The sequence below is a fragment of the Streptomyces amakusaensis genome (genome assembly GCF_039532665.1).
GTDB classification, from domain to species: Bacteria; Actinomycetota; Actinomycetes; order Streptomycetales; family Streptomycetaceae; genus Streptomyces; species Streptomyces amakusaensis.
In genome coordinates this window covers 115,343-173,013 of sequence record NZ_BAAASB010000017.1, presented here as the reverse complement: position 1 = coordinate 173,013, position 57,671 = coordinate 115,343, and the positions used below count along the sequence as shown (strand labels likewise).

The following is a 57,671-nucleotide window of genomic DNA, read 5'->3' as shown; positions in this document are numbered from 1 at the left end:
GCGATCTCTCGCAGAAGGTGACCGTCAGCGCGCGGGGCGAGGTCGCCCAGCTCGCCGAGACCATCAACCAGATGACCGAGACGCTGCGCACCTTCGCGGACGAGGTCACCCGCGTGGCGAGCGAGGTCGGCGCGGAGGGGCTGCTGGGCGGTCAGGCGCAGGTGCCCGGCGCGGCCGGCACCTGGAAGGACTTGACCGACTCGGTCAACACCGTCTTCCGCAATCTGACCACCCAGGTGCGGGACATCGCGCAGGTGACGACGGCGGTGGCCAATGGTGATCTGTCGCAGAAGGTCACGGTGGACGTGGCCGGGGAGATGCTGGAGCTGAAGAACACCGTCAATACGATGGTGGATCAGCTCCAGTCCTTCGGTTCCGAGGTCACTCGTGTGGCCCGTGAGGTCGGCGTCGAGGGCCGGCTCGGCGGCCAGGCGCATGTGCCGGGGGCCGCCAACACCTGGAAGGACCTCACCGATTCGGTGAACACGGCCTTCCGTAACCTCACCGGCCAGGTGCGGGACATCGCGCAGGTGACGACGGCGGTGGCCAATGGTGATCTGTCGCAGAAGGTCACGGTCGATGTCGCCGGGGAGATGCTGGAGCTGAAGAACACCGTCAACACGATGGTGGCGCAGCTGTCGTCCTTCGCCGACCAGGTCACCGGGATGGCCCGGGACGTGGGTACCGAGGGGCGGCTCGGCGGTCAGGCGCGGGTGGAGGGGGTCAGTGGCACCTGGAAGGAGCTGACCGACTCCGTCAACTTCATGGCCGGGAATCTCACCTCCCAGGTCCGGCAGATCGCGCAGGTGACCACGGCGGTCGCGCGGGGCGATCTGTCGCAGAAGATCGATGTGGATGCCCGGGGCGAGATCCTGGAGCTGAAGAACACGATCAATACGATGGTCGACCAGCTCTCCGCCTTCGCGGACCAGGTGACCCGGGTGGCGCGCGAGGTGGGTACCGACGGGCGGCTCGGCGGTCAGGCGCAGGTGCCGGGCGTCGCCGGGGTGTGGCGTGATCTGACGGACTCGGTGAACGGCATGGCGGGGAATCTGACCTCGCAGGTCCGCAATATCGCGCAGGTCGCCACCGCCGTGGCGCGCGGAGATCTCTCCCAGAAGATCGAAGTGGACGCGCGCGGCGAGATCCTGGAGCTGAAGAACACGCTCAACACCATGGTCGACCAGCTCTCGAACTTCGCCGAGCAGGTCACCAGAGTCGCGCGTGAGGTGGGCACCGAGGGCATCCTCGGCGGGCAGGCCGAGGTGCAGGGCGTCTCCGGCACCTGGAAGGACCTCACCCAGTCCGTCAACTTCATGGCGAACAATCTGACCTCGCAGGTCCGCAATATCGCCGAGGTGACCACCGCGGTCGCCAAGGGAGACCTCTCGAAGAAGATCACCGTCGATGCCAAGGGCGAGATCCTCGAACTGGTGACGACCGTGAACACCATGGTCGATCAGCTGCTGGACTTCGCCGACGAGGTGACCAGAGTCGCCCGTGAGGTCGGCACCGAGGGGGTGCTGGGCGGTCAGGCGCGGGTGCGCGGGGTCACCGGCATCTGGAAGGACCTCAGCGACAACGTCAATCTGATGGCCAACAACCTGACCAGCCAGGTCCGTAACATCGCGCGGGTCTCGGCGGCGGTCGCGGGCGGGGATCTGACCAAGAAGGTGACCGTCGAGGCGCGCGGCGAGGTCGCCGAGCTCGCCGACACCGTCAACACGATGGTCACGACCCTCTCCTCGTTCGCGGACGAGGTGACCCGGGTGGCGCGCGAGGTGGGCACCGACGGGCGGCTCGGCGGTCAGGCGCATGTGCCCGGAGTCTCCGGGACCTGGAAGGACCTCACCGAGTCGGTGAACTCGATGGCGTCCAATCTGACCGGACAGGTGCGGCAGATCGCCACCGTCACCACCGCCATCGCCCAGGGCGACCTCACCCGGAAGATCGACATCGATGCCCGGGGCGAGATCCTGGAGCTGAAGACCACCATCAACACGATGGTCGACCAGCTGTCCTCGTTCGCCGGGGAGGTCACCCGGGTGGCGCGCGAGGTGGGCACCGACGGGCAGTTGGGCGGTCAGGCCCGGGTGCGTGATGTCGACGGCACCTGGCGCGACCTCACCGAGTCGGTGAACGAGATGGCCGGGAACCTCACCCGGCAGGTGCGGGCGATCGCCGCCGTGGCCACCGCGGTCACCAGGGGCGATCTCAATCTCAAGATCGACGTGGACGCGGCCGGCGAGATCCAGGTCCTCCAGGACAACATCAATACGATGATCGCGAATCTCCGTGACACCACGCTCGCCAATGAGGAGCAGGACTGGCTCAAGGGGAATCTGGCCCGGATCTCCGGACTGATGCAGGGACGGCGGGATCTCGGCGACGTGGCCTCGCTGATCATGAGCGAGCTGACACCGGTCGTCTCGGCCCAGCACGGCGCGTTCTTCCTGGCGGTGCAGACCGGCGGCCAGGACGTCGTCGGCGGCCGGGGGGATTCCTCGTACGAGCTGGTCATGCGGGCCAGTTACGGCTACTCGGCCGGACTGATGCCCACCTCCTTCCGGCCCGGCGAGACGCTGATCGGGACGGCGGCGGAGGAGAAGCGGACCATCCAGGTGAATGTTCCGCCGGGTTATCTGAAGATCTCCTCCGGGCTGGGGGAGGCCTCGCCCGCCCATGTGATCGTGCTGCCGGTGCTCTTCGAGGGGAAGGTGCTCGGAGTGATCGAGCTGGCGTCGTTCCAGCCGTTCACCCAGATTCAGCGGGACTTCCTCAACCAGATCGCCGAGATGATCGCGACGAGCGTCAACACCATCAGCGTCAACACCAAGACCGAGGTGCTGCTCCACCAGTCGCAGGAGCTGACCGAGCAGCTGCGGGAGCGCTCGGCGGAGCTGGAGAACCGGCAGAAGGCGCTTCAGTCGTCCAACGCCGAACTGGAGGAGAAGGCCGAGCTGCTGGCGCAGCAGAACCGGGACATCGAGGTCAAGAACACCGAGATCGAGGAGGCCCGGCAGGTGCTCGAGGAGCGCGCCGAGCAGCTCGCCGTCTCGATGCGCTACAAGAGCGAGTTCCTGGCGAACATGTCGCACGAGCTGCGCACTCCGCTGAACTCGCTGCTGATTCTCGCCAAGCTGCTCGCCGACAACGCGGAGGGCAATCTCTCGCCGAAGCAGGTGGAGTTCGCCGAGACGATCCACGGGGCCGGTTCGGATCTGTTGCAGCTGATCAACGACATTCTCGATCTGTCGAAGGTCGAGGCGGGCAAGATGGACGTGAGTCCGACCCGGATCGCCCTGGTGCAGCTGGTGGACTATGTGGAGGCGACCTTCCGGCCGCTGACCGCGGAGAAGGGACTCGACTTCTCCGTACGGGTCTCTCCCGAGCTGCCCGCGACGCTCCACACCGATGAGCAGCGGCTTCTCCAGGTGCTGCGCAATCTGCTGTCGAACGCGGTGAAGTTCACCGACTCCGGCGCGGTGGAGCTGGTGATCCGGCCGGCCAGCTCCGATGTGCCGCAGTCGATCCGCGAACAGCTGCTGGAGGTCGGCTCGCTGCGGGATCCGGACGCCGCTCTGATCGCCTTCTCGGTGACGGACACCGGGATCGGGATCGCGGCGGGCAAGATGCGGGTCATCTTCGAGGCGTTCAAGCAGGCGGACGGCACCACGAGCCGCAAGTACGGCGGCACCGGGCTCGGGCTGTCGATCAGCCGGGAGATCGCGCGGCTGCTCGGCGGGGAGATCCACGCGGCGAGCGAGCCCGGCCGCGGTTCCACGTTCACGCTCTATCTGCCCCTTCACCCGAGCGAATTGCCGCCCAACGGGCATGGGGCGGCCGGTGCGGACGCGCCGAGCCCGCAGGACAGCCTTCCGCAGCTGGAGCTGAGCCTGCCCGAGCCGCACTCTCCGTCCGCCACGCTCTTCCGGCGGCGGCGCAAGGCGATCGGGGCCACGGAGGAGCGGGCCGCGCTGCCCTCGTCCGGCATCCCCGCCGCCGGGCGGGGCGGTCACGCGACCGCGGTCCCCGAGCCGCCGGAGCCGCGGCGCACCTTCAGCTTCGACAACGAGAAGGTGCTGATCGTCGACGACGACATCCGCAATGTCTTCGCGCTCACCAGCGTCCTGGAGCAGAACGGGCTGACGGTGCTGTACGCGGAGAACGGGCGGGAGGGCATCGAGGTGCTGGAGCAGCACGACGATGTGACGGTCGTTCTGATGGACATCATGATGCCGGAGATGGACGGGTACGCGACGACGACGGCGATCCGCAGGATGCCGCAGTTCGCGGGGCTGCCGATCATCGCGCTCACCGCGAAGGCGATGAAGGGCGACCGGGAGAAGGCGATCGAGTCGGGGGCCTCGGACTATGTCACCAAGCCCGTCGACCCCGACCATCTGCTCTCGGTGATGGAGCAGTGGATGCGCCGGCGGTGACCGTGCGGGCCCGGGAGCCGATGGGACGCGGGAACCTTCCGGGCCCCCGCCGCGTTTCCGCTGTGGGCACCGTGACATCGTGGTGACAGGGTGTGGCGGCGGGCAGGGTGCGGCTACCATGACCGGCACAACATTGGGCGACGCAAGCAAGTCGTCCCCTGGGGCGGCGCCGCAGGCGTCTCCCGGCTCGTGGGAGCCGGGCGGACCCCAGGCCGGGGCGAGGAGGACGGGGCATGGTGCAGAAGGCCAAGATCCTCCTGGTCGATGACCGGCCGGAGAATCTGCTGGCGTTGGAGGCCATTCTCTCCGCGCTCGATCAGACACTGGTGCGGGCATCGTCAGGGGAGGAAGCGCTCAAGGCGCTGCTGACGGACGACTTCGCGGTCATTCTGCTGGACGTTCAGATGCCCGGCATGGATGGATTCGAGACCGCCGCGCACATCAAGCGCCGGGAGCGGACCCGGGACATCCCGATCATCTTTCTCACGGCGATCAACCACGGCCCGCACCACACCTTCCGGGGATACGCGGCCGGTGCGGTCGACTACATCTCCAAGCCGTTCGACCCCTGGGTGCTGCGGGCGAAGGTCTCGGTCTTCGTCGAGCTGTACATGAAGAACTGCCAACTGCGGGAGCAGGCGGCACTGCTGCGGCTCCAGCTCGACGGCGGGGCCGGGGCCCAGTCCGGCGCGGGGAACGCCGCCAGGGAGTCGGTCGGGCTGCTCGCCGAGCTGTCCGCGCGGCTCGCGGCCGTCGAGGAGCAGGCCGAAGCGCTCTCCAAACAGCTGGACGACGAGTCCGCCGACGCGGCCGCCGTCGCCACCGCCGCCCATCTCGAACGCAAACTGACCGGCCTTCGCCGGGCGCTGGACGCGCTGGAGCCCGGCACCGGCGGGCCGTCCGCGCTGCCCTCGCAGGGCTGAGCGGAGGATTCCGTACGGGGGGATCCAGCGGTGCGCGCACCGCTGGGCCGGCTCCCCGCAGCCCTGGCTGAGAGTCCGTCACCCGGGCGGCGCGGTCGGGGCGACACGAACGGGTGAAGCGGTGGGCACACGTGTCCGCCGCCCCCGACACCGGTAACCTCACCACCATGGCCTCACGTACGTCCGGCAAGGGTTCCCAGAGCGCGGCGGGCACCGCGAAACCGCGTGCCGGCCGTACGGGCGGCGGTGCCGCGGGCGCGGCCGGCGCGGGCGGTGCCGCCAAGAAGGCGGCCAGGGGCCCGGCCGCGAAGCCGGTGCCGGGGAAGGGGAAACGGGCTCCCGCCGGGAAGGCGGCGCCCGCGAAGCGGACAGCGCCCAGGAAGACGGCGGCGAAGAAGCCCCCGCCCAAACCCGCCCCCTCGCCGACCGGCGGCGTCTACCGCATGGCGCGCGCCTGCTGGCTCGGTCTCGCCCACGGCGTGGGCGCCCTGCTGCGGGGCATAGGGCGTGGCGCGCGGGGACTCGACCCGGCGCACCGCAAGGACGGCCTCGCCCTGCTGCTGCTGGGGCTCGCCCTGATCGTCGCCGCCGGCACCTGGTCCCAGCTGCGCGGCCCGGTCGGCGATCTGGTCGAGCTGCTGGTGACCACGGCGTTCGGCAGGCTCGATCTGCTGGTGCCCATACTGCTCGGAGTGATCGCGGTCCGTCTGATCCTGCACCCGGAGAAACCCGAAGCGAACGGCCGGATCGTGATCGGGCTCTCCGCCCTGGTCGTCGGGGTGCTGGGACAGGTGCACATCGCCTGCGGCGCTCCGGAGCGCGCGGACATCGAGGCCATCCAGGACGCGGGCGGGCTCATCGGCTGGGCCGCCGCCACCCCGCTGGTCTTCATGGTGGGCACGGTGCTGGCCGTACCGCTGCTGGTGCTGCTCACCGTCTTCGGGCTGCTGGTCGTGACGGCCACCCCGGTCAACGCCATTCCCCAGCGGCTGCGTCTTCTCGGCTCCCGGCTGGGCCTGGTCGAGCCGCCGTACGACCGCCGGGCCGCCGAGGGGTCCGAGGACTCCGAGGACGACCGGCGGTACGAGGAGCAGTGGCGCGAAGCGGTGCCGGGGCGGGTGCGGCGCGCGCCCTCGCGGCGGGGCGACGAGCCCGATCCGTACGCCTCCGAGCAGGCCGAGGAGGAGGCGCTCACCCGGCGGCGCAAGCCGCGCGGAGCCTCCGACCGGCGTCCCGGGGAGCGTCCGATGGACGCCGTGGACGTGGCGGCGGCAGCGGCCGCCGCGCTCGACGGAGCGGTCTACAACGGGCTGCCGCCCTCTCCGGTGGTCGCCGATCTGACCAAGGACGTCACCGCCGAGCGGTCCGGTGCCGCCACCCCGGTGCCGCCCGCCCGTGCGGCGCGCAAGCGGCCGGAACCGGCCGGCGGGGGAGCCGCCGGGGGAGTCGTGCCGGATCTGACGAAGCCCGCGCCCGAGGTGTCCCAGCCGCTGCCGGCCCGGGCCGAGCAGCTGCGGCTCTCCGGGGACGTGACCTACTCGCTGCCCTCGCTCGATCTGCTGGAGCGCGGCGGTCCGGGCAAGACGCGCAGCGCCGCCAATGACGCGATCGTCGCCTCGCTCACCAATGTGTTCACGGAGTTCAAGGTCGACGCGGCCGTCACCGGCTTCACCCGGGGGCCGACGGTGACCCGGTACGAGGTGGAGCTGGGCCCGGCGGTGAAGGTCGAGCGGATCACGGCGCTGACCAAGAACATCGCGTACGCCGTCGCCAGTCCCGACGTACGGATCATCTCCCCGATCCCGGGGAAGTCCGCGGTCGGCATCGAGATTCCCAACACCGACCGCGAGATGGTCAATCTGGGCGATGTGCTGCGGCTGGCGGACGCGGCGGAGGACGACCATCCGATGCTGGTCGCGCTCGGCAAGGACGTCGAGGGCGGCTATGTGATGGCCAACCTGGCGAAGATGCCGCACATCCTGGTCGCCGGAGCCACTGGTTCCGGAAAGTCCTCCTGCATCAACTGCCTGATCACCTCGGTCATGATAAGAGCGACTCCGGAGGATGTCCGGATGGTGCTGGTCGACCCCAAGCGGGTCGAGCTGACCGCCTACGAGGGCATCCCGCACCTGATCACGCCGATCATCACCAACCCCAAGCGGGCCGCCGAGGCGCTCCAGTGGGTCGTCCGCGAGATGGATCTGCGGTACGACGATCTCGCGGCCTACGGATACCGGCACATCGACGACTTCAACCAGGCCGTCCGCTCCGGCAAGGTCAAACTCCCCGAGGGCAGCGAGCGCGAGCTGAAGCCCTATCCGTATCTGCTGGTCATCGTGGACGAGCTGGCCGATCTGATGATGGTCGCGCCGCGTGACGTCGAGGACGCCATCGTCCGGATCACCCAGCTCGCGCGGGCCGCCGGCATCCATCTCGTGCTGGCCACCCAGCGACCCTCCGTCGATGTCGTCACCGGTCTGATCAAGGCGAATGTGCCCTCCCGGCTCGCCTTCGCCACCTCCTCCCTCGCCGACAGCCGGGTCATCCTCGACCAGCCCGGCGCGGAGAAGCTGATCGGCAAGGGCGACGGGCTCTTCCTGCCGATGGGCGCGAACAAGCCGACCCGGATGCAGGGGGCGTTCGTCACCGAGGACGAGGTCGCCGTCGTCGTCCAGCACTGCAAGGATCAGATGGCCCCCGTCTTCCGGGAGGACGTCGTCGTCGGCACCCAGCGGAAGAAGGAGATCGACGAGGAGATCGGGGACGATCTCGACCTGCTCTGCCAGGCCGCCGAACTGGTGGTCTCCACCCAGTTCGGCTCCACCTCGATGCTCCAGCGCAAACTGCGCGTCGGCTTCGCCAAGGCCGGCCGGCTGATGGACCTCATGGAGTCCCGGAACATCGTCGGACCCAGCGAGGGATCCAAAGCACGTGACGTTCTTGTGAAACCTGAGGAGCTGGAGGGGGCGCTCGCCGTGATCCGGGGGGAGCCTCACCCGTAAGGGTTTGGCTCGGAGGCGGTTTGGCGGGCAACCGTTTCCCCCGGTCGAACGTCAAGTTGGAGAAAGGGACGGGAAAACCCGCTCCGTCACCCGGACGGCCATCGGCCATACCGATGGCGTACAAACTCCGGTCGCCCGGTTGCCCCACCCTTTCGTACCAGCCCTACACTGAACCTCCAGCAGGTGGTTACACGCTCGAAAGGCGCCCTCGTGTCCATCGGCAACTCCCCCGAAGACGACCGGCCTTTCCCCGAGGACGACCGGCCCTCCATCGGCCATGTCCTCCACCAGGCCCGTATCGCCGCCGGGCTGACCGTCGACGAGGTCAGCGCCGCCACCCGGGTGCGGGTCCCGATCATTCACGCGATCGAGCAGGACGACTTCACCCGCAGCGGTGGCGATGTGTACGCCCGCGGCCACATCCGCATGATCGCGGGGGCGGTCCGGCTGGATCCCGCCCCGCTGGTCGCGCAGTACGACGCCGAGCACGGCGGGCGGCCCGCGCCGACCCCCGCCGCGCCGCTGTTCGAGGCGGAGCGCATCCGCCCGGAGCCGCGCCGTCCCAACTGGACCGCGGCCATGGTCGCCGCGATCGTCGCCGTCGTCGGTTTCGTCGGCTTCACCCTCTTCAACGGCGGCGGGGACACCACCAACCGTGCCGATCAGGTGGCGGAGGGCCCCGCTCCCGCGGCGAAGCCCTCCAAGGCCCCGAGCAGCAAGCCCGCCGACCCCAAGCCCGACACCTCGGACAGCGCCATCGCCGCCGTCCCGAAGGACAAGGTCACCGTCAAACTCTCCGTCGTGGACGACAAGAGCTGGATCTCGGCCAAGTCCCACAACGGCAAACTCCTCTTCGACGGGACCCTCGTCAAGGGCGACTCCAAGACCTTCCAGGACGACGAGCGGATCGATCTCATCCTCGGAAACGCCGGGGCGATCGAGCTGTACGTCAATGGAAAGAAGGTCGAGGACGCCTTCCGCCCCGGTCAGGTGGAGCGCCTGTCCTACACCGAGGGTGACCCCCAGGCCGGCTGAGGCCGCCCGCCCGGCGGCCCTGGGAGCCCTCGCGGCAGGGGCGTGGGCCAGGACAAAGTAGTCTTGAGTCCATGCCCGAACGCCGTACCGTCGCCCTTGTCACTCTTGGCTGCGCCCGTAACGAGGTGGACTCGGAGGAGCTCGCAGGCCGCTTGGCAGCGGACGGCTGGGAGCTTGTCCAGGAAGCCGCCGACGCGGATGTCGCAGTCGTCAACACCTGCGGCTTCGTGGAGGCCGCCAAGAAGGACTCCGTCGACGCCCTTCTCGAAGCCAATGACCTCAAGGACCACGGCAGAACCCAGGCCGTGGTCGCCGTCGGCTGCATGGCCGAGCGGTACGGCAAGGAGCTGGCCCAGGCCCTCCCCGAAGCCGACGGTGTCCTCGGATTCGACGACTACGCCGACATCTCCGACCGGCTGCAGACCATCCTCAGCGGCGGGGTCCATGCCTCGCACACCCCGCGCGACCGCCGCAAGCTGCTGCCGCTGACCCCCGCCGACCGCCAGAAGGCCTCCGGGGTCGCCCTGCCCGGCCACGGCGACACGGGCCGGGGCACCGCCGGGCCCGCCGAGGCCCCGCTGGTCGACCTCGCGGACCTCGCCGACCTGCCGGAGGGCGTCGCCCCCGTCTCCGGGCCGAGGGCCCCGCTCCGCCGCAGGCTGGGCACCAGCCCGGTGGCGTCCGTCAAGCTCGCCTCCGGCTGCGACCGCCGCTGCTCCTTCTGCGCCATCCCCTCCTTCCGGGGATCCTTCATCTCCCGGCGGCCCAGCGACGTCCTCGGCGAGACCCGCTGGCTGGCCGAGCAGGGCGTCAAGGAGGTCATGCTCGTCTCCGAGAACAACACCTCCTACGGCAAGGACCTCGGCGACATCCGGCTGCTGGAGAGCCTGCTGCCCGAGCTGGCCGCGGTCGACGGCATCGAGCGGGTACGGGTGAGCTACCTCCAGCCCGCCGAGATGCGCCCCGGACTGATCGACGTGCTGACCTCCACGCCGAAGATCGCGCCGTACTTCGACCTCTCCTTCCAGCACTCCGCGCCCGCCGTGCTGCGCTCGATGCGCCGCTTCGGCGACACCGAGCGGTTCCTGGAGCTGCTCCAGACCATCCGCTCCAAGGCCCCGCAGGCCGGAGTGCGCTCCAACTTCATCGTCGGTTTCCCCGGCGAGAGCGAGAGCGACTTCGCCGAGCTGGAACGCTTCATCACCCATGCGCGCCTGGACGCCATCGGGGTGTTCGGCTACTCCGACGAGGACGGCACCGAAGCCGCCACGTACGAGCACAAACTCGACGACGAGGTCATCGCGGAGCGGCTGGACCATCTCTCCCGGCTCGCGGAGGAGCTGACCGCCCAGCGCGCCGAGGAGCGCCTCGGCGAGAGCCTCGAAGTGCTGGTCGAGTCGGTGGACGGGGAGGACGGCGCGGTCGGCCGCGCCGCGCACCAGGCCCCCGAGACCGACGGGCAGATCGTCTTCACCGCGCGCGAGGGCCTGGTGCCCGGCCGTATGGTCATGGCCAAGGCGGTCGGCGCGGAAGGCGTCGACCTGGTGGCCGAGTACCTCGGGGACCTTCCGGCCGGCCACTCGGCCCCGGAGGGCGAAGCGCCGGACAAGCACCGCGTCCGGGGCACCGACGCTCTGGCCGCCCTGCGGATCCCGGGCGAGGAGGCGGGCAGATGACCGGAGTGCCGGCATCCGCGGGGGGCGGCACCGGTAGGCCCGCACCCGGCGGCAAGCTGGGCGCTGCGGCCGTCAATCAGGCCAGCCTCTGGAACATCGCCAACATCCTCACCATGGTGCGGCTCGTTCTGGTCCCCGCCTTCGTGCTGCTGCTGTTCCAGGACGGCGGGTACGACCCGGCCTGGCGCGCCTGGGCGTGGGCGGCGTTCGCGGTCGCCATGATCACCGACATCTTCGACGGGCATCTGGCGCGCACCTACAACCTGGTCACCGACTTCGGGAAGATCGCCGACCCGATCGCCGACAAGGCGATCATGGCCGCCGGTCTGATCGGTCTGTCGGTGCTCGGCGATCTGCCCTGGTGGGTCACCGGGCTGATCCTCTTCCGCGAGCTGGGTATCACCCTGATGCGGTTCTGGGTGATCCGTCACGGCGTGATTCCCGCCAGTCGCGGCGGCAAGATGAAGACCCTCGTCCAGGGCACCGCCGTCGGGATGTACGTCCTGGCGCTGACCGGTCCACTGGCCACCCTCCGCTTCTGGGTGATGGCACTGGCCGTCGTGCTGACGCTTCTCACCGGTCTCGACTATGTGCGGCAGGCGATCGTGCTGCGCCGCCGGGGACTGGCCAAGGCGCGGGGAACGGCGTGAGCACTGCGGCCAGGATCCTTCAGGCGCTTGCGGAGCGTGGTGAGACCGTGGCCGTCGCGGAGTCGCTCACGGGTGGTCTGGTGGCCGCCGAGCTGACATCGGTGCCCGGCGCCTCGGCGGCTTTCCGGGGTTCGGTGACGGCGTACGCGACCGAGCTGAAGCGCGAGGTGCTGGGCGTCGACGGAACTCTCCTGGCGCAGCGCGGAGCGGTCGATCCGCAGGTCGCGATGGAGATGGCGGCGGGTGTGCGCAGTGCTCTGGGGGCCGGCTGGGGCATCGCCACCACCGGGGTCGCCGGTCCCGAGCCGCAGGACGGACAGCCCGTCGGGACGGTTTACGCGGCGGTCCGGGGGCCGGACGGAACAGGGAAAGTGGCCACTCTGCGATTGAACGGGACCCGGGCGGAAATCCGTAGAGAGAGTGTACGGAGCGTGCTCGGGCTACTCCTGGACGAACTCCTGGGGCCGGAGCGGGCACAGGATACGGAACAGAACGGGGGGAATTGATGTTTGCAGCCCTGAGTGAACACGACATCGCTCCCCGCACGGCCGCAGCACGAGGCGGTACGGTGGGGCGTGAAGGATGCGGCTACGCGGTCCGAGGAGGGAGCCACCGATGATTCTGCTCCGTCGCCTGCTGGGTGACGTGCTGCGTCGGCAGCGCCAGCGCCAGGGCCGTACTCTGCGCGAAGTCTCCTCGTCCGCCCGGGTTTCGCTCGGTTATCTCTCCGAGGTGGAGCGGGGGCAGAAGGAGGCATCCTCCGAGCTGCTCTCCGCGATCTGCGACGCGCTTGACGTACGGATGTCCGAGCTCATGCGGGAAGTGAGCGACGAACTGTCGCTGGCCGAACTGGCCGCGTCGGCAGCGGCGAGTGAGCCGGTGCCCGCACCAGTGCGGTCGATGCTGAATTCCGTCTCCGTGAAGTCGGTGGCGGGTGTACCGACGGAGCGGGTGACGATCAAGGCGCCGGCGGAAGCCGTCGACGTCGTCGCCGCGTAGTTCTCGCGGCTTCGAGCCGTGACACGGCTTCGGCGCGGGAACGACATGATGTGAGCCGAGCCCCGGCCACTGCCCTGACGGGCGGCGGACCGGGGCTTTCGCTGTTTCGGGGTACGGGGCTGGGTACGGGGGCTGGGGGCGCGGGGGGCTTTTGCTCGGCGGTTTGGTGGGTAGGCGACCTTTTGGGCCGGTTCGGGTGCGGTGAATGCCGTCCGAATGTCTGGTTCGGGGGCCTATGTCATGGTGGAAATCACCGAACAACCGAGTGGAGGATCCCTATGTCCGTCGTCAAGAGCCCGTTGTCCGATGCCGACCTCAAGGCGGTCGGAGAGGCACTGCGGGGCGCACTCGTGGATCTGGTGGATCTCTCCCTGGTGGCCAAGCAGGTGCACTGGAATGTCGTGGGCCCGCGCTTCCGCTCCGTTCACCTCCAGCTCGACGAGGTGGTGGACACCGCCCGGCTGCACTCGGACACGGTCGCCGAGCGCTGTTCGGCGATCGGGGTCTCCCCGGACGGCCGGTCGGCGACCGTCGCCTCGCGGAGCGCGATCGGCGCGGTGCCGGAGGGCTGGATCAAGGACGTGGACGCGGTCCAGGTGCTCGTCCGCGCGCTCGGCGTGGTGATCGTGCGGATGCGGGAGCGCATCGTGGCCACCGGGGATCCGGATCCGGTGAGCCAGGACATCCTGATCGGGCTCACGGGAGACCTGGAGAAGCACGCCTGGATGTTCCAGGCGGAGAGCGCCTGAGAGCGCCTGAGGGCGTCGGAGCGTCGGAGCGTCGGAAGGCGGTGGCAGGAGCGGCTCGGGGACATGGCTGTGCGGGCCCGCGCGGCGCTCTGTGCGCCCGGGGCCTGCACCCGGTGCGCCCTCCCTGGGGTGATCGCGCCGGTCTAGCGTGGTCCGGAGGGAGGCAGCCATGGCACGTCGCGCGGGTGCCCTCGGACGTCTGGCCCTCGCCCTGGCCCTGGTCGCGGCGGGCGGGGCGTGGTGGTGGGCCGTGCTGCGGCTGCTGCTCGTCCCGGAGCGGACCGGACTGGTCGAGGGGTTCGTGGCGGCCGGCGGCTGGGGCCTGAGCCTGCTGCCGGTCCATGTGACGGCCTACCGGGGCCGCAGAGGTGTCCGGCGGGTGGTCGGCGATCTCCGGGGTGTGGTGGAGGACGCCAGGGGCGCGGTGGGCGCGGGAGTCACCAGAGCCTCGGCGCGCCGCCGCTCGGACGGCTGATCCGCGGCCGGGCCGTCGTGCGACGCGCGACGGGGTTCACCCGTTCGGAGTACGGAGTACGGAGTGCGGGACGCGCGTCAGCCCGGCGGGCCCGACTGGCAGCCGGGGCACCAGTAGCTGATCCGCTCGCCGCCGCCCGCCGTGCTCCGGGCGGGCCCCACGGCGGCGGGAGCGGCCTGCTGGGACCTGTGGACGGGAGTGCCGCAGCGGTGGCAGGGGCGGCCGGCCCGGCCGTAGACATGGAGCCGGTCCCGGGACCCGGGGGCCGTGGTCCGGCGTTCGACGGCGTCCTTGTTCGCCTCCAGCAGCCGGTGCGCGGTGGCGACGAGCCGCTCGGGGACTCCTTCGGGCAGCTCACCCACCGGCAGCCACGGTGTGACCCGGGCGAGGAAGGCCAGCTCCGACTTGTAGACATTGCCGATCCCCGCGAGATTCCGCTGATCGAGCAGGGCCTCGCCCAGCGGGCGGGCGGGATCGGCGAGCAGCCGCGCCAGCGCGGTGCCGGGGTCCCAGTCCGGGCCCAGCGGATCCGGTCCGAGACGGCCGACCACCGTCTCCTCGTCCTGGGTGCGCAGCAGCTCCAGCACCGGGAGGCGGTATCCGACGGCGGTGTGGGACGCGTTGCCCAGGACGGCCCGGATCTGGTGGGCGGGCCCGCCGTGCCAGCGCTCGCCCGCCGCGAAGACGCGCCACGCCCCGTCCATCCGCAGATGCGAGTGCAGGGTGAGTCCGCCCTCGATCCGGGTGAGCAGATGCTTGCCGCGCGGGACCACGTCCACCACGGGCCGCCCGGTGAGATCGGCGGTGGCGAATTTGGGCACCCGCAGCTCGAACCGGGTGAGCACACGGCCCGAGAGGGCCGCGCGCAGCCGCTTCGCGGTCCGCCAGACGGTGTCTCCTTCGGGCATGGATCCATCATGCGGGACCGGTGCCGTGCCGGGGCCGGGCGGGCGCGTCGGCCCCGGCAGCGGGCGGGCCCGGGATCAGGGGCGTATGCGCAGGCCGCGGGGGGTGGCGTGGAAGCCCGCTGTCTCCAGGGCGCGGGCGGGCGGGGAGGTCAGGGCCGGGACGCCGTTCACCCGCTCCACCGTGACGGTGCCCAGGGCGCCCGCGCGGGCCGCGCTCGACAGGGCCTCGGCGGCCGTGCGGAGCGCGGCGGCCTCCGGGTCCGTCTCCCAGGTCAGCAGGGTCTTGCCGCCGCGCTCCAGGTAGAGCGTCAGCTCACCGTCGACCAGCACCACCAGGGAGCCCGCCTTTCTGCCCGGCTTGTGGCCCGCGCCGTCCGGCGGCTCGGGCCAGGGGAGGGCCGCGCCGTAGGCGTTGGCCGGGTCCGCCGCAGCCAGCACCACCGCACGCGGGGCGGTGCGGCCGTCGGCACGCTCCCGCGCGTTCGCCGCCGCGCGCAGCCGGTCCACCGCGCCGTCCATCGCGAACTGGGCCGCGCCCAGCCCCTCGACCACATAGCCGCGCCGCGCCTGCCCGCTGTCCTCGAAGGCCGACAGCACGCGGTACACCGCCGAGAAGCCGCCGGGCACCCCTTCCGCCGCGACCGCGCCCCGGGTCACCACGCCGTGGCGGTCCAGCAGGGTGCGGGCCAGCGCATGGGCCCGATGGGTCGGGTCGGGCTCGGCGGCGGGGAGGAGGGACCAGCGTCCGCCGACCGTCGGCGGCCCGTTGCGCGATACGGGCCGGGCCGTCGACACCAGAGGGCCGTATCTGCCCCGGGGGACGGTCCTTCTGGCGCGGTGGGCGGTCGACCCCGAGGTGCGGCCCGAACCGAGCAGGGCGCGCAGGGGAGCGAGCGTGTCGTTGGTGAGCCGCCCCGACCAGGCCAGCTCCCAGACGGCGTCGGCCAGCTGCGGATCGGTGACGTCCGGGTGGGTGGTGGCCCGCACCTGGTCGGCGATCTGGCGGAAGAACAGCCCGTAACCGGGGGCGAGGGCGGTGAGGACCGACTCCTGGAGCGCGGTGGGCTCCAGCGGGTGCGGCGGGTGGAGCAGCAGTGGCGCGGCTTCCGCGAGATGGAGCGAGACCCAGCCGTCCTTGCCCGGCAGTGAGCCGGCTCCGGCCCAGACGACCTCGCCGCTGGTGGTCAGCTCGTCCAGCAGGGCGGGGGTGTAGCCGTGCACCCGGGACGGCAGGATCAGCTTCTCCAGCGCGGACGCGGGCACGGCGACGCCCTGGAGCTGTTCGATCGCCCGGGCCAGGCCGTCGACCCCGCGCAGGCCGCTGTCGCCCAGATGCTGCCACTGGGGGAGGAAGGCGGCCAGGGTGGCGGCCGGCACCGGCTCCACCTCCTGGCGCAGCGCCGCCAGCGAGCGGCGGCGCAGCCTGCGCAGCACGGTCGTGTCGCACCACTCCTGACCGATGCCCGCGGGATGGAACTCGCCCTGGACCACCCGCCCGGCCGCGGCCAGCCGCTGGAGGGCTCCTTCCGTGACGGCGGTGCCGAGGCCGAAGCGGGCCGCCGCCCCGGTCGAGGTGAACGGGCCGTGGGTGCGCGCGAAGCGGGCGAGGAGGTCGCCCAGCGGGTCCTTGACCGGTTCGGTGAAGGCTTCCGGGACGCCGACGGGGAGCGCGGTGCCGAGGGCGTCCCGCAGTCTGCCCGCGTCCTCGATCGCCGCCCAGTGGTCCGCGCCCGCGACCCGGACCCGGATGGCCCGCCGGGCCTCGGCCAGCTCCCCGGGCCAGCGCGGATCCGCGCCGCGCTCGGCCAGCTCCGCGTCGGTCAGCGGGCCGAGGATCCGCAGCAGGTCGGCGACGCCCTCGGCGTCCTTCACCCTTCGGTCCTCGGTGAGCCACCGCAGCTCGCGCTCCAGCTCGGTGAGCACATCGGCGTCGAGGAGTTCGCGCAGCTCCGCCTGGCCGAGCAGCTCGGCCAGGAGACGGGAGTCCAGGGAGAGCGCGGCGGCGCGGCGCTCGGCGAGCGGCGAGTCCCCCTCGTAGATGAACTGGGCGACATAGCCGAAGAGGAGGGAGCGGGCGAAGGGCGAGGGCTCCGGGGTGGTCACCTCGACCATACGGACCCGGCGGGACTCGATGTCGCCCATCAGCTCGGTGAGGCCGGGCACGTCGAAGACGTCCTGGAGGCATTCGCGCACCGCTTCCAGGACGATCGGGAACGATCCGAACTCGCTCGCCACCTGGAGCAGCTGGGACGCGCGCCGGCGCTGCTGCCACAGCGGGGTGCGTCTGCCCGGTGAGCGCCGCGGCAGCAGCAGCGCCCGGGCCGCGCACTCGCGGAACCGGGAGGCGAACAGGGCGCTGCCGCCCACCTGGTCGGTGACGATCCCGCCGATCTCGGCCTGCTCGAAGACCGCGTCGGCCGCGCCGACGGGGGCCCGGTCGCCGTCGAAGGCGGTGTCCTGGCGGTCCGGCCGGGCGGGGGCCTCCAGCGGGTCCAGGTCCATCGGGTCGGTGTCCGGCAGTCGCAGCACGATTCCGTCGTCGGCGTGCATGACCTGCGCGTCCATGCCGTATCGCTCGGAGAGGCGGGCGCCGAGGGCCAGCGCCCAGGGGGCGTGCACCTGAGCGCCGAACGGGGAGTGGATCACCACGCGCCAGTCACCCAGCTCGTCCCGGAACCGCTCGACCAGAATCGTGCGGTCGTCGGGGACATGGCCGCAGGCCCGGCGCTGCTCGTCGAGGTAGCCCAGGACATTGTCCGCGGCCCAGGCGTCGAGGCCGGCGGCCAGCAGCCGCGACCGGGCGTCGGCGACCGGCAGCCCGCCGATCTCGCGCAGGAAGGCGCCCACCGCCCGCCCCAGCTCCAGGGGTCTGCCGAGCTGGTCGCCCTTCCAGAACGGCAGTCTGCCCGGCACCCCGGGCGCGGGGGAGACCAGCACCCGGTCGCGGGTGATGTCCTCGATCCGCCAGGAGGTGGTGCCCAGGGTGAAGACATCGCCCACCCGGGACTCGTACACCATCTCCTCGTCCAGCTCCCCGACCCGGCCCCCGCCCTTCTTGGGGTCGGCCCCCGCGAGGAAGACGCCGAACAGCCCGCGGTCCGGGATGGTGCCGCCGGAGGTGACGGCGAGCCGCTGCGCGCCGGGCCGGCCCGTGACCGTGCCCGTGACGCGGTCCCAGACCACGCGCGGGCGCAGCTCGGCGAAGGCGTCGGAGGGGTACCGCCCGGCGAGCATGTCCAGGACCGCGGTGAACGCCGAGTCCGGCAGCGCGGAGAAGGGGGCCGCGCGGCGGGCCAGCGCCAGCAGGTCGTCGGCCTGCCGGCTGTCCATCGCGACCATCGCGACCAGCTGCTGAGCCAGCACGTCCAGCGGGTTGGACGGGATCCGCAGCGCCTCGATGGAGCCGGTGCGCATCCGCTCGGTCACCACGGCGGCCTGGACCAGATCGCCCCGGTACTTGGGGAAGACGACACCGGTGGAGACCGCGCCCACCTGATGTCCGGCCCTGCCGACCCGCTGGAGGCCCGAGGCGACGGACGGCGGCGACTCGACCTGGACGACCAGATCGACCGCGCCCATGTCGATGCCCAGCTCCAGGCTGGAGGTGGCCACCACGGCGGGCAGCCGGCTGGCCTTCAGATCCTCCTCGACCTGGGCGCGCTGTTCCTTGGAGACCGAACCGTGATGGGCGCGGGCGAGGAGCGGCGGCGCGCCCCGGGCGGCCCCGGACTGGGCCATGATCTCGGCCGGCGGCGACTTGACCGGGGCCGGTCCGCCGGAGCCGTCCGGGCCGCCGCCAGGGCCCCGCGCGTCGAACGCGGTGCCGGTGGCGCGCTCGTAGGCGATCTCGTTGAGGCGGTTGCACAGCCGCTCGGCGAGCCGGCGGGAATTGGCGAAGACGATCGTGGAGCGGTGGGACTGGACGAGGTCGGCGATCCTCTCCTCGACATGCGGCCAGATCGAGGGTCTGTCCCCGCCGTCGGGGGTGGCCGAGGCCTGGGAGGCGGGCGAGCCGCCCAGCTCCCCCAGATCCTCGACGGGCACGACCACCGAAAGATCGAACTCCTTGCCCGACGGAGGCTGGACGATCTCCACCCGCCGGCCGGGGGAGAGATAGCGGGCGACCTCCTCCACCGGGCGTACCGTCGCCGACAGGCCGATCCGGCGGGCCGGGCGGGGCAGCAGCTCGTCCAGCCGCTCCATGGAGAGGGCGAGATGCGCGCCCCGCTTGGTGCCCGCGACCGCGTGCACCTCGTCCAGGATCACCGTCTCCACGCCCGACAGCGCGTCCCGGGCGGCGGAGGTGAGCATCAGGAACAGCGATTCGGGCGTGGTGATCAGGATGTCCGGCGGTCTGGTGGCCAGCGATCTGCGCTCGGCGGGCGGGGTGTCGCCCGAGCGGATGCCGACCCGGACCTCCGGCTCGGGCAGTCCCAGCCGGACCGCCTCCTGCCGGATGCCGGTCAGCGGGCTGCGGAGATTGCGCTCCACATCGACGGCGAGAGCCTTCAGCGGGGAGATGTACAGCACCCGGCAGCGCGCCTTGGCGTCCGCCGGCGGGGGTGTGGACGCCAGCCGGTCCAGCGCGGCGAGAAACGCCGCCAGTGTCTTTCCCGAGCCGGTCGGGGCCACCACCAGGACGTCCGAGCCCTCACCGATCGCCCGCCAGGCCCCTTCCTGGGCGGCGGTGGGCGCGCTGAAGGCTCCGGTGAACCAGCTCCGGGTCGCGGCGGAGAAGGAGTCGAGCGCAGTCCTGGTCATGCCCTCCATCGTGCACCGTGCCTCTGACAATCGGTCCGCGCCGCAGGAGAGGGGCCTCCGGAGGAGAATGGGGCTGTGGACCGGCCGGCCGAACGGGAGTGGGCGAGGCACTGGCAGTACGAGAAGCTGCCGGGCCTCGATCTGCTGCGCGCCCGCTATGTCAGCCACACCTTCCGCCGCCACAGCCACGAGGGCTTCACCCTCGGCGCGATCAGCGGCGGGGCGGAGGACGTGAGCATGCCGGAGGGCATCGTCACCGCCCGCGCCAACAGCGTCGTCATGATCAATCCGGAGGTGCCGCACTCGGCCCGTGCCGGAGGGCCCGAGGGCTGGACCTACGCGACCCTCTACCCCTCGGTCGAGCTGGTCTCCGGGATAGCCGACGAGGTCGGCTCCCTCCGGGGCACACCGGGATTCGGCTCGGTGATCGCCCACGATCCGCACGGCGCGGAGCTGATACGGGCGGTGCATCTCGCGGCGGAGGCCGGGAACGCGCTCGCCGCCGACAGCCTGCTCCGGATCGCCGTCGCCCGCCTCCTCGCCCGGTACGGCGGCCGGCTGCCCTCCCGTACCCCGCAGGACTCCGGAGCCCGCACGGCGGCCGCCGCCCGGGCCCTGCTGGCGGAGCGGATGGCGGATCCGCCGTCGCTGGAAGGGCTGGCGAAAGAGCTGGACACCAGCCCCTTCGCCCTGCTCCGGGCCTTCAAGAGGGTCTACGGCATGCCGCCGCACACCTGGCTGACCGATGCCAGGGTCCGCCGCGCCCGTCTCCTCCTGGAAGGCGGGACGGCCCCGGCGGAGGCGGCCCACACCGTCGGGTTCACCGATCAGTCCCATCTGAACCGTCATTTCACCCGGATCGTGGGAGTGCCGCCCGGCGCGTACCGCAGGGAGCGCGCCCGCAAGAACGTACAAGACCGCTGAGAAAGCTCCCGCGTACCGTCCGCCGGGTGGCAGAACAGAAAATTCAGCGAAAGACAGATCCACCGGCGGAGCCGGTCATGTCCCGAATAACCGGTGCCGGTGCCGGTGACGCCGGGGCGACGGCCAAGCCCGACTCCGCCGTCGTCCGCGACGCACTCGGCGTCGGCGTCGCCGTCGGCCTGTCCGGCTTCGCCTTCGGGGTGACCTCGGCCGGAGCGGGGCTCAGCCTGCTCCAGACCTGCGCGCTCAGCCTGCTCGTCTTCACCGGAGCCTCCCAGTTCGCGCTGGTCGGCGCGATCGCGGCGGGCGGCAACCCGCTCACCGCCGCCGCCGGGGCGTTCTTCCTCGGCGTGCGCAACGCCTTCTACGGGCTGCGCCTCTCCCAGCTGCTCGCACTGCCGCGCTTCCTCCGTCCGCTCGCCGCCCACTGGGTCATCGACGAGACCACCGCCGTCGCGCTCGCCCAGCCGGACCGGCGGACCGCGCGCCTCGGCTTCACCGTGACCGGCCTGACGCTGTACGTGCTCTGGAACCTCACCACGCTCGCCGGGGCCGCCGGGGCCGAGGCCATCGGCGACACCGACGCCTGGGGACTGGACGCCGCGGGCCCCGCCGTCTTCCTGGCACTGCTCGCGCCCATGCTGCGCACCGCCACCGAGCGGGCGGCCGCCGCGCTCGCCGTCGTCCTGGGGCTCGTCTTCCTTCCCGTACTGCCCGCCGGGGTGCCCGTGCTGGTGGCGGCGCTCGCCGCGCCCGCCGTGCTCTGGCTCAAGGGCCGCGGCCGCGGCGCGAAGGGGGAGGACCGTTGAACGTCTGGATCGCGATCGCGGCGACCGCCGTCGGCTGCTACCTCGTCAAATACGCCGGCCTGCTGATCCCCGCCGGAGCCCTGGAGCGCCCCCTCGTCCGGCGGCTCGCGGCCCTGCTCCCCGTCGCCCTGCTGGCCGCGCTCACCGCCCAGCAGACCTTCGGCTCCGGCAGCTCCCTCGTCCTGGACGCCCGCGCGGCCGGAGTCGCGGCGGCGGCCCTGGCGCTGGTGCTGCGCGCCCCCTTCCTCGTCGTCGTCGGGGTGGCCGTCGCCGTCACGGCCGGGGTGAGAGCGCTCGGAGGCTGATCCCCGGCCGGGGCCGGGCGGGCCGGTCGGCTCCCGTACGGCCCGACGGGCCGAAGCGGTGGCTCAGCCGATCGGCCGCCCGTACGCCCGCAGCGTCCGCAGCGCTTCGATGGTCACCATCGGCCGCGCCTCCAGGGCCGTCCCCGGGGCCCACTGACGCCAGCGGACCGGCCATCCGCCGTCCTTGGCCTGCTCGCGTTCCAGATGGTCCAGCGAGGCCTGGATCTCCTCGTCCGTGAACCAGCCCCGGGCCAGCGACTGGGGCGTACGCGCGAAGTCGTACGGAAAATGGTGCTCGCCCGGCGCGTAACCGTCGGAGACCGGGTAATCGGCGATCCGCTCCGGATCGAGCACCGCCATCCGCTGCTCGCGCACCAGCCTCCCCAGCCGGTCGGCCGCCACCTCGGCCCGCGCGCGGTCCGGGACCCCGTCCAGGAAGGCGACCGCGGCCTCGATCTCGTACGGGTGCGAACCGCCCAGGGCGTCCACGGACGCCCAGCAGAAGTCCGTGGCCCGGAAGAGCCAGGCGTGCCACACCTGATTGCGGTGCAGCAGCCCCACCACCGGACCGGTCGCGAGCAGATCGCCCGGCGGATCGTCCACGACCGGGATGAACGGGGCCGTCGGATAGCCGCGCTGGGAGGGATGGACCGCCGGAAGCGCCCCCTCCCGTGTCGAGACGGCGGTGAAGTAGCGGCACATCCGCTCCACCCGCTGCCCGCCGCAGCGGCCGATGGAGTCCAGGACGCGCAGCGCGTGCCCGGTGTGCAGGGGCTGACTCACCGGGCCGCGCAGATCCGGCTCCAGGGCGTGGCCGTAGCCGCCGTCCGCGTTGAGATGGGCCGACAGGGCGGCCTCGACGGCGTCCGCCCCGCCGCCCAGGAAGTGATGAGCGAATCGCCGCTGCTCCAGCACCCGGGCGGTGAGCCAGACGAACCCCTCGGCGCGAGCGAGCGGTGACAAGGGCGAGGGCGAGGGTACGGTGCCTGCTTCTTCTCCGGTTCCAGCCATGCCCCAGACGGTAGGGGCGGAAAGTGCCCCCGGCATACGGAACGGCCGGTACCGCAACCCGGGGGCGGGATACTGGCGTCATGCGGTTGACGATTTTCTGGGAGCGGATGGCGGACCACTTCGGGCCGTCGTACGCAGACTCCTTCGCGCGTGATCATGTGATGGCCGAACTCGGCGGACGTACGGTCCACGAGGCGCTGGACGCCGGCTGGGAGACGAAGGACGTCTGGCGGGCGGTCTGCGCGGCCGTCGGGGTCCCCGCCGACAGGCAGTGACCGTCGGCAGGGCGGTGACTGTCGACAGAAAGTGACCGTGGCTGTCCGGAGCGGCCCGGGGACCGGGCGGAGCCCCGGGCGGATTCCTGGCGGCGGGCGGGGTAGGCCACACTGGCTCGGTGGCCCCGAAGACCGACAAGAGTGACCAGGACAGCAACGACAGCGCCGTCCCCCGGCAGGGCGGAGCCCCGGACGACCCCGGGGAGCGCCCGCGCGACACCCCCGCCGACGGCCTGAGGCCGCCGGAAGGCCCGCCGCCCGGACCGGGCCCGGCGATGGCCGCCCCCGTGCGCATGCCCCGCTGGCTGCCGCGCGCCATGGTGCTCGCGCTGGCCCTCTACGCCTGCTTCCAGCTCGGCAACTGGGCCTTCCACCAGCTCATCGGGCTGCTGATCAACATCCTGATCGCCTTCTTCCTGGCGCTGGCCATCGAGCCCGCCGTCGGCAGAATGGCGGCCAGGGGCATGCGCCGGGGCCTCGCCACCTTCCTGGTCTTCTTCGGGGTGCTGATCGCGGGCGTCGGCTTCGTCGTCCTCCTCGGGTCGATGCTGGCGGACCAGATCGTCACCATGGTCGAGGATTTCCCCAAATACATTGATTCGGTGATCAGCTGGATCAATCACACCTTCAACACCGAACTGTCCCGGGTGGAGGTCCAGGACAGCCTGCTCCGCTCCGACTGGCTCCAGAAGTACGTCCAGAACAGCGCGACCGGGGTGCTCGACATCTCGGCCACGGTCGCCGGCGGCCTCTTCAAACTGCTGACGATCTTCCTCTTCTCGTTCTACTTCGCGGCCGACGGGCCCCGGCTGCGACGCGCGCTCTGCTCCGTCCTGCCGCCCGCCAAGCAGACCGAGGTGCTGCGCGCCTGGGAGATCGCGGTCGACAAGACCGGCGGCTACCTCTACTCGCGCGGCCTCATGGCGCTGATCTCCGGCGTCGCGCACTATGTCCTGCTGGAGATCCTGGGCGTGCCCTACGCCCCCGCGCTCGCCGTCTGGGTGGGTCTGGTCTCGCAGTTCATCCCGACGATCGGCACCTACCTCGCGGGTGCGCTGCCGATGCTGATCGCCTTCACCGTGAACCCCTGGTACGCGCTCTGGGTGCTCTGCTTCGTCGTGTTCTACCAGCAGTTCGAGAACTATGTGCTCCAGCCGAAGCTCACCGCCAGGACGGTCGACATCCACCCCGCCGTGGCCTTCGGCTCCGTCATCGCCGGCACGGCCCTGATGGGCGCGGTCGGCGCGCTGATCGCCATCCCCGCCGTCGCCACGCTCCAGGCCTTCCTGGGGGCGTACGTCAGGCGGTACGCCGTGACCGACGACCCCCGGGTGCACGGTCACCGGCAGCGGGACGGCGGCCGGCTGCTGCGCCGGGCGCGTGCGGTGCTGGCCGGCGGCCGGGAGGAGCGCCCGTCCACCCCGCCCGAGGCCTGAGGGCCGAGCTTCGCGCGACCGCGCCCCCCGGATCCGACAGGGTCCGGGGGCGCGGTGCGTACGGGGCGAGGAGGGGGCGGGGAGGGGTGTACGGGCGGGGGCCGAGCGGTGTGCGGCGCGCCGGGGGCGGTGCTTGACACCAAAATCGAACATACATTCTTATGGGGTGCGAGGGCCCTGGAACACCCGGGTTTTCCACAGGCTGGAGAGGGTGCCGGGGCCCATTGTCAGTGGCAGGGGTTAGCGTCTTTGACGTGAAGAGATCGACACAAGCAAATCGGGTGGAACCCATGGCAGGAACCGACCGCGACAAGGCGCTCGACGCCGCGCTCGCACAGATTGAACGGCAATTCGGCAAGGGCGCGGTGATGCGCCTGGGCGAGCGGCCCAATGAGCCCATCGAGGTCATCCCCACCGGCTCGACCGCGCTCGACGTCGCGCTCGGCGTCGGCGGGCTGCCGCGCGGCCGGGTGGTGGAGGTGTACGGTCCGGAGTCCTCCGGAAAGACGACCCTGACGCTGCACGCCGTCGCCAACGCGCAGAAGCTCGGCGGCTCGGTCGCCTTCATCGACGCCGAGCACGCCCTCGACCCCGAGTACGCGAAGAAGCTGGGCGTCGACATCGACTCCCTGATCCTCTCCCAGCCGGACAACGGCGAGCAGGCGCTGGAGATCGTCGACATGCTCGTCCGCTCCGGCGCTCTCGACCTGATCGTGATCGACTCCGTCGCGGCGCTGGTGCCGCGCGCGGAGATCGAGGGCGAGATGGGCGACTCGCACGTCGGCCTCCAGGCCCGGCTGATGAGCCAGGCGCTGCGGAAGATCACCAGTGCGCTGAACCAGTCGAAGACGACCGCGATCTTCATCAACCAGCTCCGCGAGAAGATCGGCGTGATGTTCGGCTCGCCGGAGACCACCACCGGTGGCCGCGCGCTGAAGTTCTACGCCTCGGTCCGACTGGACATCCGCCGTATCGAGACCCTGAAGGACGGCACGGACGCGGTGGGCAACCGCACCCGTGTGAAGGTCGTCAAGAACAAGGTCGCGCCGCCCTTCAAGCAGGCCGAGTTCGACATCCTGTACGGGCAGGGCATCAGCCGCGAGGGCGGTCTGATCGACATGGGCGTGGAGCACGGCTTCGTCCGCAAGGCCGGTGCCTGGTACACGTACGAGGGCGACCAGCTGGGCCAGGGCAAGGAGAACGCGCGCAACTTCCTGAAGGACAACCCCGTCCTGGCCGACGAGATCGAGAAGAAGATCAAGGACAAGCTGGGCGTCGGAGTCAGGCCGGAGGCCCCCGGCACCGAGCCGGCACCGGCCGAGGCCGAGGCCGACGAGACCGCCAAGTCGGTGCCCGCGCCCGCCACCAAGGCCAGGTCGGCCAAGGCGGCGGTGGCCAAGAGCTAGCGGCGTACCGTGCCTTTCTCACCGAAGGGGCGAACCAGAGGACAGGGCGGCGGCTCCGGCTCGTCGAGGGCCGAGACGGAGCCGCCGCCCCAGGACCCGGCCGAGCGGGCGCGGGCGATCTGCCTGCGCCTGCTCACCGGGACCCCGCGCACCCGCAAACAGCTCGCGGACGCGCTGCACAAGCGGGAGATCCCTGCCGAGGTCGCCGAAGAGGTGCTCGCCCGCTTCGAGGACGTCGGCCTGATCGACGACGGTGCCTTCGCGGACGCGTGGGTGGAGTCCCGTCACCACGGCCGGGGCCTCGCCCGGCGGGCGCTCGCCCGGGAGCTGCGCACCAAGGGCGTGGACCCGGCCCTGATCGAGGAGGCGGTGGGGCAGCTCGACCCCGACCAGGAGGAGGAGACCGCGCGCGAGCTGGTGGCCCGCAGGCTCCGTTCGACACGCGGTCTCGACCGGGACCGCCGGGTGCGCCGCCTCGCCGGGATGCTGGCCCGCAAGGGATACGGCGAGGGGGTGGCGCTCCGGGTGGTCAGACGGGCGCTGGAGGAGGAGGGCGAGGACGTGGACGACCTGGACGAGGCCTTCTGAGCCCCGCCGGGGCCGGGGCTACCCGGCCACCGGCAGCCCCGCCTCCCGCCAGGCCTGGAAGCCGCCGATCAGATCCGTCGCCCGGTGCAGACCCAGCCGGCGGAGGGACTCCGCCGCGAAGGAGGAGGCATAGCCCTCGTTGCAGATCACCACGACCCGCAGATCGTGGCCGACCGCCTCCGGCGCCCGGTGGCTGCCCAGGGGATCGAGCCGCCACTCCAGTTCATTGCGCTCCACGACCAGCGCACCGGGGATCAGCCCGTCCCGGTCGCGCAGCGCCGCGTAACGGATGTCGACCAGCAGAGCACCCGCCGCCGCCTCCTCGAAGGCCTGCCCGGCGTCCACCCGGTCCAGGTCCTCGCGGACTCGCTCCAGCAGCTCGTCCACACCGATCCGGCCCTCACCACTGCGGCCGAGCCCCTCGCGCTCGCTCACTGCCAGTCCCCCGGGCGCTCGACATGCTCGAGACGGAGCACCGCGCCGGTCCGGCTGAAGCGCCGGATCAGCGGCAGCGGCGGATAGTACGCGTGCACCGACACCGCGTGCTCGGTGGCGGACTCGTTCAGCACCTCGTGCACATGGTGCTGTCCGAACGCCCGGCCCCGGCCCGCCGGCAGCAGCCGCTCGCGGTCCACGTCCTCGTTCAGCTCCAGGGTCTTCCAGCCGCCGGCGGGGAGCCGTACGGTCAGGGAGTGCTCCTTCAACTCGCCCGCGGCGGTGGCGAAGGCCCCCAGCGACTCGGCGTGGTCGTGCCAGCCGGTGCCCGATCCGGGCGGCCAGCCGATCAGCCAGGCCTCGCTGCCGCGCGGCCCCTCCAGGCGCACCCAGGTGCGGCCCTCGGGATCGAGGGGGAGCGAGGCGATGAGATCGGCGTCGGCGGCGGCGCGCCGCACGAAGTCGAGCAGTTCGGCGGAGCCGGGGCCCACCCGCTCGCCCCGCCCGGAGGGCGTCGGCCCGGCAGTGGCGGAGACGGGCGCGGAGACGGGTGTGGACGCGGGTGGGGGCACAGACTGGGACATGGAACCGTCCTGGGAGTTCGCTGGAGAGCGCGCGGGCACGACAGGCCACAGCGCGGTGAGAGAAGGCGAATTCAGCAGGAAGGTCGACACACGCAGCCCGCGTAGCGGAGCAGATCCATATGGACCCTCCGCCACAGGCGCACATCGGTGTCGGTCACGCTCGGGAGTAGACCATGCGGGCCACGCATGGTCAATTGACGTCCGCTGTGCGGTCACTGGGCTCCGGAGCCCGCTCACCGCCCCGGGCCGTGTCCGCCGCCGCGTACAGCTCGGCCGGCCGGACCCCGGCGAACGAGGCCACCAGATGCCCGTCCGGCCGCACCAGGAGGACCGCGTGGGCCGCCGCTCCCGGGTACTCCTCGGTCACCAGCAGCTCCGCCGGGGCGGGCAGGGCGCTCACCGCCGCGGCGAGCCTCGGCATCAGCCCCGCGCTCTGCCAGTGCCGCCGCTCCCAGACCCCGGTGCCCGGAGCCACCAGCACCACCAGCGACCGGCCCCGGCCCAGCCGGTCCCGCAGCCGCGCGGCCGTCCCGTCCGGCGCGGTCACCCGTACATCCGCGACCGGCGCGCCGTTCGCCGTGCCGACGAGGATCTGCGAGGGGGCGTGTTCGGGTGCGAGGGGGGAGTGCGCGTACACGGGGGGCGCGCCGAGCTGGCCCTGCCCCAGATGGCCGTCGGTGAGCACACTGTCGTGTCCGCGGGCCGCCCCCGGGAGGCGGACGCGCAGCACACCGCCGCCGCGCAGCGCCGGCAGCGCCTGGTCCGCCGCGCGCAGCCGCCCGGCGATCGCCGCCCGGCGCTCGGTCTGATAGCTGTCCAGCAGGGTTTCGGACGGCCCGTGGTGCCAGACCTGTGCCAGCTTCCAGGCCAGATTCCCGGCGTCCCGCAGCCCTTCGTCCAGGCCCTGGGTGCCGAGCGCGCCGAGCAGATGGGCCGCGTCACCGGCGAGGAACGCCCGGTCCGCCCGCCAGCGCCGGGCCAGCCGGTGGTGGACCGTGTAGACGCCGGTGTCGAGCAGGTCGTACGGAGGCGTCTCGCCGCACCAGCCCTCCAGGGTGTCCCGGACCCGGGCCACCAGGGTGTCGGGGGTGACCAGTTCGCCGCGCGGCGGCAGCAGCCAGTCCAGCCGCCAGACGTCGTCCGGCAGCGGCCGGGCGCAGACCTCCTCGCCGCCGGAGCGCCACGGCGGCTGACGGTGCAGCATCGCCTCGCCGGGCCAGGGGAGTTCGGTGCGCAGGGTGGCGACGGCGTGCCGTTCCACCGCCGTACGGCCGGGGAAGCGGATGCCGAGGAGCTTGCGGACCGTCGAGCGGGCCCCGTCGCAGCCCACCGCGTGGCTGCCGCGCCACCAGGTCGCCGCCGGCCCCCGGGTGTGCACGGTGACGCCGTCGGCGTCCTGCTCCAGCGAGTCCACACGGCTCTCGGCGATCACCTGGATCAGGGGCTCGTCCCCGACCGCGTCCCTGAGTCCGCGGGTCAGCGCGTGCTGGGGGATGTGCAGCGGGGCCCCGGCCGTGTCCTCGGACGGGGAAAGGTCCGGGGCGGCGTCCAGCGTCAGCTGCCGTACGCCCTGCTTGCGCCGCATCAGACGCCAGCCGGTCCAGCGGGCCCCTTCGTCACGGACCGTGGCGCAGCCCAGCCTCTCCACCATGGCCGCCGTGTCGGCGCGCAGCACCACCGTGCGCGCGGGGCGCGGCTCCTCGCCGCCGGTGCTCTCGTCGAGCACCACGGAGGGCACCCCCTGCTGGGCGAGCGAGAGCGAGAGAGCCAGCCCGACCGGACCCGCGCCGACGACGATCACCGGGTCCACGGTGTGACTCCTGAGGCTCGACGGGGCACGAGGGGCACCGGGGTCACTGGGGTCATGCCGGCGGATGTGCTGCGGGCCCGGTGCGTGATCACAGAACGTATGCAACCGACTGGGGGTTCCTCCGTCAAGTGACGGGCGGGCCGTATGCGCGCGTGCGCGGGGCCGCCGGGCGCGGAGCACATGCGGCGAGGCGGGAGAGGGGCGGCGGCCCCCCGCGCCGCCGCCCCTCTCCCGCCTCGCCGTGATCCGGTGCGGATCAGACCGTGCCCGGGCCCCCCACGCTGCCGCCGGCGTCGACCGTCTTGATGTCGACGACGGCCCCGGTGCCCTTCTTCCCCTTGCGGACCCGGGCCTCGAGCCAGCTCGCGAAGGAGGTGAGGGCGAAGTTGAGCAGGATGTAGATCAGCGCGATCACGGTCAGCGCGGCGATGGTGTTGGCGCCGTAGTTCGCGGTGATCGCACGGTTCTGGTACATCAGCTCGGAGAATCCGAGCAGCGCGCCGCCGAGCGCGGTGTCCTTGACGATGACCACCAGCTGGCTGACGAGCGCCGGCAGCATCGCCGTCACCGCCTGCGGCAGCAGGACGAAGGTCATCGCCTGGCCCTTGCGCATCCCGATCGCCTTGGCGGCGTCCGTCTGCCCGTTCGGCAGCGAGAGGATGCCCGCCCGGACGATCTCGGCGATGACGGAGGCGTTGTACAGGACCAGGCCGGTGATCACCGCGTACATCGGCCGGATCTCCGACTCGATGTCGGTGAACTGCACGAAGGCGGCGCTGGCGAACATCATCAGCAGCAGTACCGGAATGGCGCGGAAGAACTCGACCACGACCCCGACGGGCTTGCGCACCCAGCCGTGGTCGGAGAGCCTGCCGATGCCGAGCGCCGCGCCGAGCGGCAGGGCGATCAGCACGGAGAGCGCCGCCGCCTTGACCGTCTCCCAGAGTCCCGGCAGCAGGAAGGTGGTCCACACCCGGGAGTCCGTGACGAACGGGCTCCACTTCTTGGACTCCAGTTGCTCCTTGTCGGCCATGGTGCCCAGTACCCACCAGGCCAGCAGGGCGAGGACGGCGAGGAACCCCACGGTGTAGAGGATGTTGCGCTGTTTGGCCTTCGGGCCGGGGGCGTCGTACAGAACAGAGGTCATCGCTTCACCGCCACACGCTTGGCCACCCAGCCGAGCAGCAGGCCCGTGGGCAGAGTGAGCACCACGAAGCCGAAGGCGAAGACCGCGAAGACCGCGAAGATCGCGTCGGCCTCGTTCTCGATCATTTCCTTCATCAGCAGCGAGGCCTCCGCCACGCCGATGGCCGCGGCCACGGTGGTGTTCTTGGTCAGGGCGATCAGCACATTCGTCAGCGGGGCGACGACCGCGCGGAACGCCTGCGGGAGGACTATCAGGGTCAGCACCTGGAAGAAGCCGAGTCCCAGCGCCCTGGCCGCCTCGGCCTGGCCGACGGGCACGGTGTTGATGCCGGAGCGCAGTGCCTCGCAGACGAAGGTGCCGGTGTAGGCGGTCAGTCCGAGGACGGCCATCCGGAAGCCGATGTCCGCGAAGTTGTCGGCCCCCATCGAGAACCCCAGCGTCTGGCTGAGGCCCAGTGAGCAGCCGATGATGACCAGCGTCAGCGGGGTGTTGCGGACCATGTTGACGTACGCGGTCCCGAAGGAGCGCATGATCGGGACGGGGCCCACCCGCATACCGGCCAGTGCCGTTCCCCAGATCAGGGAGCCGATGGCCGAGTAGACGGCGAGCTGGACCGTCATCCAGAACGCGTCGAGCAGGTCGTACTGCCCGGAATCAAGGAAGTCGAACACGTTGACCCGCGATCTCTCCTGGTTGGATCGTGGCGCGTGCCACCGGCCGCGGCCGGTGGCACGTCACCGTGGCCTCAGCTGGTCTCGGTGATGGCGGGCGCGGGGTCGTTCTTGTAGTTGGCCGGGCCGAAGTTGGCCTTGATGGCCGCCTCCCAGGCGCCGTCCTTCTGCATCTTCTCCAGCGCCTTGTTGATCTTGCCCTGGAGCTCCGTGTCGCCCTTCTTGAGGCCGATGCCGTAGGGCTCGTCGCTCAGGCTCAGACCGACCAGCTTGAACTTGCCCTGGTGCTCCTTCTGCGCCGCGAAACCGGCCAGGATGGAGTTGTCGGTGGTCAGGGCGTCGTAGGCCTTGTTCTCCAGGCCCGTCAGACACTCCGAGTAGCCGCCGACCTGCTGAAGGTCGGCCTTGGGCGCGAGCCGGTCCTTGACGTTCTGCGCCGAGGTGGAGCCCGAGACCGAGCAGAGCTTCTTGTCGTTGAGGTCCTCGGCCTTGGTGATCGTGGTCTCGTCCGCGCGGACCAGCAGGTCCTGGTGGGCCATCAGATACGGGCCGGCGAAGCTGACCTCGGCCTTCCGCTTGTCGTTGATCGTGTAGCTGGCGGCGACGAACTTGACGTCACCGTTGCGGATCAGCGTCTCGCGCTCGGCGCTGGGCGACTCTTTCCAGATGATGTCCTCGGCCTTGTGGCCGAGTTCCTTGGCGATGTACGTGGCGACGTCGACGTCGAAGCCGGTGTACTTGCCGTCCGAGGTCTTCAGACCGACGCCGGGCTGGTCGAACTTGATGCCGATGGTGATCTTGTTGCCGCTGTCGTCGCCGGAGCCGCTGCCACCGCCGCAGGCGGTGAGCACCAGGGAGAGAGTCAGACCCGTGGCGATCGCCACCGTTGCCTTGCGGAGCTTCATGGTGAACATCCCTTACGTCGTGGTTCGTCGGCTCGTCAGTGGTGCAGGATCTTCGACAGGAAGTCCTTGGCCCGGTCGCTGCGCGGGTTGCTGAAGAACTCCTCGGGCTGGGCCTCTTCGACGATCCGGCCGTCGGCCATGAAGACCACCCGGTTCGCGGCGGAGCGGGCGAAGCCCATCTCGTGGGTGACGACGACCATCGTCATTCCGTCCCGCGCCAGCTGCTGCATGACTTCGAGCACCTCGTTGATCATCTCCGGGTCGAGCGCGGAGGTGGGCTCGTCGAAGAGGATGACCTTGGGGTCCATCGCCAGCGCCCGGGCGATCGCCACCCGCTGCTGCTGGCCGCCGGAGAGCTGCGCGGGGTACTTGTCGCTCTGGGAGCCGACGCCGACCCGGTCGAGGAGTGCGCGCGCCTTCTTCTCCGCGACCTTCTTCTCCGTGCGCCGGACCTTGACCTGGCCCAGCATCACGTTCTCCAGCACGGTCTTGTGCGCGAAGAGGTTGAACGACTGGAAGACCATGCCGACATCGGCGCGGAGCCTGGCCAGCTCCTTGCCCTCCTGCGGCAGCGGCTTTCCGTCGATCGAGATCGAGCCGGAGTCGATCGTCTCCAGTCGGTTGATGGTGCGGCACAGGGTGGACTTGCCGGACCCGGAGGGTCCGATGACGACCACGACCTCGCCCCGGGCGATGGTCAGATCGATGTCCTGGAGCACATGCAGGGCGCCGAAGTGCTTGTTCACGCCGTTCAGCACGACCAGGTCGCCCGCGGCGGGGACAGTGTCCCCGGGGCCCTTGGTCTTTGCTACTCCGCTCATCGGCTTCTCGCTCCGTCCTCCTCGGTTGGGAGGACAGTAGTGAGACGGTGCGACCAGCGTCATTACATCTGAGCGGAAATTGAGGATAACGATCTGGCTTCGCGTGGACACGATGGGTGAAGGGGATGGCCCGCGGCGTACCGGGTGGGTAACGGAAAGCGGCGGGCGGGCGAATGTCTCTTGACTGGCCCGGCGCGCATCGGCCTTGATGCCATGGTGCCCGGAGACGCCGGCCGCACCGCACACTGGAGTACGGCCGCAGCGCGCCCGCGCCGGGGCCGACCGCCCGGAACCGGGCCACCGGAACCGGGACCGGACCGCATCGGAACGGGCACGGGGGCGGCCCGATCCCGCACACTCTTCGTACAAGGCCTTCGTACAGGCCTTCGTACAAGGCACGGCGCCGGCACCGGCGTGAACCGACCGATGACCGATCGCACGACCCGAAAAGGGGGGCCATGAGGCTGCTGCTCGTCGAGGACGACGACCATGTCGCCGCGGCCCTGTCCGCGGTGCTCGCCCGGCACGGCTTCGACGTGGTGCACGCCCGCAACGGCGAGGAGGCGCTGCACGCCGTCCTGCCCGCGACGCATCCCGGCAAGCCGCCGTTCGGTGTGATCCTGCTCGACCTCGGCCTGCCCGACCAGGACGGCTACCAGGTGTGCGGCAAGCTCCGGAAGATCACGACAACTCCGGTGATCATGGTGACGGCCCGGTCCGACGTGCGCTCCCGGATCCACGGGCTCAACCTCGGGGCCGACGACTACGTCGTCAAGCCCTACGACACCGGGGAACTGCTGGCCCGTATCCACGCAGTCAGCCGGCGCACCGTCACCGGCGACGACCCCTCGGGAGCGGTGCCGGACGACGGGCTGCGCCTCGGCCCGATGACCATCGAACTGCCCACCCGCCGGGTCAGCGTCCACGGCGAGGCCGTACAGCTCACCCGCAAGGAGTTCGACCTGCTGGCGCTGCTCGCCCAGCGGCCGGGGGTCGTCTTCCGCCGGGAGCAGATCATCAGCGAGGTCTGGCACACCAGCTGGGAGGGGACCGGCCGCACCCTGGAGGTGCATGTCGCCTCGCTGCGCTCCAAACTCCACCTGCCCACCCTGATCGAGACCGTGCGCGGCGTCGGCTACCGACTCGTCGTGCCGACCGCCTGAACCTGCCCGTGCGCACAAGACTCCTTCCCCTGCTCATCGTCCTCATGGCGGGCGTGCTGCTCGCGCTCGGTTTCCCGCTCGCCGTGAGCGTCGCCGCCGCGCAGCAGCAGCGGGTCGTCGTGGACCGCATCGACGACACCGTGCGGTTCGCGGCCCTGGCGCAGTTCGTCCAGGGCGACGACAGCCGCGGTGAGCGGCGCTCCACGCTTCAGGAGCAGCTCAACCGCTACAACGCCACCTACGGCATCAGCGCCGGCGTCTTCGACCGGGACGGCGACACGACGGCCCGCTCGCCCGAGGGCTGGTCCGTGCCTGTCGCCGGAGAGGGGGCCAAGGCGTTCCAGGAGGCTCTGTCGGGACGGCGCAGTCAGGATCCGCCACAGGTGTGGCCCTGGCAGTCGGACGGCCGGCTGGTCGTCGCGTCCCCCGTGGTGCTGGACGGCGACGTCGTCGCCGTCGTCTTCACCGACTCGCCCACCGAACAGCTGCGTTCCCGGATTCTGAACGGCTGGCTGCTGATCGTCGCGGGGGAGGCCGCGGCGATGCTGGTGGCGGTCGGGGCGGCCTTCCGGCTCACCGGCTGGGTACTGCGGCCCGTACGCGTCCTGGACGCCGCCACGCACGACATCGCGACCGGGCAGCTGAACTCCCGGGTCGCGGCGGCGAGCGGCCCGCCGGAACTCCGCCGGCTGGCGCGCTCCTTCAACGAGATGGCCGACAACGTCGAGGAAGTACTCGAACAACAGCGGGCCTTCGTCGCCGACGCCTCCCACCAGCTGCGCAATCCGCTGGCCGCGCTGCTGCTGCGGATCGAACTCCTCGCCCTCGAACTCCCCGAGGGCAATCAGGAGATCGCTTCCGTCCGCACCGAGGGCATGCGGCTGGCACAGGTCCTCGACGATCTCCTCGATCTGGCGCTGGCCGAGCACACCTCCGCCTCCCTCGAACTCGTCGACGCGGGCGAACTCACCGCCGAACGGGTCGCCGCATGGCGTCCGGTCGCCGACGAGAAGGGCGTCCTGCTCGTCGGTCCGAAGGCGGCGGTCACCGCCTGGGCCGATCCGATCGCGCTCTCCAGCGCCCTGGACGCGGTGATCGACAACGCCCTGAAGTTCACCCCGGGCGGTGCGGAGGTCACCGTGTCCGTCACCTCGGACGGCCCCCTCTGCTCGATCGTGGTCACCGACGGCGGCCCGGGCCTGACCGACGAGGAACTCTCCCGCGTCGGCGACCGCTTCTGGCGGAGCGGCCGGCACCAGAACGTCAAGGGTTCGGGGCTGGGGCTGTCCATCTCACGCGCCCTGCTCTCGGCCGGCGGCGGCGGAATCTCCTACGCCCACCACGAGCCGCGCGGCCTGAGGGTGACGGTCACCGTGCCCCGCACGGCCCCCTGAGCCCGGGTGGCCCCGGCTTCGCCGGTCAGGGCTTCTCCGAGGCGTAGTAGCGGGCCGCCCCCTCGTGCAGCGGCAGTGGGTCCGTGTAGATCGCGGTCCGCAGGTCCACCAGCTGCGCGGGGTGGACCGTCTTGCCTATGCGGTCCCTGCTCTTGATCACCGTACGGGTGAAGCCCTCGACCATCGCCGCGTCCATCCGGTCCGTGGTCACCAGGAGATTGGGCACCGCCATCGTCGACACCGACAGCCTGCTCTGGGCCTCCGCGTAGGCGTCCGGCGGCATCACGGCCAGCCGGTAGTAGCTCGCGGGTCCGCTGGTGGCGTGCACCTTGTCGATCAGATCGGACTCCAGGGGCACCAGCCGGATCGGCAGCCGCTCCGACAGCTTCTGCACGGCTCCGGTCGGCAGTCCGCCCGACCAGATGAAGGCCTCCAGATCGCCCCCCTCCAGCAGCCCCGGAACGGTGTCTATCCCGGCCGGCACGGCCGTGATGTCCTGGGCCGGGTCGAGCCCCGCGGCGGCCAGCAGCCGGTCGGCGACCAGCCGGACCCCCGAGCCGTCGGGCCCGACGCCCACCGATCTGCCGCGCAGATCCCCGATCTTCTTCACCGGCGAGTTCTTGGGCACCACAAGCTGCACATAGTCGTCGTAGAGCCGGGCGCAGCCGCGCAGCCGGTCGGCCCCCGGCCTGCCGTCCTGCGCGTACTTCGCGACGGCGTCGGCCGTGGCGATGGTGAAATCCGCCTCGCCCGCCGCGACCCTGGCCAGATTCTGCTGCGAGCCCTCGCTGGTCCGCAGCTCTATGTCCACCTCGGGCAGATCCCTGGCGAGCGCGTCCTTCAGCAGGACGCCGTACCGCTGGTACACCCCGTTCTGCAGGCCGGTGCTGAAGGTGACCGTGCCCGCCGGCCGGGGGTCGCCCATGGGGAACAGCCACCAGAGCAGCAGCCCGAGCAGCACCGCCACCGCCGTCGAGGCCTGGAGGGCACGACGGCGGGCGGGGCGGGACAGGGCCTGGAACATGCTTGCGATCCTGCCAGGTCGCTTCCCGCGATGGCCAGGGCCGTGTCCAGTGCACGCCAGAAGCGGAATACGGCCTCCGGCGGACGCGGCCGGACCCCGGGCCCGGCCGGTGCGCGGACGGCCCGGCCGGTCTCCCGGCCGAGGGGGTATCGCGCGGTATCCCGGGGTATCACCGCAGGTCCGGGCTCCGGGGCCGGAGCTGTCCCCCGTACCGCCTACCCTTGTCACATGACCAGCAGTGACCGGAGCCAGGCAGTGGACGTTCAGCGCAGTTACGAGATCCGCACCTACGGGTGCCAGATGAACGTCCATGATTCCGAACGCCTGTCCGGTCTGCTGGAGGGCGCGGGCTATGTCCGCGCACCCGCGGGGGCCGACGGCGACGCCGATGTGGTGGTCTTCAACACCTGCGCCGTCCGGGAGAACGCGGACAACAAGCTCTACGGCAACCTCGGCCGTCTCGCCCCGATGAAGACACGGCGTCCCGGCATGCAGATCGCCGTCGGCGGCTGCCTCGCCCAGAAGGACCGCGACACCATCGTCACCCGGGCCCCCTGGGTCGACGTCGTCTTCGGCACCCACAACATCGGCAAGCTGCCCGTCCTCCTGGAGCGCGCCCGGGTCCAGGAAGAGGCCCAGGTCGAGATCGCCGAGTCGCTGGAGGCCTTCCCCTCGACCCTGCCCACCCGCCGTGAGTCCGCGTACGCCGCGTGGGTCTCCATCTCGGTCGGCTGCAACAACACCTGCACCTTCTGCATCGTGCCCGCGCTGCGCGGCAAGGAGAAGGACCGCCGCCCCGGCGACATCCTCGCCGAGATCGAGGCCCTGGTCTCCGAGGGCGTCTCCGAGATCACCCTGCTCGGCCAGAACGTCAACGCGTACGGCTCCGACATCGGCGACCGCGAGGCCTTCAGCAAGCTCCTGCGCGCCTGCGGGAAGATCGAGGGGCTGGAGCGCGTCCGCTTCACCTCGCCCCACCCGCGCGACTTCACCGACGACGTGATCGCGGCCATGGCCGAGACGCCGAATGTGATGCCGCAGCTGCACATGCCCCTCCAGTCCGGCTCGGACACCGTGCTCAAGGCGATGCGCCGGTCCTACCGGCAGGAGCGCTTCCTCGGGATCATCTCGAAGGTCCGCGCCGCCATCCCGCACGCCGCCATCTCGACCGACATCATCGTGGGCTTCCCCGGCGAGACCGAGGAGGACTTCGAGCAGACGCTGCACACGGTCCGCGAGGCGCGCTTCGCGAACGCCTTCACCTTCCAGTACTCCAAGCGCCCCGGCACCCCCGCGGCCACCATGGACGGCCAGATCCCCAAGGCGGTCGTCCAGGCGCGCTACGAACGCCTGGTCGCCGTCCAGGAGGAGATCTCCTGGGACGAGAACAAGAAGCAGGTCGGCCGGACCCTGGACGTCATGGTCGCCGAGGGCGAGGGCCGCAAGGACGGCGCGACCCACCGTCTCTCCGGCCGGGCCCCCGACAACCGGCTGGTCCACTTCACCAAGCCGGACCAGGAAGTCCGCCCGGGCGACGTGGTGACCGTCGAGATCACCTACGCCGCGCCGCACCATCTGCTCGCCGAGGGACCCGCCGGCGCGGTGCGCCGCACCCGCGCCGGGGACGCCTGGCAGAAGCGCCAGGACGCCCCGGCCGCCAAGCCCGCCGGAGTGATGCTGGGCCTGCCGCAGATCGGCGTCCCCGCACCCCTCCCGGCCGCCGCCGCCCCGGCGTGCGGTATCGGCTGACCGCGCCCCGCGACCGTCCTTTCGCCCGTACCCGCCCGTACCCCCGGAAGGGGAGGGCGGGGCGGGCACTAGGCTGCGGATCATGCTTGTCGCCGCCGCCGTGTGCCCCTGTCCGCCGTTGCTCGTGCCCGAGATCGCCGCGGGCGCGGCCGCCGAACTGGACGCGGCCAGGGCCGCCTGCGCCGACGCCGTCGGCGTGCTCGCCGCCTCCCGGCCCGATCTGCTGGTCGTCGTCGGCCCCGCCGACGGGACGGCGGGCCCGGGCACGCACCGCACCGGGGCGGCCGGCTCCTTCCGGGGCTTCGGCGTGGACCTCGGCGTACTCCTGGGACCGGGCCCGGCCCGGGAGCGGCCCCTGCCGCTCTCCCTCACCGTCGGCGCCTGGCTGCTCGACCGGGCCGGCTGGGCCGCCTCGCCCGTCGAGGGCCTGGGAGTGGCGCGGGACATGGCACCCGCCCCCGCCCTCGCCGCCGGCCGGGAGATCGGCGAACGCGCCGAACGCGTGGCCGTGCTCGCGATGGGCGACGGCAGCGCCTGCCGCAGTCTGAAGGCCCCCGGCTATCTCGACGAGCGGGCCGAGGACTTCGACGCGCTCGCCACCAGGGCCCTGGGGGACGCGGACACCGCCGCGCTCGCCGCCCTGGACACGACCCTGGCGTACGAACTCCAGGCCGCCGGCCGGTCCGCCTGGCAGGTGCTCGCCGGAGCGGCGGAGGGAGCCGGGCTCGCGGGACGGCTGCTCTACGCCGACGCCCCCTACGGCGTCGGCTACACCGTGGCCGCCTGGTCCTGAGCGACGGGAACGGCGCGGCCCGAGGGGCCCGAGGGACCCCGCACACACGAAACGCCGGACGGCCGCGGAGCGTGCTGCTCCACTGCCGTCCGGCGTCGGCCGACCGCCGAGGCGGTCAGCCCGTGTTCAGGAAGCGCGCGGCGGCGGGGGCGTACCGCCGTCGTCCTTGTGCGCGATACGGTCCAGCGCTTCCTTGGCCTTTCCGGTGCCGGACTCGATCTTGTCGGTGTACTTGCCCTTGGTACGGGCGTCGACCGCGTGCGCGGCCTTGTCGAGGCCCTGCCCGATCTTGTCCCCGTGCTGCTGTGCCAGGTCCGTAACCTTCTCCTTGGCCGGGGCGAGCTTGGCCTTCAGCTGGTCCATGAAGCCCATGGGGCACCTTTCTCGTGGGACTTACTTACGGGCGCCCTCGCCGGCCTCGCGGTCCGCGGCCTCCCCGGCCGACTGCTGCCGGGGAATCTCCACCCCCTCGGAGACCACGGCCGCCGGCCCCTCGGCCTCATCGGCCTCGGTGGCCCCGGCCGCCGCCTTCTCCCCGGACGCGTCCTTCGACGCCTCGGGCTTCTCTTCGCTCCCGGCCTCGGGCTCCACCGCGGGACTGCCGGCGGTCTTCTCCCCGGCCGAGGCGTCCTCGGTGGCCTTGGCACCCTTGGACCGACGAAGGAACCGTGCAAACACACCCATATTTACTCCATAGCCTACTCGTGTGAGTGATGTTCCGCGCCGCCCGCGGTGCGCTGCTGCCGCGTCGGCGGGGTGCCGGTCGGGAAACCGGCGTTCGGAACCTCGCAACAGCCAACGAAGCCCCCGCCGTGCCGTCACCTCGCTCGTTCGGGGACATCGCCGCGGGTTTGCGAGACTGGGGCGGTGAGAAGTGCAGCTCCCGCACCGCGGGTCATCGCCGTCGTCGGTCCCACCGCGGCCGGAAAGTCAGATCTGGGCGTCTTCCTCGCCGGGCAACTGGGTGGCGAGGTCGTCAACGCCGACTCCATGCAGCTGTACCGGGGGATGGACATCGGCACCGCCAAGCTGACGCCCGGCGAACGCGGCGGCGTCCCCCACCGCCTCCTCGACGTCTGGGACGTCACCGAGACCGCCAATGTCGCCGAGTACCAGCGGCTCGCCAGGGCGGAGATCGACCGGCTGCTCGCCGAGGGACGCACCCCGGTCCTCGTGGGCGGCTCCGGCCTCTATGTGCGCGGCGCCATCGACACCCTCGAATTCCCCGGCACCGACCCCGCGATCCGCGCCCGGCTGGAGGCGGAACTCGCCGCCGAGGGCCCCGGCGCGCTGCACGCCAGGCTCGCCGCCGCCGACCCCGGGGCGGGGCGGGCGATCCTCCCCGGCAACGGCCGGCGCATCGTCCGCGCCCTCGAAGTGATCGAGATCACCGGCAAGCCCTTCACCGCCAATCTCCCCGGCCACGACAGCGTCTACGACACCGTCCAGATCGGCGTCGACGTGGCCCGGCCCGAACTCGACGAGCGCATCGCCCGGCGCGTCGACCGGATGTGGGAGGACGGTTTCGTCGACGAGGTCCGCGCACTGGAGGCACAGGGGTTGCGCGAGGGGCTCACGGCGTCACGCGCCCTCGGCTACCAGCAGATCCTCAAGGCGCTGGCGGGCGAATACACCGAACAGGAGGCGCGCGCCGAGACCGTGCGCGCCACCAAACGCTTCGCGCGCCGCCAGGATTCATGGTTCAGGAAGGATCCACGGGTGCATTGGCTCAGTGGAGCCGTCGCCGACCGCGGGGAACTTCCGGGGCAGGCGCTGACGTTGATCGAACGAGCGGTTACAGCCTGATCACGTGATGGCATCGGGACGCCCTGCCCGTCATGCCAGCGCTCCGGGCCGTGCCATCATCGAGACGATCGACTGTGGAGTCCGAGTGGGGAGGGCGCGTGGCGATGGAGGCCGGCCCTCACGACACAGACCAGCAACAGCGCGGCACGGCGAGCGGTGGCGCGCCCGGTCTCAGCCCGGACGGCCCCGAGGACCAGGGAGCCCTCCCGGGCGAGGTCGAGGTCGAGCTGCGCCCGCCGCGCAGACTGCGCATCTGGCAGCTCGCGCCCATCGTGATCCTCGCCGCGGTCGGCTCCCTGATGTTCGGCTTCCCCCTCGCCTTCAGCACCGGCGGTGGCGCGGTCGTCGCCATGCTCGGCCTGCTGATCAGCTGCTGCGCCGCCGGCTGGGGGGTGATGGCCGCCCGCAGAGTCGGCCACACCTGGCCCGGGCTGCCGGCCCGGGGGACGGGGGAGCGCCCCGACTGGCGCGTCCTCGCGCTGTACGTCGGAGTGGCCGCCCTGCTGGTCGCGCTCGCCGTCTGGCGAGTGGCCCGCCTGCGCTGATCCACCCTCCCGACCGCTCCCGCCTTACGCCGCCAGGCCGGGCGATCGCGGTCCCGCCCACGGTCACCACACAGGGTGAGCGGCTCATTCGCGGCCCTATAGAGCTTCGCTCGAATGGGTGATCCGTTTCACGCTCGGCGAGAGCGGGACTGCTCCACGTGGTGGGCTCGGTAGCATCAAGCACCGGCCCGGAGGGCACGCCTGCTCTTCCCACCGCCGGTCGAATGCCGCCCGGAGGTCCCCCCCATGAGTGCAGAGGCCGCCAACCCTGGCGCCCACAGCCGCAGGCGCGGCCGTCCCAGGATCGACCTCCGCAGGCTGGGCCGCGCGGCCCTCCTCGGACCCGTCGGCCGCGACCGGTTGCCCGACGCGATCGGGCATGTCGTCGAGGCGCACCGCGCGCACCACCCCGACGCCGATCTCGCGACCCTCCATCAGGCCTACGTCCTGGCCGAGTCGTCCCACCGGGGACAGTTCCGCAAAAGCGGCGAGCCGTACATCACCCACCCCCTCGCCGTCACCCTCATCCTCGCCGAACTCGGCGCGGAGACCACCACCCTGACGGCCTCACTCCTCCACGACACCGTCGAGGACACCGAGGTGACCCTCGATCAGGTCACGGCCGCCTTCGGCGACGAGGTCGCGTATCTCGTCGACGGCGTCACCAAACTGGAGAAGGTCGACTACGGGGCCGCCGCCGAACCCGAGACCTTCCGCAAAATGCTCGTCGCCACCGGCAACGACGTCCGGGTGATGTCGATCAAACTGGCCGACCGGCTGCACAACATGCGCACCCTCGGCGTGATGCGCCCCGAGAAACAGGCCCGTATCGCCCGCGTCACCAGCGACGTCCTCATCCCGCTCGCCGAGCGCCTCGGCGTACAGGCGCTCAAGACCGAGCTGGAGGATCTCGTCTTCGCGATCCTGCGCCCCGAGGAGTACGAGCGGACCCGGCTGCTGATCGAGGAGAACGCCGCGGGCGGCGCGGCACTCGACACCATGGCCGAGGGCTTCCGTACCGTGCTCCGCGAAGCGGGCATCCCCGCCGAAGTGCTGATCAGACCGCGCCACTTCGTCTCCGTCCACCGGATCAGCCTCAAACGCGGCGAACTGCGCGGCACCGACTTCGGCCGGCTGCTGGTCCTGGTCGGCGAGGACGCCGACTGCTACGGGGTCCTCGGCGAACTCCACACCTGCTTCACCCCGGTGATCTCCGAATTCAAGGACTTCATCGCCGCCCCCAAGTTCAACCTCTACCAATCGCTGCACACCGCCGTCGCCGGCCCCGGCGGAACGGTCGCCGAAGTCCTCATCCGCACCCACCAGATGCACAAGGTCGCCGAGGCCGGAGTGATCGCCCTCGGAAACCCCTACGTCCCCGTGGAGAGCGCGGAGCCCGCCGACGGCGAGCGGGCCGACCCCACCAGGCCCGGCTGGCTCTCCCGGCTGCTGGACTGGCAGGAGTCGACACCGGACCCCGACGCCTTCTGGACCTCCCTCCGGGCCGACCTGGCGCAGGACCGCGAGATCACCGTCTTCCGCGCCGACGGCGGCTCCCTGGGCCTGCCCGCGGGCGCGAGCTGTGTCGACGCCGCCTACGCGCAGTACGGCGAAGAGGCCCACTGCTGTATCGGCGCGCGGGTCAACGGACGGCTCGCCACGCTGAGCACCGAGCTGAGCGACGGCGACACCGTGCAACTGCTGCTCGCCCACGACGGCCGCCACGACACCGCCCAGGGCTCCTCCGGGGAGGGGCCGGACGCCCAGGACGCGGCCTCCGGCCCCTCCCCGGAGTGGCTCGACCACGCGCGCACCCCCGCCGCCCGGATCGCCATCACCACCTGGCTCCAGGCCCACCCGGAAGGCACCAGGCCCCCGGCGACCGCGCCCCGCCGGCCCGCGCTCCTCACCCACGGCCCCGAGCGCCCCGCCGCCGAGGACGCCGCCCCCGGCCCGCAGGACGACGCCGGGGGCTGCCGGGTCACCCTGGTCGCGGAGTCCTTCGGCCGGCCCCGGCTCCTCGCCGACCTCACCGAAGCCATCGCCGCCGAGGACGCCGCCATCGTCTCGGCGATCGTGGAGCCGCCCACCGAACAGCGGGTAAGGCACACGTACACGCTTCAACTGCCGGACGCGGCCAAACTCTCCGCCCTGATGCGCGCCATGCGCGATGTGCCGGGGGTGTACGACGTGAGCCGCACCCAGCATCCGGCGGCGGCCGGCTGACCCCGTTCGGGTGGCGCGGCGCGCGCCGCCACGACCGGCGCGGCGCGCACTGGTAGCGGTAGTGCATGCTGCCCGATCCCACCCCCTCGCCCGCGCGGCGATCCCCGGCCCCCGGGTCCCGGCGCGGGCTCCGCGCCGCGGTGCTGGCGGTCGCCTCGGCCACCCTGATCGCCGCCGCGCCCCCGCCGGCCCCCGCGCCCCTCGGCATCGGCGACGCGCTCTTCCCGTACCTCGGCAACCCCGGCTACGACGTGGTGGCGTACGACATCGCCTTCACCTACGGCGGCAACACCACCCCGCTGGACGCCGTCACCAGGATCGAGGCACGGGCCACCGAGCGGCTGGAGACCATCAATCTGGACTTCACCCACGGCACGGTCGGCGCGGTGAAGGTCAACGGCCTCCCCGCCGAGTTCGCCACCGCAGAGGAGGACCTCGTCGTACGTCCCTTCCTGCCCGTCGAGGCGGGCTCCCGGGTACGGATCACGGTCGAGCACACCAGCGATCCCCGGGGGGACGCCGGCGGCTGGGTGATCACCCGCGACGGGCTCGCGATGGCCAACCAGGCGGACGCCGCCCACCGGGTCTTCCCCTCCAACGACCACCCGGCCGACAAGGCGTACTTCACCTTCCACGTCACCGCGCCCAGCGAACTGACGGCGGTGGCCAACGGCGAGCGCGTCGCCAAGCGGGAGAACGGGCCCACCACCACCTGGTCCTACCGGACCCGGCACCCCATGGCCACCGAGCTGGCACAGGTCTCCATCGGCTCCTCGGCCGTCCCCACCCGCGAGGGACCGGGCGGGCTGCCGGTGCGCGACGTGGTTCCCGCCAAGGACCTCACCAGGCTGGAACCGTGGCTGCGGAAGACCCCCGGGCAGCTGAGCTGGATGGAGGGGAAGGTCGGCCCCTACCCCTTCGAGAACTACGGGGTGCTGATCGCGGACGCCGACACCGGATACGAACTGGAGACGCAGACGCTGTCCCTGTTTGAACGCCGGATCTTCACCAATAAGGCGTTCCCCGAGTGGTACGTCGACTCGATCATGGTCCATGAGCTCTCCCACCAGTGGTTCGGCGACAGCGTCTCGCCCCGCGGCTGGTCCGACCTCTGGCTGAACGAAGGACACGCCACCTGGTACGAGGCCCTCTACGCCGAGGAGAAGTCCGGCCACCTCATGGAGACCAGGCTGCGCGAGGCCTACCGCCGCTCCGACCAGTGGAGGGCCGACGGCGGCCCGCCCGCCGCGCCGAAGCCCCCCGCTCCCGGAAAGAAGATCAGCCTCTTCCGGCCGGTGGTGTACGACGGCAGCGCGCTGGTCCTGTACGCCCTGCGCGAGACGATCGGCGAGGACGCCTTCGACCGGCTGGAACGGGCCTGGGTGCGCGACCACCGCGACTCCACGGCGAGCACCGCCGACTTCACCCGGCTCGCCTCCGAGATCGCCGGGCGGGACCTCACCGCGTTCTTCCGAGGATGGCTGTACGGGGAGCGCACCCCGCCGATGCCCGGGCATCCGGACTGGACCAGCGCGGCCCCGGCGAAGACCAAGGGCCCGGCCCCGGCCGGCAGCGGCAGCGGCGGCCCCGGTGCCGGGGCCGGACATCACGCCCCGCCCGCGACCGCACCGTGAAAACCGGGGTGACGGCCCCCTGGCCACCGTGGGACCATCGAGGACGTCGGCGACGCCGCGACGGCGGGATTCCGATGACCGTGTCCCACGGGAATCATCGAAGACCGTCACGCGTTGTGACTGATGCGGGGCGCACCGGATCACCGGTCCGGCGCGACCCGGAATGACCCATCGACGTAAGGATCCAATGACCTCCTCTTCTTCCCCTTCCCAGGACGAGCAGAGCTTTGACGAGCAGCGCGCGCAGGGCTCGGCCCAGCCGCGAGCCGAGGGCCTCCGGGCCGACGCCCTGATGGAAGAGGACGTCGCCTGGAGCCACGATGTCGACGGAGAGCGGGACGGCGAGCAGCTCGACCGCGCCGAGCGCGCCGCGCTGCGGCGCGTGGCCGGCCTCTCCACCGAACTCGAGGACGTCACCGAGGTCGAGTACCGGCAGCTGCGCCTGGAGCGCGTCGTGCTGGTCGGCGTATGGACCTCGGGGACGGTGCGCGACGCGGAGAACTCCCTCGCGGAGCTGGCCGCGCTCGCGGAGACGGCCGGAGCCCAGGTGCTCGACGGCGTCGTACAGCGCCGTGACAAGCCGGACCCGGCCACCTACATCGGCTCGGGCAAGGCCCAGGAACTCCGGGACATCGTCCTGGAGACCGGCGCGGACACCGTGGTGTGCGACGGCGAGCTGAGCCCCGGACAGCTGATCCACCTCGAAGACGTCGTCAAGGTCAAGGTGGTCGACCGCACCGCCCTCATCCTCGACATCTTCGCCCAGCACGCCAAGTCCCGTGAGGGCAAGGCGCAAGTGGCGCTGGCGCAGATGCAGTACATGCTGCCCAGGCTGCGCGGCTGGGGTCAGTCGCTCTCCCGTCAGATGGGTGGCGGCGGCGGTGGCGGCATGGCCACCCGAGGCCCCGGTGAGACCAAGATCGAGACGGACCGGCGGCGGATTCGCGAGAAGATGGCGAAGATGCGCCGGGAGATCGCGGAGATGAAGACCGGCCGCGAGATCAAGCGGCAGGAGCGCCGGCGTCACAAGGTGCCCTCGGTCGCGATCGCCGGTTACACCAACGCCGGGAAGTCCTCGCTGCTCAACCGCCTCACCGGCGCCGGAGTCCTGGTGGAGAACGCCCTGTTCGCCACCCTGGACCCGACCGTCCGGCGGGCCGAGACGCCCAGCGGGCGGCTCTACACCCTGGCCGACACCGTTGGTTTTGTCCGGCATCTGCCGCACCACCTGGTCGAGGCGTTCCGCTCCACCATGGAGGAGGTCGGCGACTCCGATCTGATCCTGCACGTGGTGGACGGCGCGCACCCCGCCCCGGAGGAGCAGCTGGCCGCCGTGCGCGAGGTGATCCGCGACGTGGGCGCGATCGACGTGCCCGAGATCGTGGTGATCAACAAGGCCGACGCGGCCGATCCGCTCGTGCTGCAGCGCCTGCTGCGCATCGAGCGGCACGCGATCGCGGTGTCCGCGCGGACGGGCGAGGGCATCGAGGAGCTGCTCGCGCTCATCGACGCCGAGCTTCCCCGGCCCGAGGTCGAGATCGAGGCGCTCGTGCCGTACACCCACGGCGGTCTGGTCTCCAGGGTCCACGCCGACGGCGAGGTCCTCTCCGAGGAGCACACCTCCGAGGGCACCCTGCTCAAGGCACGCGTCCACGAGGAGCTGGCGGCGGCGCTCGCGCCGTTCGTCCCGGTCGCCCACTGACCGCGCGCACCCGTATCGACAACAGCGGCGCCCGCCCCCTCGGCGAGAGGGGGTGGGCGCCGCTGCCGTTCGCCGTCGCGCGGCGCGCCGGGCTCTACCGTCCGGCGAACTTCTCGCTGACCGCCCGGTAGACCGCCTGCGCCTCGTCGCCGAGCCGGGGACCGGCCAGCCAGCCGGCGGCGAGGGGGCCGATCGAGGTGTTGGACACCAGGGCCGGTTCCCCGTCGCGGCCCTCGGCCACCCAGCCGCCGCCGGACGAACCGCCGGTCATGGTGCAGCCGATGCGGTACATCGTCGGCTCGTCGGCCTTCACCGAGAGCCGTCCCGGCCGGTCCGGGCACTGGAACATCCGCTCACCGTCGAACGGCGCGGCGGCCGGGTAGCCGGTCGCCGTCACTCTCGCGATCTCCGAGACGGCCGGGGCGTCGAACTCGACCGGCAGCGCGGAGCCCACGGTCTCCTCCAGCGAAGTGCCCGAGCGGCCCTTCTCCGGGGTGACGTGGATGACCGCGAAGTCGAAGGGAGCGCCCTGGCCGCCGGTCTTGGCACCCTGCGCGATCCACTGCTCGGAGGTCTTCACCCAGTCGCCCCACCACACCCCGTGCGGAGCCACTTCCGCCTTCGGCGTGCCCTGCAATTCGGCGGTGGACCTGGCGTTGTCGTTGTACGAGGGGACGAAGGCGATGTTGCGGTACCAGCCGCCCTTCTTCCCGGCGTGGACACAGTGCCCCGCCGTCCACACCAGATTGGACCTGCCGGGGTTGGCCGGGTCCTGGACCACGGTCGCCGAGCAGACCATCGAGCCCTCGGGGCCGTCGAAGAAGACCTTCCCGGCCTCGGGGGCGTTCGCCCGGTAGGGGGCCCTCACCGTTTGCGCCTTCACGGGGGCGGGCGTGGGGTCGGTGACGCCGTCGTCGCCCGAGATGTCCTTGTCCACCGGCCGCTCCGGCGGGGTCTCCGCCTCACGCATCCGGTCCGGGTCCCACAGATCCTCGATGATGGGGTTGACGAAGTCCTGGGCCTCGCGCAGCCAGGTGTCCTTGTCCCAGTTCTTCCACTCGCCGTTCCGCCACTTGTCGACGTCTATCCCGTGTTCCTTGAGCCTGTCCTTCAGCTCCTCCGGGATGGTGATCCTGTCTTCGCCGCCCTGGGAGGCTGAGGCGCTCGGCTTGTCGCCCGCGTTGTCCTCGCTCGGACCGCAGGCGGTGGCCGCCAGCGCGAGCACCGCGGCGATCGAGGCCGCCGCCATCGTCGGGCGAATGGGTCGCATGTCGTGAATCCCCCTGGAGCTTCATAGGTTTCCGTGCCGCTGAACCGCGGTACCGGGCCTCCCCGGTACCGCCGCGAACCCCGCACAGCGGCGTCCGCTCAATGAACACGGCCCCAGGATGCCGGTGCCGATGGGGACGGCACCCGGCGGGTCCGTGGTTCCGCTCCCGCAAGGATCTTCGGACTGCCCGTGATCCGGGGCCCGCCGCGTCGTTGGTACGGACGGGGAACACGGGAGGCGCGCCCCGGCGTGAGCGGGCCCGGACGTACCCCTGTGACGCCGGACGTGCCCGTGCCGGCGCGACAGTGACCGCTGGAGGACCGACAGGTGGCTCTGACCCAACCCGCTTCCGCGCCGTCGGCCGGACACGAGGGGATTCTGCGCCGGCAGTCGCTGCGCGAACCCTCGGCGCGCACCTACGCCCGCTCGCTGCCCATCGTGCCCGTGCGGGCGCGGGGGCTCACGATCGAGGGCGCGGACGGCCGCCGCTATCTGGACTGCCTCTCCGGGGCGGGTGCCCTGGCGCTCGGGCACAACCACCCCGTGGTCCTCGAAGCGGTCAGGAAGGTCATCGACTCCGGGGCCCCGCTGCACGCGCCCGATCTCGCCACACCGGTCAAGGACGCCTTCACCACCGAGCTGTACGCCACCCTCCCGCGCGAGTTCGCCGACGACGCGCGGATCCGGTTCTGCGGGCCCGCCGGCACCGACGCGGTCGAAGCGGCGATCGAACTCGTCCGCGCGGCGACCGGCCGCGACGGTCTGCTCGCCTTCACCGGCGCGCACCGCGGCACGACGGCCGGAGCGCCGGAGGCCCCCGGCGGGGCGACCGGGAGCCGGATCACCCGGCTGCCCTTTCCGCAGAGCTACCGCTGCCCCTTCGGCGTCGGCGGGGAGCGCGGCGCGGAACTGGGCGCGCGGTGGACCGAGAGCCTGCTCGACGACCCCGGGAGCGGGGTGCCCGCACCGGCCGGGATGATCGTGGAACCCGTACAGGGGGAAGGCGGTGTGTTCCCCGCCCCCGACCTCTGGATGCGCAGGATACGGAAGATCACCGAGGCTCGTTCGATCCCTCTGGTCGCCGACGAGGTGTGGACGGGCGTCGGGCGGACCGGAGCCTTCTGGGCGGTGGAGCACAGCGGCGTCGTCCCCGATGTGATGGTCCTCTCCAAGGCGATCGGCGGCTCCCTCCCCCTGGCCGTGATCGTCTACCGTTCCGCGCTCGACAGCCGGCGGCCGGACGCCGGGCCGGGCGTCTGCCGCGGCAATCAGCTCGCCATGGCGGCGGGCGCGGCCACGCTCGCCTTCGTCCGCGAGAACGGGCTCGCCGACCGCGCGGCGGCTCTCGGCGACCGGATGCTCGGCCGGCTGCGGGAACTGGCCGCCGCCCGTCCCCGCGTCGGCGAGGTACGAGGCCGGGGCCTGATGATCGGCGTCGAACTCGTGGACCCCGACGCCACGGCAGCCGACGCCCCGACCCCGCCGCCCGCCCCCGAACTCGCCCTGGCCGTCCGGCAGGAGTGCCTGGAGCGGGGACTCATCATCGAACTGGGCGGCCGTCACTCGGCCGTCGTACGCCTTCTGCCCCCTCTCACGCTCACCGACGAACAGGCCGTGGCCGTCCTGGACCGCTTCGCCGACGCGCTGGAGGCTGCGGAGCGCACCATCACCCGCCGTCCCGAAGCTCCCCGGGGAGCGCTGCGGTGAGCGCCGCCCCCGCGTCCCTCGAGCCCCGCGTTCCCGTGCCCCCGCAGCTCATGGACCGACCGGCCGCCGACCCCCTCGACGATCCGGACCCCCGGCGGGCCGCCGACGCGGCGGGGGTCGAGAACCTGCTGCGCTGCTGGGTCCGGGAGCACGACATCGGCCGGCCCGCCGGCCCCGTCCTGCGCATCCCCCTGCCCGCCACCGGCACCGCCCTCCTGGTCCCCGTCCGCTACTGGTCACCGAGCGGAACCCACCGCTTCGCCGCGCCCCTCCCGGAGGGAGCGCCTCCCTGCGCGCCCGCCGTCGACGCGGTGACGCTCGCGGCCCTCCTCGGCCGGGAAGCGGGCTCCGCCGAGGGGAGCGACCTGGTGGAGCGGGTCGCGAACTCGGTCCGCCACACCTCCGTCTTCATCGCGGAACGCCGGGCCGATCCCGTCCCGCCCCCCGGCACGGGGCGCTTCCACGTCGGGGAACAGTCCCTCGTCCTCGGGCATCCGCTGCACCCCACCCCCAAGAGCCGTGACGGGCTCTCCGACGCCGAGACTCTGCGGTACTCGCCCGAGTCGCGCGGCTCCTTCCCCCTGCACTGGATGGCGGTCCACCGTGCTGTGGCCACCGGCGACTCCGCCTGGACCGAACAGCGGCGGCCCCTGACGGCGGAGCGGCTCACCGCCCGGCTCGGCGAAGGGCTCTCGCTGCCCGAACACACCGTCGCCCTCCCCCTGCACCCCTGGCAGGCCCGCGAACTCGTCCGGCGCCCCGATGTCCTCTCCCTTCTCGACGACGGCCTGCTGCACGATCTCGGCCCCCACGGGGCGGCCTGGCATCCGACGTCATCCGTCCGGACCGTGCACCGCCCCGGCACCCCGGTCATGCTGAAGCTCTCCCTCGGTCTTCGCATCACCAACTCCCGCCGGGAGAACCTCCACAAGGAACTCCACCGGGGTGTCGAGGTCCACCGGCTCCTCCTCACCGGCCTCGCCGCCCGGTGGCGGGCCGCCCACCCGGGCTTCGACATCGTGCGCGACCCCGCCTGGCTCGCCGTCACCACCGCCGACATCGACCCGATGCACGGCGGCCCCGTCCCCGGATTCGACGTCCTGATGCGGCACCAGCCCTTCGCCCCCCGGGACGACGTCGTCTGCGTCGCCGCGCTCACCGCCCTCCGCCCCTGGCCCGGCCGCACCGGCATGCGCTCCCGGCTCGCCGACATCGTCGCCCGGCTGACGGCCGCCGGCGACCGGCGCGCCGACGTGGTGGCCACCGAGTGGTTCCTGCGCTACCTCGAACAGGTGGTCCGGCCGGTGCTCTGGCTGGACGGCGCGGCCGGCATCGCCCTCGAGGCGCACCAGCAGAACACCCTGGTCGTCCTCGACGCCGAAGGCTGGCCCACCGGTGGCCGCTACCGCGACAACCAGGGCTACTACTTCCGCGAGTCCCGCCGCGCCGAACTCGAACACCGCCTTCCCGGTATCGGCTCGCTCAGTGACACCTTCGTCCCCGACGAGGTCGCCGACGAGCGCTTCGCCTACTACCTCGGCATCAACAACGTCCTCGGACTGATCGGGGCCCTCGGCTCGCAGCGCCTGGCCGACGAGGAAGTCCTCATCGCCGCCTTCCGCCGCTTCCTCGCCTCCGCCACCACCCTCGGCTCCCCACTGCCGTCACAACTCCTCGACGCCCGCACCCTCCGTACCAAGGCCAATCTGCTCACGCGCGCGCACGGTCTCGACGAACTCGTCGGCCCGGTCGCCGACCAGTCCGTCTACGCCACCCTGACCAACCCCCTCCACCGCTGAACCGCCCTTCCCGCCGTCCCCGCCCGATGCGACGCACCCCGCGACCACCGGGCCCGTTCCCCGGCCCGTTCCTGAGCCCGTTTCTCTGTTCACCCGTCGCCCTGTGCGACCGTCCCCCTGTCCGAGCAGCACCGACCGAACTGTGAGAGGAGCGCCACCGTGCCTCCCACCGATGCGAGAACCGGCACCGATCCCCTCGCCCCCCAGCTCGCCGGGGGCGAGAAGCACCCGCCGGGCGAAGGCGTCGAGGACACCCTGGAGCTACGGATCCCGGACGAGCTGCTCACCCTGTTCGGAGAGGCCGACCAGCTCCGGCGCACGGACGGCGGGGCCGGCGGCCCGCTGCTCGACAACCTCGCCGCGTGGGGACCGACCGTCACATCGGAAGGCACCTTCCAGCTCGTCCCCGCGAGCGTCGACCGCGATCTCGCACTGATCAGCCACTGGATGAACGACCCCGCCGTCGCCCCGTTCTGGGAACTGGCGGGACCCGACTCCGTCACCGCCGACCATCTGCGCGCCCATCTCGACGGGGACGGCCGCAGCGTCCCCTGCCTCGGCGTGCTCGATTCCGTACCCATGAGCTACTTCGAGATCTACCGCGCCGATCTCGACCCGCTGGCACGCCACTACCCCGCTCGCCCCCACGACACGGGCATTCACGTACTGATCGGCACCGTCGCCGACCGGGGGCGAGGCCTCGGCTCCACCCTGCTCAGAGCCGTCGCCGATCTTGTGCTGGACAACCGTCCGCGATGTTCGCGCGTCATCGCGGAACCCGATCTGCGCAACACCCCCTCCGTCTCCGCCTTCCTCAGCGGAGGTTTCCGCTTCTACTCCGAAGCCGACCTTCCCGGGAAGCGCGCCGCTCTGATGGTCCGCGACCGGGCGCTTCGAAGCGTGCTGTGAATGACTCGCCGCTCTCCCTACGAACGCCGTCATGGATTGGTTCCGCCCAGTGGGCCGCCGGCCCGAAACTCGCTCGATCCAGTGAAAGACAGAGCGGAGAACCCGGGGACAAGCCCACTCGATGACACCGTCGGCGAAGCGCGCGGGTCACGGCCCGACCGCATTCTGGCGGGATCGGATCGTGATGTCAGAGGAGAGCCGTAGGGTGGTCCGCCTATGACGAAGCCATCCCTCCCCGAACTCCTCCATGCCGCCGTCACCGCTGTCGGCGGCATGGAAAGGCCTGGTCAGATTGCCATGGCCGAAGCCGTCGCCGAGGCTGTCGACGACGGCTCGCACCTTCTCGTCCAGGCCGGCACCGGCACCGGGAAGTCCCTCGGCTATCTCGTGCCCTCGGTGGCCCACGGCGAGCGGGTCGTCATCGCCACGGCGACGCTCGCCCTCCAGCGCCAGCTGGTCGAGCGCGATCTGCCCCGCACGGTCGACGCGCTGCATCCGCTGCTGCGCCGCCGCCCGGAGTTCGCGATGCTCAAGGGGCGCTCGAACTATCTGTGCCTCCACCGTCTGCACGAAGGAGTGCCGCAGGACGAGGAGGAAGGCCTCTTCGACCCGTTCGAGGCGGCCGCCCCGAGCAGCAAACTCGGCCAGGATCTGCTGCGGATGCGGGACTGGGCCGACGAGACGGAGACGGGCGATCGCGACGCGCTGACGCCCGGCGTCTCCGACCGGGCGTGGTCACAGGTCTCGGTCTCCTCCCGGGAGTGCCTGAGCGCGAGCAAGTGCGCGTACGGCGCGGAGTGCTTCGCCGAGATGGCCAGGGAGCGGGCCAAGCTCTCCGACGTGGTCGTCACCAACCACGCGCTGCTCGCCATCGACGCGATCGAGGGGGCGCCGGTTCTGCCGCCCCATGAGGTCCTGATCATCGACGAGGCTCATGAGCTGGTCTCCAGGGTCACCGGCGCGGCCACCGGGGAACTCACTCCCGGCCAGGTCAACCGCGCGGTGCGCCGGGCGGCCAAGCTCCTCGACGAGAAGTCGGCGGACTCGCTCCAGACCGCCGCCGAAACGTTCGAGCGGCTGATGGAGCTGGCCCTCCCCGGCCGGCTGGAGGAGATCCCGGAGGATCTCGGCTACGCGCTCCAGATACTGCGCGACGCCGCGCGCACCGCGATCTCGGGCCTCGGTTCGAGCCGGGACAAGTCCCTCCAGGACGAGGACGCCGTCCGCAAGCAGGCCCTGGCCTCGGTGGAGAACATCCACGATGTGGCGGAGCGCATCGTCCAGGGCTCGGAGTACGACGTCGTCTGGTACGAGCGCCACGACCGCTTCGGGGCGTCGCTGCGGGTCGCGCCGATGAATGTGTCGGGGCTGCTCCGGGAGAAGCTGTTCACCGACCGTTCGGTGGTGCTGACCTCCGCGACACTGAAGCTCGGCGGCGATTTCAACGGGGTGGGCGCGTCCCTGGGACTCTCCCCCGAGGGGACCGAGGGCGATGATGTCCCCCAGTGGAAGGGCCTGGACGTCGGCTCGCCCTTCGACTATCCGAAGCAGGGCATTCTGTATGTCGCCCGCCATCTGGCGACCCCGGGCCGGGAGGGTTCCCGCGGCGACATGATGGATGAGCTCGCGGAGCTGGTGGAGGCGGCCGGCGGCCGTACGCTCGGGCTGTTCTCCTCGATGCGCGCGGCGCAGGCGGCGGCCGAGGAGCTGCGCGGCCGGCTGGGGAACCGGATTCTGCTCCAGGGCGAGGAGACGCTCGGGGAGCTGATCAAGAATTTCGCGGCCGATCCCGAGACCTGTCTGTTCGGCACGCTCTCGCTCTGGCAGGGGGTGGATGTGCCCGGTCCGAGCTGTCAGCTGGTGGTGATGGACCGGATTCCGTTCCCCCGGCCCGACGATCCTCTGATGAGCGCCCGGCAGAAGGCGGTGGAGGAGGCGGGCGGCAATGGCTTCATGGCGATCGCCGCGACGCATGCCGCGCTGCTGATGGCGCAGGGAGCGGGCCGTCTGGTCCGTGCGACGGGGGACCGGGGTGTGGTGGCGGTGCTGGATCCCCGGCTCGCCAACGCGCGGTACGGCAGCTTTCTGCGGGCCTCCCTGCCCGACTTCTGGTACACGACGGACCGGAATCAGGTGCGCCGTTCGCTGGCGGCCATTGACGCCACCGCGAAGGCGGACGGTTCGTAGCGGACAGCCGGACAGCCGGACAGCCGGACAGCCGGACAGCCGGACAGCCGGACAGCCGGACAGCCGGACAGCCGGACAGGCGGGCGGTGCCGGTGGGCCGGTGGGCTGGGTGATGGGGGCTCTGCGTGAACGCGGCAGGGCCCCGGGACCGGCGCAGTGGGTCCCGGGGCCCGGTCAGGGGCGGCGGATGTCTCAGACCCGCCGCAGCACCGCCACCACTTTGCCGAGGATGGTCGCCTCGTCGCCGGGGATCGGCTGGTAGGCCGCGTTGTGCGGGAGCAGCCAGACATGTCCGCTCTCGCGCTTGAAGCGTTTGACGGTGGCTTCGCCGTCGAGCATGGCGGCGACGATGTCGCCGTTCTCCGCGACGGGCTGGCGGCGGACGGTGACCCAGTCGCCGTCGCAGATGGCCGCTTCGATCATGGAGTCGCCGACGACTTTGAGGACGAACAGCTCGCCGTCGCCGACCAGCTGCCGGGGGAGTGGGAAGACGTCTTCGACGGATTCCTCGGCGAGGATGGGCCCGCCTGCCGCGATCCGGCCGACCAGCGGCACATAGGAGGCGGCGGGCTTGCCCGTGGTGTCGGTGGGCTGGGTGCTGGGCTGGTCGGAGCCGCGTACCTCGTAGGCGCGGGGGCGGTGCGGGTCTCGCCGCAGGAAGCCCTTGCGTTCGAGGGCCATCAGCTGATGGGCGACGGACGAGGTGCTGGAGAGCCCCACGGCCTGGCCGATCTCCCGCATGGACGGCGGGTAGCCTCGGCGCTGCACTGAGTCACGGATCACCTCGATGACACGCCGCTGCCGATCCGTGAGTCCGGAGCTGTCCGCCCTGATTCCCGGGGGTCGCCCGGGCAGAGAACGCGCGGCCCTGGAAGGGTCTGCCCCCTCGGGGCTCGTGGCTGCGTCTGTCATGGCATGCATCGGCTCGAATCGGTTCTGGGAGCGGTCCTGGGCAGTGATGGCGGCACTGTCAGCGGTGGTGGTCACGTCGGCCCCTCTCGAATGGTCTCCCTAGCTGGACAACGGTAGTTGGTTTCGAAAGGTTGCGCCAAACACACGTTCGAGTGAAAAATTGTGGATTGCTTTACGTGTGCAGGTGATTGGGTGTATGTGCGACTACTTCGCACCAGCGGGCAATGGGCTCCGCAATCGCCGAACGATACGGCCGGGTAATACCGCTCGCCGACGGTAAGCCGACGGTAAGTGGATTCGGCTCATTACGGTAGCGTTACCCGCCGATTCGGTTGTCGCGGGGTGGTTCCAGTCTCGCATTCGGAGGGCCGCAAAGCCGTCGGTCGGACCCGGAATGTCGCATGCCGGATCCTTCCCGTACGCTCGTTCCCGGCCGCCCCGCCCCCGCCTCGCGCGCACCGCCGGAGGTCCGTCCGGCGTCGGTCCGGCACCGTCCGGACTGTTCCGTGCCGCCGCGTCACTGGGCGTACGCCCTCCGCGATCATCGCTTGTCACGCGACACGCGCCGGGGGAGTGAAACGCGGCCAAACCCCAGATGTAGTGGTTGGATTGTGTCCGCCGCCCAGAAGTTGTGGTCCCTGGTCTCTCGGGGTCATGGCCATCGCCTATGCTGGGGGCTGCTTCGAAGGGCTGGGACAGCCCGTCGCAGCGATTCAGTCGTGCCATGAAGGAAGGGTTGGGATCCATGCACTGCCCCTTCTGCAGGCACCCCGACAGCCGGGTCGTCGACAGTCGCACCACCGACGACGGGACGTCCATCCGACGCCGCCGCCAGTGCCCCGACTGCTCCCGCCGTTTCACGACGGTGGAAACCGCCTCACTGATGGTGATCAAGCGCAGCGGGGTTACCGAACCCTTCAGCCGTATCAAGGTCATTTCCGGGGTGCGCAAGGCGTGCCAGGGGCGACCGGTCACCGAGGACGCTCTCGCTCAGCTCGGCCAGCGGGTCGAGGAAGCGGTGCGTGCCACCGGCAGCGCCGAGCTGACCACCCACGATGTGGGACTGGCCATACTCGGCCCTTTGCAGGAACTCGACCTTGTCGCCTACCTGCGCTTCGCGTCCGTCTACCGGGCGTTCGATTCACTCGAGGACTTCGAGGCGGCCATCACGGAACTCCGTGAACAACGGCCGTCGGCAGAGAACGGGACCGGCGGGACCCCTGGGGTCCCCGTTCCCGCCCCCGCCGCCGGCTGAGCGCCGCCGGGCGGGGCCGCCGGGCCCGCGCGACCGGCTGATCGGCTGATCCGGCCGACCGGTGGGCCGCAGGGCGGCGACAAGATCCGTCATGGGCGCCGAGCTGCGCCCGCGACACCACACCAAGACTGTGCTCCGGGAAGATCTGGGCACTTCACGATGTTTTTGCCCGTATATGGGAGGCGGCATGACAGAGACGACGAGCGGCCCGGCACGAGGGTCCCGCGCCAAGGGGACCAAGGCCAGCAAGGGGCTGCGTATCGAGCGCATCCACACCACCCCCGGCGTGCATCCGTACGACGAGGTGGTCTGGGAGCGCCGTGACGTCGTCATGACCAATTGGCGCGACGGCTCGGTCAACTTCGAGCAGCGTGGCGTCGAGTTCCCCGACTTCTGGTCGGTGAACGCGGTCAACATCGTCACCAGCAAGTACTTCCGCGGGGCGGTCGGCACTCCCCAGCGAGAGACCGGTCTCAAGCAGCTGATCGACCGGATCGTGAAGACGTACCGGAAGGCCGGGGAGGACTACAGCTACTTCGCTTCGCCCGCCGACGCCGAGATCTTCGAGCACGAGCTGGCTTACGCGCTTCTGCACCAGATCTTCAGCTTCAACTCGCCGGTCTGGTTCAACGTCGGCACGCCCCAGCCGCAGCAGGTCTCCGCCTGCTTCATCCTGGCCGTCGACGACTCCATGGAGTCGATCCTCGACTGGTACAAGGAAGAGGGCATGATCTTCAAGGGCGGCTCCGGCGCCGGCCTGAACCTCTCCCGGATCCGTTCCTCCAAGGAACTGCTCTCCTCCGGCGGCAACGCCTCCGGCCCGGTCTCCTTCATGCGCGGAGCGGACGC

48 protein-coding genes (2 of these 48 running past the window's edge) are annotated in these 57,671 nt (G+C 71.5%); 32 read left to right on the top strand and 16 right to left on the bottom strand.

The genetic code is table 11. The features are described 5' to 3' along the window. From ABD371_RS27380 to ABD371_RS27335, 10 genes are all read left to right on the top strand, one after another. Window positions 1-4,442, top strand: partial view of a HAMP domain-containing protein gene (locus ABD371_RS27380; RefSeq protein WP_344482381.1) — the 3' portion only. The gene continues 991 nt to the left of window position 1, outside the view; the window shows 4,442 of its 5,433 coding nt (coding positions 992-5,433); its start codon lies off the left edge, out of view; it ends in the stop codon at window positions 4,440-4,442. A 233-nt stretch (window positions 4,443-4,675) separates the two neighbouring features. Then, window positions 4,676-5,365: a response regulator gene (locus ABD371_RS27375; protein ID WP_344482378.1), complete on the top strand. Its 690-nt coding sequence runs from the start codon at window positions 4,676-4,678 to the stop codon at window positions 5,363-5,365. Window positions 5,366-5,532: 167 nt separating this feature from the next. Then, on the top strand, window positions 5,533-8,367 hold the full coding sequence (locus ABD371_RS27370; RefSeq protein ID WP_344482375.1) for a DNA translocase FtsK: 2,835 nt from the start codon (window positions 5,533-5,535) through the stop codon (window positions 8,365-8,367). Between the two features lie 210 nt (window positions 8,368-8,577). After that, window positions 8,578-9,402: a helix-turn-helix domain-containing protein gene (locus ABD371_RS27365; RefSeq protein ID WP_344482372.1), complete on the top strand. Its 825-nt coding sequence runs from the start codon at window positions 8,578-8,580 to the stop codon at window positions 9,400-9,402. Between the two features lie 71 nt (window positions 9,403-9,473). Then, entirely contained in the window at window positions 9,474-11,078 is a 1,605-nt protein-coding gene (gene rimO, locus ABD371_RS27360; RefSeq protein WP_344482369.1) for a 30S ribosomal protein S12 methylthiotransferase RimO, read from the top strand. Then, window positions 11,075-11,728, top strand: a complete 654-nt coding sequence (gene pgsA / locus ABD371_RS27355) for a CDP-diacylglycerol--glycerol-3-phosphate 3-phosphatidyltransferase (protein WP_344482365.1) — start codon at window positions 11,075-11,077, stop codon at window positions 11,726-11,728. The genes rimO and pgsA overlap by 4 nt, the downstream gene beginning before the upstream one ends. Continuing rightward, the gene (locus ABD371_RS27350; protein WP_190125025.1) at window positions 11,725-12,234 is read left to right on the top strand and encodes a CinA family protein; all 510 of its coding nucleotides are present in this window, start codon (window positions 11,725-11,727) and stop codon (window positions 12,232-12,234) included. The genes pgsA and ABD371_RS27350 overlap by 4 nt, the downstream gene beginning before the upstream one ends. A gap of 109 nt (window positions 12,235-12,343) precedes the next feature. Continuing rightward, complete coding sequence (locus ABD371_RS27345; RefSeq protein ID WP_190125026.1) at window positions 12,344-12,727, top strand: helix-turn-helix domain-containing protein; 384 nt, start codon at window positions 12,344-12,346, stop codon at window positions 12,725-12,727. Between the two features lie 278 nt (window positions 12,728-13,005). Then, complete coding sequence (locus ABD371_RS27340; RefSeq protein WP_190125027.1) at window positions 13,006-13,476, top strand: Dps family protein; 471 nt, start codon at window positions 13,006-13,008, stop codon at window positions 13,474-13,476. A 169-nt stretch (window positions 13,477-13,645) separates the two neighbouring features. After that, a complete protein-coding gene (locus ABD371_RS27335) occupies window positions 13,646-13,951 on the top strand; it encodes a hypothetical protein (protein ID WP_344482358.1) in 306 nt (101 codons plus the stop codon). A 77-nt stretch (window positions 13,952-14,028) separates the two neighbouring features. Here ABD371_RS27335 and ABD371_RS27330 read toward each other — a convergent pair whose 3' ends face one another. Both ABD371_RS27330 and ABD371_RS27325 read right to left on the bottom strand, forming a co-directional pair. After that, the gene (locus ABD371_RS27330; protein ID WP_344482353.1) at window positions 14,029-14,859 is read right to left on the bottom strand and encodes an Fpg/Nei family DNA glycosylase; all 831 of its coding nucleotides are present in this window, start codon (window positions 14,857-14,859) and stop codon (window positions 14,029-14,031) included. Between the two features lie 75 nt (window positions 14,860-14,934). Next, window positions 14,935-19,620, bottom strand: coding sequence for an ATP-dependent helicase (locus tag ABD371_RS27325; RefSeq protein WP_344482350.1), 4,686 nt, complete (start codon window positions 19,618-19,620; stop codon window positions 14,935-14,937). 75 nt (window positions 19,621-19,695) lie between these two features. On the opposite strand from ABD371_RS27325, the gene ABD371_RS27320 reads away from it, so the two are divergent. From ABD371_RS27320 to ABD371_RS27310, 3 genes are all read left to right on the top strand, one after another. Continuing rightward, window positions 19,696-20,544: a helix-turn-helix transcriptional regulator gene (locus ABD371_RS27320; RefSeq protein WP_344482347.1), complete on the top strand. Its 849-nt coding sequence runs from the start codon at window positions 19,696-19,698 to the stop codon at window positions 20,542-20,544. 77 nt (window positions 20,545-20,621) lie between these two features. After that, entirely contained in the window at window positions 20,622-21,353 is a 732-nt protein-coding gene (locus ABD371_RS27315) for an AzlC family ABC transporter permease (protein WP_344482344.1), read from the top strand. Beyond that, the gene (locus tag ABD371_RS27310; protein ID WP_344482341.1) at window positions 21,350-21,658 is read left to right on the top strand and encodes an AzlD domain-containing protein; all 309 of its coding nucleotides are present in this window, start codon (window positions 21,350-21,352) and stop codon (window positions 21,656-21,658) included. Before ABD371_RS27315 ends, ABD371_RS27310 begins: the two co-directional genes overlap by 4 nt. 63 nt (window positions 21,659-21,721) lie before the next feature. On the opposite strand, the gene ABD371_RS27305 is transcribed toward ABD371_RS27310, so the two are convergent. Further along, window positions 21,722-22,669 carry a hypothetical protein gene (locus ABD371_RS27305; protein ID WP_344482338.1) on the bottom strand — a complete coding sequence of 316 codons (948 nt, stop codon included), beginning with the start codon at window positions 22,667-22,669 and terminating at the stop codon, window positions 21,722-21,724. A gap of 80 nt (window positions 22,670-22,749) precedes the next feature. On the opposite strand from ABD371_RS27305, the gene ABD371_RS27300 reads away from it, so the two are divergent. From ABD371_RS27300 to recX, 4 genes are all read left to right on the top strand, one after another. Beyond that, window positions 22,750-22,944, top strand: a complete 195-nt coding sequence (locus ABD371_RS27300) for a DUF3046 domain-containing protein (protein WP_190125034.1) — start codon at window positions 22,750-22,752, stop codon at window positions 22,942-22,944. 293 nt (window positions 22,945-23,237) lie between these two features. After that, a complete protein-coding gene (locus ABD371_RS27295) occupies window positions 23,238-24,380 on the top strand; it encodes an AI-2E family transporter (RefSeq protein ID WP_344482408.1) in 1,143 nt (380 codons plus the stop codon). Window positions 24,381-24,670: 290 nt separating this feature from the next. Further along, on the top strand, window positions 24,671-25,786 hold the full coding sequence (recA, locus tag ABD371_RS27290; RefSeq protein ID WP_344482333.1) for a recombinase RecA: 1,116 nt from the start codon (window positions 24,671-24,673) through the stop codon (window positions 25,784-25,786). 9 nt (window positions 25,787-25,795) lie between these two features. Further along, window positions 25,796-26,374 (top strand): recombination regulator RecX, encoded by a 579-nt coding sequence (gene recX / locus ABD371_RS27285; RefSeq protein ID WP_344482330.1) that lies wholly within the window; start codon window positions 25,796-25,798, stop codon window positions 26,372-26,374. Window positions 26,375-26,392: 18 nt separating this feature from the next. Here recX and ABD371_RS27280 read toward each other — a convergent pair whose 3' ends face one another. The 8 genes from ABD371_RS27280 to ABD371_RS27245 all read right to left on the bottom strand — a co-directional run bounded on the left by ABD371_RS27280 (window position 26,393) and on the right by ABD371_RS27245 (window position 32,747). Then, entirely contained in the window at window positions 26,393-26,809 is a 417-nt protein-coding gene (locus tag ABD371_RS27280) for a rhodanese-like domain-containing protein (protein WP_344482327.1), read from the bottom strand. Further along, entirely contained in the window at window positions 26,806-27,393 is a 588-nt protein-coding gene (locus tag ABD371_RS27275; protein ID WP_344482324.1) for a cupin domain-containing protein, read from the bottom strand. The genes ABD371_RS27280 and ABD371_RS27275 overlap by 4 nt, the downstream gene beginning before the upstream one ends. A gap of 71 nt (window positions 27,394-27,464) precedes the next feature. Beyond that, window positions 27,465-27,581, bottom strand: a complete 117-nt coding sequence (locus ABD371_RS27270; RefSeq protein ID WP_344482321.1) for a putative leader peptide — start codon at window positions 27,579-27,581, stop codon at window positions 27,465-27,467. A gap of 2 nt (window positions 27,582-27,583) precedes the next feature. Then, window positions 27,584-29,203, bottom strand: coding sequence for an FAD-dependent monooxygenase (locus ABD371_RS27265; RefSeq protein ID WP_344482318.1), 1,620 nt, complete (start codon window positions 29,201-29,203; stop codon window positions 27,584-27,586). Window positions 29,204-29,459: 256 nt separating this feature from the next. Then, window positions 29,460-30,350 carry an amino acid ABC transporter permease gene (locus tag ABD371_RS27260; protein WP_344482315.1) on the bottom strand — a complete coding sequence of 297 codons (891 nt, stop codon included), beginning with the start codon at window positions 30,348-30,350 and terminating at the stop codon, window positions 29,460-29,462. Continuing rightward, window positions 30,347-31,021 (bottom strand): amino acid ABC transporter permease, encoded by a 675-nt coding sequence (locus tag ABD371_RS27255; protein ID WP_344482313.1) that lies wholly within the window; start codon window positions 31,019-31,021, stop codon window positions 30,347-30,349. Before ABD371_RS27255 ends, ABD371_RS27260 begins: the two co-directional genes overlap by 4 nt. Before the next feature lie 74 nt (window positions 31,022-31,095). After that, a complete protein-coding gene (locus ABD371_RS27250) occupies window positions 31,096-31,926 on the bottom strand; it encodes a glutamate ABC transporter substrate-binding protein (RefSeq protein WP_344482311.1) in 831 nt (276 codons plus the stop codon). Between the two features lie 35 nt (window positions 31,927-31,961). After that, window positions 31,962-32,747 carry an amino acid ABC transporter ATP-binding protein gene (locus ABD371_RS27245; RefSeq protein WP_190125043.1) on the bottom strand — a complete coding sequence of 262 codons (786 nt, stop codon included), beginning with the start codon at window positions 32,745-32,747 and terminating at the stop codon, window positions 31,962-31,964. A gap of 458 nt (window positions 32,748-33,205) precedes the next feature. On the opposite strand from ABD371_RS27245, the gene ABD371_RS27240 reads away from it, so the two are divergent. After that, on the top strand, window positions 33,206-33,910 hold the full coding sequence (locus tag ABD371_RS27240) for a response regulator transcription factor (RefSeq protein ID WP_344482307.1): 705 nt from the start codon (window positions 33,206-33,208) through the stop codon (window positions 33,908-33,910). Window positions 33,911-33,918: 8 nt separating this feature from the next. Beyond that, window positions 33,919-35,304, top strand: coding sequence for a sensor histidine kinase (locus ABD371_RS27235; protein WP_344482304.1), 1,386 nt, complete (start codon window positions 33,919-33,921; stop codon window positions 35,302-35,304). Window positions 35,305-35,329: 25 nt separating this feature from the next. On the opposite strand, the gene ABD371_RS27230 is transcribed toward ABD371_RS27235, so the two are convergent. Next, entirely contained in the window at window positions 35,330-36,328 is a 999-nt protein-coding gene (locus tag ABD371_RS27230; RefSeq protein WP_344482301.1) for a TAXI family TRAP transporter solute-binding subunit, read from the bottom strand. Between the two features lie 228 nt (window positions 36,329-36,556). On the opposite strand from ABD371_RS27230, the gene miaB reads away from it, so the two are divergent. Both miaB and ABD371_RS27220 read left to right on the top strand, forming a co-directional pair. Beyond that, complete coding sequence (gene miaB / locus ABD371_RS27225; RefSeq protein ID WP_344482298.1) at window positions 36,557-38,077, top strand: tRNA (N6-isopentenyl adenosine(37)-C2)-methylthiotransferase MiaB; 1,521 nt, start codon at window positions 36,557-36,559, stop codon at window positions 38,075-38,077. An 82-nt stretch (window positions 38,078-38,159) separates the two neighbouring features. After that, window positions 38,160-38,870: a class III extradiol ring-cleavage dioxygenase family protein gene (locus ABD371_RS27220; protein ID WP_344482295.1), complete on the top strand. Its 711-nt coding sequence runs from the start codon at window positions 38,160-38,162 to the stop codon at window positions 38,868-38,870. Between the two features lie 126 nt (window positions 38,871-38,996). Here the strand turns inward: ABD371_RS27220 and ABD371_RS27215 are convergent, their stop codons facing one another. Together ABD371_RS27215 and ABD371_RS27210 are read right to left on the bottom strand one after the other, a co-directional pair. Then, complete coding sequence (locus tag ABD371_RS27215; protein ID WP_344482292.1) at window positions 38,997-39,242, bottom strand: antitoxin; 246 nt, start codon at window positions 39,240-39,242, stop codon at window positions 38,997-38,999. 21 nt (window positions 39,243-39,263) lie between these two features. Further along, window positions 39,264-39,554 carry a hypothetical protein gene (locus ABD371_RS27210; RefSeq protein ID WP_344482289.1) on the bottom strand — a complete coding sequence of 97 codons (291 nt, stop codon included), beginning with the start codon at window positions 39,552-39,554 and terminating at the stop codon, window positions 39,264-39,266. 183 nt (window positions 39,555-39,737) lie between these two features. On the opposite strand from ABD371_RS27210, the gene miaA reads away from it, so the two are divergent. The 5 genes from miaA to hflX all read left to right on the top strand — a co-directional run bounded on the left by miaA (window position 39,738) and on the right by hflX (window position 46,783). Beyond that, entirely contained in the window at window positions 39,738-40,676 is a 939-nt protein-coding gene (gene miaA / locus ABD371_RS27205; protein WP_344482286.1) for a tRNA (adenosine(37)-N6)-dimethylallyltransferase MiaA, read from the top strand. 104 nt (window positions 40,677-40,780) lie between these two features. After that, entirely contained in the window at window positions 40,781-41,221 is a 441-nt protein-coding gene (locus ABD371_RS27200) for a hypothetical protein (RefSeq protein WP_190125134.1), read from the top strand. Window positions 41,222-41,467: 246 nt separating this feature from the next. Beyond that, complete coding sequence (locus ABD371_RS27195; RefSeq protein ID WP_344482283.1) at window positions 41,468-43,447, top strand: HD domain-containing protein; 1,980 nt, start codon at window positions 41,468-41,470, stop codon at window positions 43,445-43,447. A 65-nt stretch (window positions 43,448-43,512) separates the two neighbouring features. Next, window positions 43,513-45,081, top strand: coding sequence for a M1 family metallopeptidase (locus ABD371_RS27190; RefSeq protein ID WP_344482280.1), 1,569 nt, complete (start codon window positions 43,513-43,515; stop codon window positions 45,079-45,081). A gap of 187 nt (window positions 45,082-45,268) precedes the next feature. Continuing rightward, a complete protein-coding gene (gene hflX / locus ABD371_RS27185; protein WP_344482277.1) occupies window positions 45,269-46,783 on the top strand; it encodes a GTPase HflX in 1,515 nt (504 codons plus the stop codon). Window positions 46,784-46,877: 94 nt separating this feature from the next. Here hflX and ABD371_RS27180 read toward each other — a convergent pair whose 3' ends face one another. Next, window positions 46,878-48,053, bottom strand: a complete 1,176-nt coding sequence (locus ABD371_RS27180) for a trypsin-like serine peptidase (protein ID WP_344482274.1) — start codon at window positions 48,051-48,053, stop codon at window positions 46,878-46,880. 327 nt (window positions 48,054-48,380) lie between these two features. Here ABD371_RS27180 and ABD371_RS27175 point away from each other — a divergent pair, with 327 nt between their 5' ends. From ABD371_RS27175 to ABD371_RS27160, 4 genes are all read left to right on the top strand, one after another. Continuing rightward, entirely contained in the window at window positions 48,381-49,760 is a 1,380-nt protein-coding gene (locus ABD371_RS27175) for a diaminobutyrate--2-oxoglutarate transaminase family protein (RefSeq protein WP_344482271.1), read from the top strand. 50 nt (window positions 49,761-49,810) lie between these two features. Continuing rightward, complete coding sequence (locus ABD371_RS27170; RefSeq protein WP_344482403.1) at window positions 49,811-51,559, top strand: IucA/IucC family protein; 1,749 nt, start codon at window positions 49,811-49,813, stop codon at window positions 51,557-51,559. A 159-nt stretch (window positions 51,560-51,718) separates the two neighbouring features. After that, entirely contained in the window at window positions 51,719-52,468 is a 750-nt protein-coding gene (locus ABD371_RS27165; protein WP_344482268.1) for a GNAT family N-acetyltransferase, read from the top strand. A gap of 216 nt (window positions 52,469-52,684) precedes the next feature. Continuing rightward, a complete protein-coding gene (locus tag ABD371_RS27160; protein WP_344482265.1) occupies window positions 52,685-54,655 on the top strand; it encodes an ATP-dependent DNA helicase in 1,971 nt (656 codons plus the stop codon). 192 nt (window positions 54,656-54,847) lie between these two features. Here ABD371_RS27160 and lexA read toward each other — a convergent pair whose 3' ends face one another. Next, on the bottom strand, window positions 54,848-55,642 hold the full coding sequence (gene lexA / locus ABD371_RS27155; RefSeq protein WP_190125060.1) for a transcriptional repressor LexA: 795 nt from the start codon (window positions 55,640-55,642) through the stop codon (window positions 54,848-54,850). Between the two features lie 670 nt (window positions 55,643-56,312). Here lexA and nrdR point away from each other — a divergent pair. Further along, window positions 56,313-56,822, top strand: a complete 510-nt coding sequence (gene nrdR, locus ABD371_RS27150) for a transcriptional regulator NrdR (RefSeq protein ID WP_344482400.1) — start codon at window positions 56,313-56,315, stop codon at window positions 56,820-56,822. A 187-nt stretch (window positions 56,823-57,009) separates the two neighbouring features. Further along, window positions 57,010-57,671, top strand: partial view of a vitamin B12-dependent ribonucleotide reductase gene (locus ABD371_RS27145; RefSeq protein WP_344482262.1) — the beginning only. 2,197 nt of this gene lie beyond the right edge of the window; the window shows 662 of its 2,859 coding nt (coding positions 1-662); its start codon is at window positions 57,010-57,012; its stop codon lies off the right edge, out of view.

Bases quoted from the DNA above. Each gene is read 5' to 3' on its own strand.
- ABD371_RS27375 (WP_344482378.1), top strand. From the start codon at position 4,676: ATGGTGCAGAAGGCCAAGATCCTCCTGGTCGATGACCGGCCGGAGAAT.
- ABD371_RS27170 (WP_344482403.1), top strand. From the start codon at position 49,811: ATGGACCGACCGGCCGCCGACCCCCTCGACGATCCGGACCCCCGGCGG.
- ABD371_RS27240 (WP_344482307.1), top strand. From the start codon at position 33,206: ATGAGGCTGCTGCTCGTCGAGGACGACGACCATGTCGCCGCGGCCCTG.
- ABD371_RS27270 (WP_344482321.1), bottom strand. From the start codon at position 27,581: ATGCGTGGCCCGCATGGTCTACTCCCGAGCGTGACCGACACCGATGTG.
- ABD371_RS27315 (WP_344482344.1), top strand. From the start codon at position 20,622: ATGTCCCGAATAACCGGTGCCGGTGCCGGTGACGCCGGGGCGACGGCC.
- nrdR (WP_344482400.1), top strand. From the start codon at position 56,313: ATGCACTGCCCCTTCTGCAGGCACCCCGACAGCCGGGTCGTCGACAGT.
- ABD371_RS27325 (WP_344482350.1), bottom strand. From the start codon at position 19,620: ATGACCAGGACTGCGCTCGACTCCTTCTCCGCCGCGACCCGGAGCTGG.
- ABD371_RS27230 (WP_344482301.1), bottom strand. From the start codon at position 36,328: ATGTTCCAGGCCCTGTCCCGCCCCGCCCGCCGTCGTGCCCTCCAGGCC.
- ABD371_RS27295 (WP_344482408.1), top strand. From the start codon at position 23,238: ATGCCCCGCTGGCTGCCGCGCGCCATGGTGCTCGCGCTGGCCCTCTAC.
- pgsA (WP_344482365.1), top strand. From the start codon at position 11,075: ATGACCGGAGTGCCGGCATCCGCGGGGGGCGGCACCGGTAGGCCCGCA.
- ABD371_RS27250 (WP_344482311.1), bottom strand. From the start codon at position 31,926: ATGAAGCTCCGCAAGGCAACGGTGGCGATCGCCACGGGTCTGACTCTC.
- ABD371_RS27300 (WP_190125034.1), top strand. From the start codon at position 22,750: ATGCGGTTGACGATTTTCTGGGAGCGGATGGCGGACCACTTCGGGCCG.
- ABD371_RS27335 (WP_344482358.1), top strand. From the start codon at position 13,646: ATGGCACGTCGCGCGGGTGCCCTCGGACGTCTGGCCCTCGCCCTGGCC.
- ABD371_RS27215 (WP_344482292.1), bottom strand. From the start codon at position 39,242: ATGGGCTTCATGGACCAGCTGAAGGCCAAGCTCGCCCCGGCCAAGGAG.
- ABD371_RS27160 (WP_344482265.1), top strand. From the start codon at position 52,685: ATGACGAAGCCATCCCTCCCCGAACTCCTCCATGCCGCCGTCACCGCT.
- ABD371_RS27210 (WP_344482289.1), bottom strand. From the start codon at position 39,554: ATGGGTGTGTTTGCACGGTTCCTTCGTCGGTCCAAGGGTGCCAAGGCC.
- ABD371_RS27190 (WP_344482280.1), top strand. From the start codon at position 43,513: ATGCTGCCCGATCCCACCCCCTCGCCCGCGCGGCGATCCCCGGCCCCC.
- ABD371_RS27340 (WP_190125027.1), top strand. From the start codon at position 13,006: ATGTCCGTCGTCAAGAGCCCGTTGTCCGATGCCGACCTCAAGGCGGTC.
- ABD371_RS27345 (WP_190125026.1), top strand. From the start codon at position 12,344: ATGATTCTGCTCCGTCGCCTGCTGGGTGACGTGCTGCGTCGGCAGCGC.
- ABD371_RS27220 (WP_344482295.1), top strand. From the start codon at position 38,160: ATGCTTGTCGCCGCCGCCGTGTGCCCCTGTCCGCCGTTGCTCGTGCCC.
- ABD371_RS27180 (WP_344482274.1), bottom strand. From the start codon at position 48,053: ATGCGACCCATTCGCCCGACGATGGCGGCGGCCTCGATCGCCGCGGTG.
- ABD371_RS27260 (WP_344482315.1), bottom strand. From the start codon at position 30,350: ATGACCTCTGTTCTGTACGACGCCCCCGGCCCGAAGGCCAAACAGCGC.
- ABD371_RS27245 (WP_190125043.1), bottom strand. From the start codon at position 32,747: ATGAGCGGAGTAGCAAAGACCAAGGGCCCCGGGGACACTGTCCCCGCC.
- miaB (WP_344482298.1), top strand. From the start codon at position 36,557: ATGACCAGCAGTGACCGGAGCCAGGCAGTGGACGTTCAGCGCAGTTAC.
- recA (WP_344482333.1), top strand. From the start codon at position 24,671: ATGGCAGGAACCGACCGCGACAAGGCGCTCGACGCCGCGCTCGCACAG.
- ABD371_RS27195 (WP_344482283.1), top strand. From the start codon at position 41,468: ATGAGTGCAGAGGCCGCCAACCCTGGCGCCCACAGCCGCAGGCGCGGC.
- rimO (WP_344482369.1), top strand. From the start codon at position 9,474: ATGCCCGAACGCCGTACCGTCGCCCTTGTCACTCTTGGCTGCGCCCGT.
- ABD371_RS27200 (WP_190125134.1), top strand. From the start codon at position 40,781: ATGGAGGCCGGCCCTCACGACACAGACCAGCAACAGCGCGGCACGGCG.
- ABD371_RS27275 (WP_344482324.1), bottom strand. From the start codon at position 27,393: ATGTCCCAGTCTGTGCCCCCACCCGCGTCCACACCCGTCTCCGCGCCC.
- ABD371_RS27305 (WP_344482338.1), bottom strand. From the start codon at position 22,669: ATGGCTGGAACCGGAGAAGAAGCAGGCACCGTACCCTCGCCCTCGCCC.
- ABD371_RS27370 (WP_344482375.1), top strand. From the start codon at position 5,533: ATGGCCTCACGTACGTCCGGCAAGGGTTCCCAGAGCGCGGCGGGCACC.
- ABD371_RS27330 (WP_344482353.1), bottom strand. From the start codon at position 14,859: ATGCCCGAAGGAGACACCGTCTGGCGGACCGCGAAGCGGCTGCGCGCG.
- hflX (WP_344482277.1), top strand. From the start codon at position 45,269: ATGACCTCCTCTTCTTCCCCTTCCCAGGACGAGCAGAGCTTTGACGAG.